Origin of the sequence: Bacillus sp. bc15 (genome assembly GCF_900142585.1) — a bacterium.
Classification (GTDB): domain Bacteria; phylum Bacillota; class Bacilli; order Bacillales; family Bacillaceae_G; genus Bacillus_A; species Bacillus_A cereus.
Genome location: NZ_FRBJ01000005.1, coordinates 189902 through 247572 on the forward strand (window position 1 = coordinate 189902; position 57671 = coordinate 247572).

Consider the following 57671-nt stretch of genomic DNA (forward strand, 5'->3'; position numbering starts at 1 on the left):
CAACGGGTTCAACAGGTCCAACGGGAGCGACAGGAATAACAGGAGCAACGGGAGTGACAGGCCCAACAGGAGCAACAGGTACAAGTATCACGGCGACATATGCATTTGCAAATAATACGTCAGGAACAGCGATATCAGTACTTCTAGGTGGAACGAATGTCCCGCTTCCGAATAATCAAAATATCGGTCCAGGTATTACGGTTTCCGGGGGAAATACAGTATTTACGGTTGCAAATGCTGGAAATTACTATATTTCATATTCGATTAATATAACGGCTTCATTATTAGTTAGTTCACGGATTACAATCAATGGAGCACCACTTGCCGGAACAATCAATTCTCCTGCTGTAGCGACCACATCATTTAGCGCAACAATCATTACAACTCTTGCAGCAGGAGATGCTATTAGCTTGCAATTATTTGGTTTGTTAGCTGTCGCAACATTATCAACAACTACTCCAGGAGCAGTGTTAACGATAATAAGATTAAGTTAAACTATAACTCTCTTACTCTTTTAAGATTAAGAGAGTTTCTACATATAATAAGAAGTTAATGAAGTAAAGCATAGTTATACAAAAGTCAGAATATTATGATTGTAACGCTATGGTGACTATAATATAATGAAAATAACCATCATGAATGAACATTCATTTATTTTTTATGTATTTGAAGGGGGAATGAAGGTGGAAAAACCATGGTTGAAAAGTTATCCAGAGGAAATTCCGAGTACGATTTCTTATGATATTCAGCCGCTTCATAGATATGTAGAACAGATGGCTTCTCGCTACCCAGAAAAGAAAGCGCTTCACTTTTTAGGGAAGGATATTACGTTTTCGGACTTCCATGATAAGGTGAAGCGGTTTGCAAATTATCTTCAAAAGCTCGGTGTGGAAAAGGGTGATCGAGTTGCTATTATGTTGCCGAATTGTCCGCAAGCTGTAATTGGTTATTACGGTACATTACTTGCGGGAGGTATCGTAGTACAAACCAATCCACTGTATACAGAAAGGGAATTAGAATATCAGCTTCATGACTCGGGAGCAAAAGTAATACTTTGTCTCGATTTAGTGTTTCCAAGAGTAACGAATGTTCAATCTGCTACAAAAATTGAGCATATTATCGTAACTCGTATTGCAGACTTTTTACCATTCCCTAAAAATCTATTGTATCCATTTGTGCAGAAAAAACAGTCGAATTTAGTTGTGAAAGTATCAGAGAGTGAAACGATTCATCTTTGGAATTCAGTAGAAAAAGAAGTGAATACGAATGTTGAGGTGCCTTGTGATCCTGAAAATGATCTAGCTCTTTTACAGTACACAGGAGGAACAACCGGATTTCCAAAAGGAGTTATGTTAACGCATAAAAACCTCGTCTCTAACACGTTAATGGGAGTTCAATGGTTATATAATTGCAAAGAAGGAGAAGAAGTCGTTCTTGGGGTTCTTCCATTTTTCCATGTTTATGGTATGACAGCTGTTATGAATTTAAGTATTATGCAAGGATACAAAATGGTCCTTATTCCAAAGTTTGATATGAAAATGGTTTTTGAAGCGATTAAGAAGCATAAAGTGACATTGTTTCCAGGGGCACCAACTATTTATATCGCTCTTTTAAATAGTCCGCTTTTAAAAGAATACGATATTTCTTCTATTCGTGCTTGTATTAGTGGATCAGCACCACTGCCAGTAGAAGTACAGGAAAAGTTCGAAAAAGTTACAGGTGGTAAACTAGTAGAGGGATATGGTTTAACAGAATCCTCTCCGGTTACACATAGTAATTTTTTATGGGAAAAGCGAGTACCAGGTAGCATCGGAGTTCCGTGGCCAGATACAGAAGCAATCATTATGTCGCTTGAAACTGGTGAGGCATTACCGCCAGGAGAAATAGGTGAAATTGTAGTGAAAGGCCCTCAAATTATGAAAGGATATTGGAATAAGCCAGAGGAAACAGCGGCTGTATTGCAAGATGGCTGGCTCCATACAGGTGATGTTGGCTACATGGATGAAGATGGATTCTTCTATGTAAAAGATCGCAAGAAAGATATGATTGTCGCGAGTGGATTTAATGTGTATCCTCGTGAAGTTGAAGAAGTATTATATGAGCATGAAAAAGTGCAAGAAGTAGTGACAATTGGAGTTCCAGATCCGTACCGAGGAGAGACAGTTAAAGCATTTGTTGTGTTAAAAGAAGGTACGGAATGCTCTGAGGAAGAATTAAATCAGTTTGCACGTAAATATTTAGCGGCTTATAAAGTGCCGAAAGTATATGAGTTTAGAGATGAATTGCCGAAAACGACAGTAGGGAAAATTTTGCGCCGTGTTCTAATAGATGAAGAGAAGAGAAAGAATGAGGATGAGCAAACGGGCTAAGGCCCTTTCTTTTTGAAAAAATAGGATTGACACTTTTCTAAATAGTCAGTATTATAAGAATATGAATGACTATTCATTCAGTCATCTTCTTGAAGGGGACAGTAAAGTGAAGAAAAATAGACCGAAATACAATCAAATTATTGATGCGGCAGTCATTGTGATTGCGGAGAATGGGTACCACCAAGCGCAAGTTTCTAAAATCGCAAAGCAAGCTGGGGTAGCTGATGGCACGATTTATTTATATTTTAAAAATAAAGAAGATATATTAATATCCTTATTCCAAGAGAAGATGGGAGAATTTGTCGAAACAATTCGTCAAAAAACAGCAGGAATTGAAAGCGCTGTATCGAAGTTATTCATGTTGGTAGAAACGCACTTCTTGCTGTTGTCGCAAAATGATCCGCTTGCTATCGTTACGCAATTAGAGCTAAGGCAGTCCAATCAAGACTTGCGCCTTAAAATAAATGAAGTATTAAAAGGCTACTTACAAGTTATGGATGAGATTTTAGAGACTGGTATAAAACAAGGTGAATTTCAAGCAGATTTAAATGTTCGCGTGGCAAGACAAATGATCTTTGGAACAGTAGATGAAGTTGTGACCAATTGGGTAATGAGCGATCATAAGTATGATCTGGTCGCACTTTCAAAAACGGTACACGGGCTACTTATTGCAGCTTGTGGTTATCGTCAATAATGGGAGGGATCATGTTGAAATTCCTATCTGTAAGAGTTGAAGATCATATCGCGGTGGCGACGTTAAATCACGCACCAGCGAATGCGATGTCTTCACAAGTTATGCATGACGTTACTGAATTAATTGATCAAGTGGAAAAGGATGATAACATTCGTGTTGTTGTTATTCACGGTGAAGGACGTTTCTTCTCAGCAGGAGCAGATATTAAAGAATTTACATCTGTTATTGAAGCGAAGCAAGCAACAGAATTAGCACAACTTGGACAAGTTACGTTTGAGCGTGTTGAAAAATGTTCAAAACCAGTTATTGCGGCAATTCATGGAGCGGCACTGGGCGGCGGCCTTGAGTTTGCTATGTCTTGCCACATGCGCTTTGCAACTGAAAGTGCAAAACTTGGTTTACCTGAATTAACACTTGGATTAATTCCTGGCTTTGCAGGTACACAGCGCTTACCACGTTATGTTGGGAAAGCGAAAGCTTGTGAAATGATGTTAACAAGTACACCAATTACTGGTGCAGAAGCATTAAAGTGGGGACTTGTTAACGGATTGTTCTCTGAAGAATCATTTTTAGATGATACGCTTAAAGTTGCAAAACAAATTGCTGGAAAAAGTCCAGCAACAACTCGTGCTGTACTAGAGTTATTGCAAACGACAAAATCGTCTCATTACTATGAAGGTGTACAACGTGAATCACAAATTTTTGGTGAAGTATTTACGAGTGAAGATGGAAGAGAAGGTGTAGCCGCATTTTTAGAAAAGCGTAAACCTTCATTTAGTGGCAGGTAGTTCAATTATTTTTTTAATATAAATTAACAGAAAATTAAAATTGATAGAATCTTTCTGAAAAACAAGGGGGTAAATGGAATGAACATCTACGTACTCATGAAACGAACATTTGATACAGAAGAAAAAATCGTAATTAAAAACGGTGCAATTTACGATGGCGAAGCGGAATTCATCATCAACCCTTACGATGAATATGCAATTGAAGAAGCAATTCAAGTAAGAGACGCACAAGGTGGAGAAGTTACAGTTGTAACAGTCGGTGGCGAAGATAGTGAGAAAGAACTTCGTACTGCATTAGCAATGGGCTGTGATAAAGCGGTATTAATTAATATTGAAGATGATGTAGAAAATGGTGACCAGTTCACGACAGCAAAAGTACTTGCTGAGTATTTAAAAGATAAAGATGCAGATTTAATTTTAGGCGGAAACGTTGCAATTGATGGTGCATCTGGACAAGTAGGGCCACGCGTAGCTGAAGCGTTAAATATTCCATATGTAACGACAATTACAAAACTTGAAATTGACGGTACAAATGTGAAGATTGAGCGTGATGTTGAAGGTGATACAGAAGTGATTGCAACTTCATTACCAGTTTTAGTAACAGCACAGCAAGGTTTAAATGAACCTCGTTACCCATCGCTTCCAGGTATTATGAAAGCGAAGAAAAAGCCACTAGAAGAATTAGAATTAGATGATTTAGATTTAGAAGAAGATGATGTGGAAGCAAAGACAAAAACAATTGAAATCTATTTGCCTCCTAAGAAAGATGCAGGAAAAGTGTTACAAGGCGAGCTGCAAGATCAAGTAAAAGAACTTGTATCGTTGCTCCATACAGAAGCGAAAGTAATCTAATAAAATACGAAATTATATATGCAGGAGGGAAAATCTATGGCTCGTAAAGTATTAGTAATGGGTGAAGTTCGTGATGGATCGCTACGTAACGTTTCGTTTGAAGCGGTAGCAGCAGCAAAAACAATTGCAGAAGGCGGTGAAGTAGTAGGTCTTCTAATTGGAGACAGCGTTGCCTCTTTTGCAAATGAATTGATTCATTACGGTGCAGATCGCGTTGTGACAGTTGAAAATGATAAATTAAAATCATATACATCTGATGGTTATGCACAAGCGTTTTTAGCTGTACATGCTGAAGAAAATCCAGAAGGTATTGTCTTTGGACATACGGCACTTGGTAAAGATTTATCACCAAAATTAGCAGCGAAGCTTGAAGCTGGTTTAGTTTCTGACGTAACTGCTTTAGAGGTTGAAGGTGGAAATGTTATCTTCACTCGTCCAATTTACTCTGGTAAAGCATTCGAGAAGAAGATTGTAACAGACGGCATCTTATTTGCGACAGTGCGTCCAAATAACATTGCAACTCTGGAAAAAGATGAGTCTCGCAGCGGTGACGTATCTTCTATTACAGTTGATGTGAAAGATTTACGTACAATTATTCAAGATGTTGTCCGTAAAACAGCAGAAGGTGTGGATCTTTCTGAAGCGAAAGTTATTATCGCTGGCGGACGCGGTGTGAAGAGTGAAGAAGGATTTAAACCATTAAAAGAGTTAGCTGACGTACTAGGCGGCGCTGTTGGGGCATCTCGTGGTGCTTGTGACGCTGAATACTGTGAGTACTCATTACAAATTGGTCAAACTGGTAAAGTTGTTACGCCAGACTTATACATTGCATGTGGTATTTCTGGTGCGATTCAGCATTTAGCAGGTATGTCTAACTCAAAAATAATCGTTGCGATTAATAAAGATCCAGAAGCAAGTATCTTCAAAGTAGCTGACTACGGTATTGTTGGTGACTTGTTCGAAGTTGTACCTCTTTTAACAGAAGAGTTTAAAAAGTTAAAAGTACATTCATGATTTAAGTACCCTTGAGTTCCAAGTGAAGTACCCCTATATATAGAAAAAGGTGAGAGATCCCCTGTCTCTCATCTTTTTAGTATTTAATCCATATTTTTATATAGTATAAAGGAACATTTTTTTGTTACAATACATAACGATACATATTATTCGCCACGTATATAAGTTAATGATATACTCTTGGTAGAATATACTTGAAGGAGGAAATAAAATGGCAATTGTAAACGCAAATGACCAAAGCTTCGCAGCTGAAACTAGCGAAGGTGTTGTATTATTAGATTTCTGGGCACCTTGGTGTGGACCTTGTAAAATGATCGCTCCTGTATTAGAGGAGATCGATGCAGAACTAGGCGAAAAAGTAAAAGTAGTAAAAGTAGATGTTGATGAGAACCAAGAAACTGCTCGTCAATTCGAAGTAATGAGCATTCCAGCTCTTTTCGTATTAAAAGACGGTAAAGTAGTTGATCAAACGTTAGGTTACAAACCGAAAGAAGCGTTAGTAGAATTAGTTTCTAAACATTTCTAAAATAAAAAAAGCTACCAGTTGGTAGCTTTTTTTATTTTCTTTTTTACAGTCTTTCCGTTACAATAAAAGAACGTATGTTGGGTGTTTGAGCATAGTATGTTTTCAAGGGAAAATAAAAATGCTAAGTATGTAGAAATGGAGGGAGACGAGTGCACGAACATTTGAAAGAGAAGTTGGCTATTTTACCAGATCAACCTGGTTGTTATTTGATGAAAGATAAGCAAGGAACGGTTATATATGTTGGAAAGGCAAAAGTGCTTAAAAATCGTGTGCGCTCGTACTTTACTGGTTCACATGATGGGAAAACACTGCGGCTTGTAGGAGAAATTGTTGATTTTGAATATATTGTAACCTCTTCGAATTTAGAAGCACTTATTTTAGAGTTAAATCTAATTAAAAAATATGATCCGAAATATAATATTCAATTAAAAGATGATAAAACATATCCTTTTATTAAAATTACGGCGGAGAAGCAACCGCGCTTACTCATTACTCGAAATGTAAAAAAGGATAAAGGAAAGTATTTTGGTCCTTATCCAAATGCACAATCTGCTCATGAAACGAAAAAACTGCTAGATCGTATGTATCCACTTCGGAAATGTACGAATATGCCAGATAAAGTTTGTTTGTATTATCATATGGGTCAATGCTTAGCGCCGTGTGTGAAAGAAGTGACGGAAGAACAAAATAAAGAAATTGTAGATGAAATTATTAAGTTTTTAAATGGTGGACATAAAGAAGTTCGTTCAGAATTAGAAGTAAAAATGTATGAGGCCTCAGAGAAACTAGAGTTTGAACGTGCAAAAGAGTTGCGTGATCAAATTGCTCATATTGATGCGATTATGGAAAAACAAAAGATGATTATGAGTGACTTAGTGGATCGTGATGTGTTTGGATATGCAGTGGATAAAGGATGGATGTGTGTTCAAGTTTTCTTCGTTCGAAAAGGAAAGCTAATTGAACGTGATGTTTCTATGTTTCCAATTTACGATGAACCAGAAGAGGGCTTTTTAACATTTATCGGCCAATTTTATGAAAACAGTAGTCATTTTAAGCCGAAGGAAATTGTCGTTCCAGGAAGTATAGACTCGGAATTAGTAGAGCGCTTTTTAGAAGTAGAAGCGACACAGCCGAAACGTGGTAAGAAAAAAGACCTTGTAGAATTAGCAAATAAAAACGCGAAAATTGCTCTTGAAGAGAAGTTTTACTTAATTGAACGTGATGAAGAACGAACGATTAAAGCAGTAGATCATTTAGGGAAGCAGCTTGGGATTGAAACGCCGTATCGTATTGAAGCGTTTGATAACTCAAATATTCAAGGAACAAATCCTGTTTCTGCAATGATTGCTTTTATCGATGGGAAACCGGCGAAGAAAGAGTATCGAAAATATAAAATTAAAACGGTTCAAGGGCCAGACGATTATGAGTCTATGAGAGAAGTTGTGAGGCGCCGTTATACAAGGGCCCTTAAAGAAAATTCACCTTTACCTGATTTGATTATTATTGATGGAGGAAAAGGCCATCTAGCGGCTGCAAGTGATATTCTAGAGAATGAGCTCGGATTATATATTCCGATGGCAGGTCTTGTGAAAGATGATAAACATAAAACCTCCCATTTAATTATTGGGGACCCACCGGAACCTGTGATGCTTGAGAGAAATAGCCAAGAATTTTATTTATTGCAGCGTATTCAAGATGAGGTGCATCGATTTGCGATTACATTCCATCGTCAATTACATGGGAAATCTGTCATTCAATCAGCATTGGATGACATTCCAGGAATAGGTGATAAACGGAAAAAGGTATTGTTAAAACATTTTGGTTCATTAAAGAAGATGAAAGAAGCTTCTATAGAGGAATTTGTCGAAGCGGGTATGCCGAAAAATGTCGCGGAGACGATTTATACGTATTTAACAGATAAGAAGACGTTGTAGTTTACAACGTCTTCTGTTTTTTGGTATAATTTCTGAAGATTTAAAATAAATGCATCTGAATGAAAATACAAAAAAGTCAACTAAACTGATATGTCTAGTTGACTGTAGGTAATGCTTACACTTCAATGAGATCTTTTATATCCCATTTTACAAGAAATGTAATAGAGTCAGAACGTTTTTTCTTTTCTTCGTATGACTCTGCAACGACGTTCCGTTGCTTTTGAATTTGTTCAGCGATGAATCCAGCTTCTAGTTGATAAGAAGAATGTCGTTTTTGTTTTTGACGTTCTGCAATGAGTGTGCCTTTAAGTTGGAACTGCATTTCACGACGCTTATGTTCAATAATGCTTAAAGTGCCCCAGCCAGCTTTTTCAAAGAACTGAATGACTTCTTCAATTGTTTCTAGCGGATATTTTCTTGCAAGGTTTCTACCAGACCAGTATAAAATACCATCTAAATCGTTGCCGATTAAATCAGGTAGTAATTCTTCACGTAGCAATTCATAAGCGAAGGCGTTCAATGAAACATCTTCTAAAGATGTTATATCGATTGTATTTTTACTCACAATATTCCCCTCTTTCTATAGGGATTATTATATAACATTTTTCATTTATAAAAACAGATTTTTCTTTAGGGAAATCTGAATATCTAAGAAGAAAAAAAGAATTGCCAAATTATATGCAAATTATGTATACGTTTTCTTGACGCTTCGACAAAAATAGGGGTAAAATGAACTTGTTATCAAATTATGCTGAAATATTTCGAATAATTTTTTCAGTTTTTCTTATGCCAATAGTGAAAAAACATTATTGTTATAAATTAATCTGAAAACAGCAGTCAAACATTCAAGGGGGTAATGGGGACATGAAAGGCCGCGAGTATACGTTTCGTAAGTGGCACTCATTAATGGGGGTCATCCCGGTTGGTGTCTTTTTGACGCAACATCTAATTGTAAACAACTTTGCAACAAGAGGAGCAGAGGCTTTTAACAAAGCTGCAGGCTTTATGGAGCTCCTTCCATTCCGGTATGCGCTAGAAATTTTCATCATCTTTTTACCGATACTGTACCATGCTATATATGGCTTATATATTGCATTTACAGCTAAGAACAATGCGGTTTCTTACGGTTATTTCCGTAACTGGATGTTCGTTTTCCAAAGAATTTCAGGTATCGTTACGCTGATTTTCATTTCTTGGCACGTCTGGGAAACTCGTATTCAAGCAATGTTAGGTAAAGAGGTAAACTATGATATGATGGCAGATATTTTAAACAATCCAGCTATGTTTGCATTCTACTTAGTTGGTGTTGTTTCAACAATTTTCCACTTTGCAAATGGACTATGGACATTCTGCATCAGCTGGGGAATTACAGTATCTCCACGTTCACAAAGAATCTCTACTTATGTAACATTAGCTATTTTCTTAGGTCTATCTTATGTAGGTGTGAGTGCATTATTAGCGTTCATCGATCCACAGCTAGCAAATCAGTAAGGAGTGGGAGAGCATGAAAGGGAAACTTATAGTAGTCGGCGGTGGCTTGGCTGGCTTAATGGCAACGATTAAAGCGGCAGAAGCAGGAGTAAATGTTGAACTGTTTTCTTTAGTACCAGTAAAACGTTCACATTCTGTATGTGCTCAGGGCGGAATTAACGGTGCCGTAAATACGAAAGGTGAAGGGGATTCTCCATGGATCCACTTTGACGATACAATTTATGGTGGGGACTTCTTAGCGAACCAACCACCAGTTAAAGCAATGTGTGAAGCAGCACCTGGTATCATTCATTTAATGGACCGTATGGGTGTTATGTTCAACCGTACGGAAGAAGGACTTCTTGATTTCCGTCGATTTGGTGGAACGCAACATCACCGTACAGCATTTGCTGGTGCAACAACTGGACAGCAATTACTTTACGCATTAGATGAGCAAGTACGTCGTCACGAAGTAGCAGGACTTGTAACGAAATATGAAGGCTGGGATTTCTTACGAGCTGTTGTTGATGATGAAGGTGTGTGCCGAGGAATCGTTGCACAAGACTTACAAACTATGGAGATTAAAAGTTTCGGAGCTGATGCCGTGATTATGGCAACAGGGGGCCCTGGTATCATTTTCGGAAAATCAACAAACTCCATTATTAATACAGGTACAGCAGCTTCTGCTGTATATCAACAAGGTGCATATTATGCAAATGGTGAGTTCATTCAAATTCACCCAACGGCAATTCCTGGAGACGATAAATTACGTCTTATGAGTGAATCTGCACGTGGTGAAGGTGGACGTGTTTGGACATATAAAGATGGTAAACCATGGTACTTCTTAGAAGAAAAATATCCGGCTTACGGAAACCTTGTACCTCGTGATATCGCAACGCGTGAAATCTTTGATGTTTGCGTAGAGCAAAAACTAGGTATTAACGGTGAAAACATGGTGTACTTAGATCTTTCTCATAAAGATCCGAAAGAACTAGATATTAAACTTGGTGGAATTATTGAAATCTATGAGAAATTTACAGGGGATGATCCTCGTAAACTACCAATGAAAATCTTCCCAGCTGTTCACTATTCAATGGGTGGACTATGGGTTGACTATAAGCAAATGACTAGTATTCCAGGTTTATTTGCAGCAGGTGAGTGTGATTATTCTATGCACGGTGGTAACCGCCTTGGTGCAAACTCACTATTATCAGCAATTTACGGTGGTATGGTAGCAGGACCAAACGCAATTGAATATATGAAAGGTCTTTCTAAATCATCAGATGCTGTTTCATCTACTGTATATGAGCAAAATGAATTAATCGAAACAGAGAAATTTAACAATATTTTAACAATGGATGGTAATGAAAATGCATATGTTCTTCATAAAGAGCTTGGAGAATGGATGACAGATAACGTTACAGTAGTTCGTGAAAATAAAAAGTTATTAGAAACAGATGCGAAAATTGAAGAGTTAATGGATCGTTACAAACGTATTAACATTAACGATACAGCGAGATGGAGTAACCAAGGTGCTTCATTTACACGTCAACTTGCAAATATGTTTGAGTTAGCACGTGTTATTACAATTGGCGCATATAACCGTAATGAGAGCCGCGGGGCGCATTACAAACCTGAATTCCCAAATCGTGATGATGCAAACTTCTTAAAAACTACTATGGCAAAATTTGAAGGAGAAGGAAATGCACCAGCATTCCATTACGAAGACGTTGATGTTTCATTAATTAAACCACGTAAACGTGATTATTCTTCAAAACATGATGTAGCTGCTAAGGGTGAAGAGAAGGGGGATAAACAACATGTCTGAGAAAACAATCCGCCTCATCATTACGAGACAAGATGGACCAGATGCACAAGAGTTTGACCAAGAGTTTGAAATTCCATATCGTCCTAATATGAATATTATTTCGGCGCTTATGGAAATTCGTCGTAATCCTGTCGATTCAAAAGGAAACCAAACAACTCCGATCGCATGGGATATGAACTGCTTAGAGGAAGTATGCGGTGCATGTTCGATGGTTATTAACGGAAAGCCACGTCAATCATGTACGGCTCTTATTGACCAATTAGAACAGCCAATTCGCTTAAAGCCGATGAAGACATTCCCAGTTGTACGTGATTTACAAGTTGACCGCAGTCGCATGTTTAATGCTCTAAAACGCGTTAAAGCTTGGATTCCAATTGATGGTACGTATGACTTAGGTCCAGGACCAAGAATGCCTGAGAAAAAGCGTCAATGGGCTTATGAGCTTTCAAAATGTATGACATGTGGTGTTTGCTTAGAATCATGTCCAAACGTAAACAGTAAGTCTGACTTTATTGGACCAGCGCCGTTATCACAAGCTCGTTTATTCAACTCACATCCAACGGGTGAAATGCATAAAGCAGATCGCTTACGTGCAATTATGGGAGATGGAGGACTAGCAAACTGTGGTAACTCTCAAAACTGTGTGCAATCATGTCCGAAGGGTATTCCTTTAACAACTTCAATTGCGGCATTAAACCGTGATACAACAATTCAATCGTTCAAAGATTTCTTTGGTAGCGATAATAACTATTAATAAATATTGCCTCTTCATTTTGAAGGGGCAATATTTATAACTATATTTTTCAGTTTATTCTGTTTTTTGGCAGGAAGGGGAGATAGCGTTGAAGAGAATTTCTTATATTGAAGACTTCGAGAAATGGGAAAGTGGTTTTTCATTTTACAATCCTGTAAAGGTTCGTTTTGGTGAAGTAGATATGTTTGGACATGTAAATAATGTCGTTGCTTTTACTTATTTTGAAGAAGCTCGTATTGCGTTGTTTAAAGAACTTGGATTTATGCAAGAGTGGACACATGCATCATCAGAAATGATGATCGTTGTTGCGGATTTACAATGTAATTTTATTAAGCAAATATATTTTGATGAACAGTTGAAGGTGTATGTAAAGGCAGGATCGGTTGGGAACTCTTCTTTAGATCTACATTATATGGTGAAGAATGCAGAAGGAGAGGTTTGTTTAGTAGGTCGTGGAATGATGGTTCAAGCGTCGAAAAAAACAGGAAGAGGCGAACCATGGCCTGAAGAATGGAAGAAGAAATTACTACAATGATAGAGTGAAAGAAAAATAAGAGAGCAATTTGCTCTCTTATTTTTTGTCTTCCATCGCTTCTTCTAATGTTAAGTGATGTTTATATAGGTATGTAGCGTATGGATTACCAACGTAGCGTAAGTGCCATGGTTCATATGCATATTCTGTTGTATCTGTTTTATCTTCTAAGTAACGAATGACAAAGCCGAATTCATGAGCGTGTTCCGCGACCCATTTTCCTTCTGCTGTCTCCCCGAAAATAGGCTCTAATTGAAATTTAGCTGTTTTTGAACTAATATCCATTGCTAAACCCGTTTGGTGTTCACTCGTACCAGGAATTGCGCTTACTGAATTAGCCTCAGCTTTTCCTTGACGTCTAACGTATGTATCATGCAACGATTTTTGGCGTTTGTATGAACGATAACCAGATACAGCTGTAAGATCAAGCCCTTCTTTTTTCGCAGCTTTGAACATGTTTTCAAGTGCCTCCGCAGCATCTTTGCGTAGCAATGTTTTTTCTTTATCTTTTGGACTAGAAAATGGTACGTTTGGTCTCGTTAAGTCTTCAGGAATGTATCCATCTGGTAGTTTTCGATGTTTATTAATTAAGACAAGATTAGATTTTGGATTTGTTACAACTGAAAAGTCATTGTCTATTTTCTTTGCATTATGATCAGCTTTTGGAAAAGCAGGAATCTCTTCTTTTGGGTGGTTAGTATGTTTTTGACTTTCGACAGCTTTCGCTTCATTATGTAGTGGTGATTTAGAACCAAAGTAAGTGAAAGATGTGATACCGATTACAATAGTAGTGGCAGAAATAATTATTATCTTTTTCATAATGCCTTGTAATCACAGTCCCTTCTTAATAAAATGTGTATCGTTTTTTTTTTATTATAAGTCTAGTTTGTTGGAAAAGGAATATAAGAGTCATAACGTAATAGAAATGCAAAGAAAATGTCAGAAAATGTGTGAATTTGTAGTATTTTTTTATATAATTCATTTCTTATCTTTCATGAATTGCATTTTTTATGTAATATATATACATAAGAAGATGTAGCGATTATCGAGAATAAAGAACTTCTTGTATAGACTAGGAGTGAATGGGAATGGATTTTGCAACAATTATTGGACTTGTTTTAGGATTTTTAGCAGTGGTAGTAGGGATGGTCGTCAAGGGCGCTGACGTAACAGCCTTATTAAATCCTGCCGCAGCATTAATTATTTTTATCGGTACATTTGCTGCAGTATGTATTGCATTTCCGATGAATCAACTAAAAAGGGTTCCAAAACTATTTAAAGTTCTTTTTGGTTCAAATAAAAAGGATTTAAGTTATGAACAGTTGCTAGAATTATTTGTTCATTGGACATCTGAAAGTAGAAAATACGGTATTTTGTCTTTAGAGCAACAATTAGACAAAATTCAAGATGAATTTCTTTTGCGCGGTATGAAATTTGTGATTGATGGCGTATCCGCAGAAGATTTAGAGCAGATTTTGGAATCTGAATTAGAGGCAATTGAAGAAAGACATGCAAAGGGAGCTGCTATTTTTTCACAAGCTGGTACGTATGCACCGACATTAGGAGTTTTAGGTGCTGTTATCGGTCTTGTAGCTGCGCTTGGTAACTTAACTGATATTGAAAAGTTAGGTCATGCTATTTCGGGTGCGTTTATTGCAACGATTTTTGGTATTTTTTCAGGTTATGTATTATGGCATCCATTTGCAAATAAGTTAAAGCAAAAATCTTCAGCTGAAATTGAGAAAAAACGTTTAATCATTGATTGTTTATTAATGTTACAAGAAGGTACATATCCGTTTATTATGAAGAACCGCATTTTAGGTGCACTTTCTGCAACTGAGCGTAAAAAGCTAGAAAAAGGAGCAGAAAAAAATGCGGAGTAAGAAAAATAGAAGAGGCAAAAAGAAAAAACATGATGAGCATATCGATGAAACGTGGTTAATTCCATATTCTGATATGTTAACGTTGTTATTTGCATTGTTTATCGTTTTATTCGCAATGAGTAGTATAGATGCTGCGAAGTTTAAACAGATGGCAGTTGCTTTTCGAAGTGAATTAGCTGGGGGAACAGGTAACAAAGAATTTTTAAGTGATCAAAAGCCAAATGAGGAAAAAGAATTATCAGCAAGTAGCCTTGAGGCAGAACAAGCAAAAAAACAAGAAGAAGCTAGAGCTAAAGAAAAAAAAGAGATGGATGAATTGAAAGCATTACAAAAAAAGATTGATCAATATATTAATGAAAAACAATTATCCTCTTCTTTTCAAACTAAATTAACTGAAAAGGGATTAATGGTGACAATATTAGAAAATATACTGTTTGATTCGGGGAAAGCAGATGTGAAATTAGAATCTTTAGGGATTGCGAAAGAGATGTCTAGCTTACTTGTTTCAGCGTCACCTCGTGAAATTACAGTATCGGGTCATACGGATAATGTCCCTATTGCCAATGCGCAGTTTGCGTCGAATTGGGAATTAAGTACGCAGCGGGCAGTTAATTTTATGCAAGTATTACTGCAAAATAAAGAATTACAACCAGAAAAATTTAGTGCGATTGGATACGGAGAATACCGTTCAATTGCTCCAAACGATACACAAGAAGGAAAGGCAAAGAATAGACGTGTGGAAGTGTTTATCTTGCCTTTAACAGAGAAAGTAAAATAAAGAGGATGGCGAATGCCATCCTCTTTTATTTTACTTCAAATGATTTTAAGTTGTCGCGACGGATTTTATCTTTTTCTGCATCTGATTTTTTGAAATCATAATCATATAAAGCGCCTTCCCAATCGCCATACATTGGATTCGGGAAAATAATGAATTTCTCACCAAATTGTGCTTTTGAATCTTCTACTGTTTGGTTACGATCTTTTACAGATTTTCCATCAAAACCTGTGAAATCAGATAAGTTATCACCGAAGAATAAGACAATATCATGGGTTTGAGAAACGAGTTCACGGCGTTTTTCTTTTCCTTTTTCTTTCGGATCTTGTAGTAATATATGTTCTTTCGTTGCTTGAGGAGCACCTACACGCTCAAGATTTTTAATTGTTGCATCTAGTTGGTTCGTTTTACGATTTGAGATGTAGTAAATATCTACACCTTTAGACTCTGTATATTTTAAGAAATCAATTGCGCCTGGAAGGGCTTCAGCCTCAGCTTTATTAATCCAATCATCCCATTTGTAAGGATAGCCTTTGCCTGTTTTTACGCTCATTGCTTGATGAGGACTGTTATCTAAAACAGTTTCGTCTAAATCAAGTACGATAGCAGGTTTTTTCTCTGTCCCTTTTGCAAGAACTGCATCAAGCTTTAATTGACCGATATTGTACCCTTGGTAGTAAAGTGCTTTCGTTTCGCCAGCTGTTTGATACCATAAATCAGCCATTAATTGCTGTTCTGTTAATTTTACTTTCTCTTCTTTCGCCACTGTTTTCTCTGGTGTTCCTGAACATGCTACAAGTGATGTAGATAGAACCGCTACAGATAATAGAGTGGTAATGCCCCTCTTCATCTTCATATGTATCCTCCTTGATGTTAGAAAATCATTTTATATTATATATTAAAATATAATATTTTTATATGAACATTTGCATATTGTCTTTTGTATATATAGTAGTATGTCCTATATTAGAAAGATGAGCAAAATAATAATAGTTATTTTGACAAGTTTTATTGTCGTAATGACAATTATAATTGACAAAAAGGGTTTTGTTATTTACAATTTTAACTAAATAGAACAAATGATGGATTAATGACGGTGTTTACATATAAGAGGATGAAGTGTAGTGCTATATTTTTTCTTGAATAAACATAGTCTTTGAAAGAGAGTACGAATGATACTAAAGGGGAGGCTTTATACTTTGAGTTTACAAATTCAAAACTTAACGAAACAATTTGGGGAATCAAAAGCAGTTAACGGTTTGCAAATTTCGTTACCAAAAGGTGAAGTACTAGGATTACTTGGACGAAATGGTGCAGGGAAAACAACAACAATCAAAATGCTTCTCGGATTATTAACGCCTAATGAAGGTACGATTACGTGGGATGGAAAAGCATTTGGGGATAGTGGCGTAACAATTGGGTATTTACCAGAAGAAAGAGGTTTATATACAAAAAGTAGAGTAATAGATCAGTTGCGATATTTTGGTAGATTAGAAGGAATGTCGAAGAAAGAAGTAGATCACGCTATTGATCATTGGTTAGAGCGTTTAGCGATACCAGAATATAAATTTAAAACGGCTGGAGAGCTTTCAAAAGGGAATCAGCAAAAAATCCAATTAATTGCTGCTCTTCTTCATAATCCGGAACTTCTCATTTTAGATGAACCATTCAGCGGCCTTGATCCAGTTAATGCCGGGATGTTAGCTAGTATTATTGAAGAACAAGTACAGAGCGGAAAGACGATTATTTTATCAAGTCATCGTATGGAACAAGTAGAGGCTTTTTGCCAACATGTATGTATTTTGAAAAAAGGTGAAGCAGTCGTAAAAGGACAGCTAAGTGATATTAAGAAAGAATACGGTTTCCGTAATTTAACGATTGAAGATACAGTAGAGAATGAAAAGGGATTAGAGGCTATACATGTATCGTATGAAAAACAACAAGGCCTTCTTTATGTGAAAGTACAAGACGATGCGGAAGCTCTCAAGATTTTGCAACAGTTGCAAGAGCAAGGTGTTAGCTTACGACAATTCAAAATGTTAGAGCCGACGTTAAATGAAATCTTTGTAGAGAGGGCGAAATAACGATGCGTAAATTTTCTCACGTATTTTCATTTTATTTTAGGGAAGCATTTTTATCTAAAAAATCATTAATTACGAGTGCCATTTTATTTTTAGTTGTGTTTGGGATTTTTGCATTTAATCATTTTACTTCAGGCGATGATAAAAATAAGGATAAAGATAAAATTGCAGTTGTAGTAGAGAGTTCCACATATAAAGTACAAAAAGATGAGCTAAATAAGTTATTGCCATCAGCAAAAATAACACTTGGTTCAAAGGATGATTTTGATAAACTGCATAAGCAAGTAGAAGAAGGCGATTTAGATGGTCTATTCCATGTGACGGAAAAGGGTGGGGCTCCATCGATTACATATATGTATAATGGATTTCCAAGCCAAGCAACTTCTGCAATTATGGCAGGATATTTAAAGCAACAATATACGATGGTGACAATTGCCAAAAATAATGTTTCACCAGAAATTGCACAGCAATTACAAACAGAAATTCAAGTAAAGCAAGAAGCGATAAAAGATCGTACATCTTCTTTCGGAATTGCCTATTTCTTTACATTTGCTTTATATATGTTTATTGTAGCGTTCGGAAATACAATCGCAATGAATATTGCATCTGAGAAGGCGTCACGTGTAATGGAAGTAATGCTTCCGAAAGTGAAACCTCTTACGATGATGTATGCGAAAATTTTAGCGGTTGTTTCAACGGCTTTATTGCAACTTGTCATATTGGCATGTGGTTATCTTATTCCATATTTGTTAGGTTGGGTCGATTTAGAAAGTGCCTCACTATTGGGTATTCCAATTGACTTTACGAAATTAGATGCAAAGGTTGTAAGCATGTTTCTTGTTTATTTCATTACGGGATATTTACTTTATGCAATGATGTATGCTGCTGCTGGAGCTGTCGTGTCTAAGACGGAGGATTTACAAGCTGTATCTTTCCCGGTAATGATTTTAATTATGGCTGCATTCTTCATTAGTATTAAATCATTAAGTGATCCGAATAGTACTATCGTTGTTGTAAGTTCTTACGTTCCATTTTTTACACCGATGGTTACCTTCTCACGTATTGTAGCTGGTGAAGCAGGTATGCTAGAAATTACGATAACATTAGCAGTCTTATTGGCGACAATTGCGATATTAAATGCTGTTACAAGCCGCATTTACGTAAATGGCGTAATGAATTACTCAGATAAAGTGAAATTTAAAGATTTAGCGAAATTTATAAAGCGTCAATAATGAGAGAAAAGCATGATTTCCTATTGAAATCATGCTTTTTCTTTATGTATAAATTAAAAATAGTATATAATAATAAGAGTCGTCTTTTAATAGAATGAATAAAAAGGAGGGTGTGCAGATGGGGATTAGTAGTCGTTTTACAGTAGGTGTTCATATGCTGACATTACTTGCGATAGATCGAAACTCTCGCTGTACCTCTGAATGGATTGCCGGTAGTGTGAATACAAATCCAGTTGTGATTCGTCGCATTACAGGAATGTTGAAGAGAGCAGGACTTGTTGATGTACAAGCTGGTAAAGGTGGTACGACACTTGCTCGAGATTTAGAAGAAATTACATTACTTGATGTATATAAAGCAGTGGAAGTTGTAGAAGAAGGACAGCTATTTTCCTTCCATGAAAATCCCAACATTGAATGTCCAGTAGGAGCTAATATTCAATCAGTATTAGAAATTATTTTAATGCAAGCGCAAGAAGCGATGGAAAACGTGCTTGCAAATGTAACGGTAGATCAATTAGTTACAAATTTAAAGTCTAAAATGAAAGAATAAAAAAGCGAGCTTCCTCATAATGAGGGCTCGCTTTTTTTTATTCAGAAATATTGAAAATTCTATTTTTCAGTATTTAAAATGAATTTACCTACGATAGCTGCGAAGATACCACCAAGAATTGGTGCTACGATGAATACCCATAGTTGAGAAAGTGCTTCTCCACCAACAAATAAAGCTGGTGCGATACTACGAGCTGGGTTAACAGATGTTCCAGTTAACGGAATTCCTAATAAGTGGATTAAAACTAATGTGAAACCAATTACTAGTCCAGCTAAAGAAGAACTTCCTTTTTTACCTGTTACAGCGACGATAACTAAAATAAATACGAAAGTTAAAATGAACTCAACTAAAAATGCTCCAGATAAACCAAGAGTTCCGAAACCATTTTGTCCTAAATTATCTAAAGGTGTTTTAGCAGATTTTAAAATTGTTACTAACGTTGCAGTTCCTAATAAACCACCTAAAATTTGAGCTAATACATAATAACAAAGTTCCATAGCGTTCATTCGTTTGTTGATGAACATAGCTACTGATACTGCTGGGTTAATGTGACATCCAGAAATTGTTCCGATGCTATATGCCATAGCTACAATAGATAAGCCGAAAGCCATAGCGATTCCTAATGTTCCAATTCCTTCGATTCCGCCGCCAGTGACAGCTACTCCAGTTCCGAATAATACAAGTACAAAGGTACCAATAAATTCAGCGATTGCTTTTTTTAACATAATTTACCTCCTATTAATGCGCATGAAACGTATTATAACATACGTTTTAGTATAAACAGCCAATGAAATACTATTCTGATAAGGCAAAATAGGGGGACAATAAAAAAGAGTATGGTTCATCTCTATAGAACCATACTCTTTTTTTATGCTGGTTTTTTCTGTTTAACGGCTGGAATAGATCGGTTTAAAATACTATTTGCAACCATTCCTAACATAATAATAATCATTCCAAGTAGGGAAAGCCCGCCAGGAAACGAACCATTCAAGAAAACAATTTCTCCAAGTACGGTAAAGACCATCGTTCCAGCTTGTGTTGCTTCAACAGCTCCAAGTAAAGCCAGGTTATCTTTTGCTAAGTCAGTAGCAAAGAAAAATGTCATCGTTGCAATAACGCCGGAACATAATGCTAACAAAAATCCTTGAAGCATTTGGCTAGATGTTGGAATACCGGTAGTAGAAAATCCGTATACACCAAGCAAAATTGTTATAGGAAGACTTCCAATTGCCATTCCTAATACACGTTGGAACGTATCAAGGCGTCCGCCAACAAGCTCCATCATTTTTCGGTTACCGAACGGATATAAGAAAGCGGCTAATACGACAGGTAAAAAACCTGAAATGAACTGAGTCATTGTAATATGGCCTGCGGCAGTTGCTTGCATACAAATTACACCAAGTAAAATAAATAAAGCAACATATAAGCTACGAAGTGGAATTTTTCCACGTACAAGTTTCGTACCTGATTTTGTTTCTATTTTCACAAAAAATAGTGGTGATAGTAGTAAACCAGCTAAAATCGTAACTTGCCAAGTTCCAGCAACGAGCCAAGCTGGAGAAAAGACAGCTGAGAAACTTAATAAAGAATAAAAACCAATACCGGCAACAGAACCCCATCCGATCCACGCCAATGGATGTTTTTTTAACTCTTTCCATAATCCCCTAAAGTTTTTGCGAAATAAAACGATAAGGAATAAAATAGGGAGAGCAAATAAAAAACGGAAGGAAGCTGTCCAAGCCCAGCTCGTTCCAGATACATTCATTGCTCTATTAATAATAAAGGTTGCAGAAAAAAAGGCCGATGATAAAAGACCTAATAAAATTGCGCGCATGAAGTATAGCACTCCTTTCAAAATAAATAATTATGTATAGTATGATATACTTTAATTAAATAAAAGTAAACTATTTTATACTTCGAGGTGGTTTTATATATGAAAGAAAATGAAGATATGCAAACGAAAGAAGTCATTCAACAAGTTGGACAGTTATTGAGACAAATTCGAAATGAACAGAAATTAAGTTTAGAAGAATTAGCTCATAAAACAGGAGTTAGTAAATTAACATTAGGAAAGATCGAAAGAGGGGAAACAAATCCGACGCTAGCTGTCATTTGGAAAATAACGAAAGGGTTATCAATTCCTTTATCTAGATTAATGGTTTTTGGAGAACCAGTAGCCGTTGCGCGCTGTGGAGAAGGATTTGCAGTAGATGTAGGACAAGCATGGCATTTAGAAACGATGTTCCGTTATACGAAAGAAACAGGGATGGAAATGCACCGTGCTTGTTTACGATCAAATAGTATATATGAACCAGAAGCTCATCATGAAGGTGCGATTGAGCTTGTAACGGTAATGAAAGGGAAAGTGTCTATTCAAGTGGAGAATGATGTATATGAATTAAATGAGTTTGATTCCATTCAATTTGAAGCGAATAAGAAGCATATTTATAAAAATGAAGAAGAAGAAGTGGCGGTATTACATTTAACGATGAAATATTCTTCATGAAAAAATCCCCTATAGAAAAATCTATAGGGGATTTTGTATACACTATGCTCAAATATATGAAAGAATGTTATTAGTAAGAGCGTGGTATAAGTAATAAACAAATAAAATAAACTAAAAACCCCGTCCCAAAACATAAAACTGCAATGACCCAAAGTATGCGAATGAGAGTAGAGCTAATATCAAAATATTCTCCTAAACCACCGCATATACCAAATAGCATTTTATCAGTTTCGGATTTACATAATCTTTTTGACATCTTCCAATACACTCCTTTTTATAGCAAACTCTATACTTCTATTCTATATGGAAATCTATGAGGAGACTATGAGGTTGTATGACATTTTTTTAGGGAACAGTCATATTAATTGTCTTAATTTTCAGTTGATATTAAAATTATAGTAAGAGGTAACTTTTAATAAAGGGTGGGGAAATAGAGATGAAGGTATATTGGTTGACTAATGTAACGCTTGAATCGGGGTATACATATGAAGAGGGGAGAATTTCAAAAACAGAAACAGAGTTATGTAGTTTACTTATTGAAGAGGGACGAATTAAAAAAATTATAGCAGGGACTGTTCAAGAGGAAGGGGTACTCATTCTTGATGCTAATCGTTTATTAATTTTGCCCGCTTTCGAAGAGATGCATATTCACATTGATAAGACATATTATAGTGGTCCTTGGAAAGCTTGTATGCCAGCAGAAAGTATTTTTACACGTTTTAATGAAGAAGAAAAAATTTTACCAAAGCAATTAGCGACTGCCCAAAATAGAGCGGAAAATATGCTAGAGTTACTACTGCAAAATGGTGCAACGAATATTAGAACGCATTGTAATGTTGATCCAATTATTGGGCTTGGTAATTTGGAGGCGACGTTAGCGGCATTAGAAACATATAAAAATCGAGTGTCTAGTAGAATTGTTGCGTTTCCGCAACATGGATTATTGCGCAGTAATTCTGTACAACTCGTGAAAGATGCGATGCGTATGGGTGCTCATCTAGTCGGAGGCGTAGATCCAGCTACAGTGGATAATGACATTGAAAAATCATTACATACAATTATGGATATCGCAGTAGAATTTAATGCGGATGTTGATATTCATTTGCATGATGCGAATAATCTTGGAACATTTACGATGAAGAGATTGGCAAGTTTAACAGAAGAAGCAGGATGGCAAGGTCGTGTAACAATTAGTCATGCACTTGGACTTGGTGGTGTTACTGATAAAGAGGCTGAAGAAGTGGCAGAAAGACTCGCAAATGTAAATATTGATATTACTTCAACGGTACCAATTGGTAAACAAGTAATCCCAATTCCGTTATTAGATAAAAAAGGTGTTAAGGTTTCATTAGGGAATGATAGTATTACAGATCATTGGTCACCGTTTGGAACAGGTGATATGCTTCAAAAGGCGAATCGATTAGCAGAGCGTTTTGGGTGGAGTGACGAAAGGTCTTTAGGAAAAGCACTTCGCTTTATTACAGGAGGAAAAGAAACGTTAAATAATGAAGGGAAGCGAGTATGGCCGAATGTAGGGGATGAAGCGAGTTTTGTTTTGACAAATGCGACATGCGCTGCTGAAGCAGTAGCGCGTCAAATAGAAAAACGTTTAGTCGTGTATAAAGGAAATATTGTTGTTGGAAGTTTAAATGAAGTGGAATTAAATAATCTTGTGTAGAAGAATCGTTTAAATATTTTGAGGGGGGTTCTAATGGTAAGTCTAGAACTCTTCTTTTTTATTCTTACAATATATTTTTTATAGGAAAGCTAGAAGGGATGAAAATTTTGGACAATCAACATAACCAAAATCATATTATGGGAACTTTGCAATGGTTTATATTTTTATTAGCAAATTCAATCGCACTACCAATTGTCGTTGGCGGATTATTTCATCTTACGACGGAAGAAATATTTTATTTAATGCAGCGTACGTTTTTTTTAGTTGGTATATCTTCTTTTTTACAAGGCTGGCTTGGGCATAGACTGCCAATTGCGGATGGGCCGGCTGGATCTTGGGTTGGTGTATTTACCGTACTTGCTTATGCAACGGCCGGACAGGATCAATTACATAGTACACTGCAAATTTTAGAATTAGGAATGATAATCTCCGGTGTTCTTTTAATAGGATTAGGAGTAACTGGTTTTATAGGACGTATTTTATTTTTATTTACGCCGCTTGTGACAGGGACGTTTTTACTTTTATTATGTTTACAATTAAGTGGTGTATTTTTAAAAGGAATGTTAGGAATTACAGCTACTATTTCTCAAATCGACGGATTTACAGCAATGATCGCGTTTAGTATATTTTTGTTCGTTATTATACTATCTAATTTCGGAAAAGGCTTTGTCAAAAGTTATGCAGTTTTAATAGGATTAATTAGTGGGTGGATTATTTTTCTCATTGCAGGAAAAGTGACAATCCCATCTCAAGTAACTCATTTTGTGCAACTTCCACATATATTTGCTTGGGGACTTCCGAAATGGAATATAGGTATGGCTGTGTCAAGTTTCGTTATGGTATGTATTTTAGTTTCGAATACGGTGGCAGCTATTATAGCAATTAATCAAGCAACTATTCATAAAGCGACTATTGAACAAAAACAGTTGAAAGATGGAACATGGGTTGGGGGGATTTCACATATCATCTCTTCTGTATTTTCAACTGTAGGTGTCGTTCCGTTACCAGCAACGGCAGGATTTATACGTTTAACAAAACAAAAGTATATACGATCGTTCTTAATGGCATGTGCGTTACTAGTCGTAATGTCTCTTTTTCCAAGTATTATTCGTTACTTAGCATCTTTACCATCTGCTATCGCATCGGCTGTTTTAATGGCTTCGTTCGTACAGTTAATTGGAATTGGATTTAATAATATAAAACAAGTGCCGATGAGTGAAAGGAATGTAACGATTTTAGGCGTTGCAGTATTATTTGGCAGCGGCGTTATGTTTTTACCGTCTGGAGCACTCCAATCCTTGCCGTCTGTTATGCAATATATATTCGGTAATGGTTTATTTGTAGGTACGGTTGTAAGTATATTGCTAGAACAAATATGGCGCGTTGGAAAGTAAGTGGATAAAAAGAGTGTACGCACTGTATAAAAGTCTAAAATAACATAGGAAATAAAGCCCATTTTCATTCACCACCTGCACATTTCGTTCATACAATATCTTGACTAAATAAACACCCAACTTACACATACACAGCTCTGGCTTAAGCAAGGAGGGTTATACCAGTTGAAGGAAAAAGCGTATCAATCTAAACCTTTACTCACAAAGAGAGAAAGAGAAGTATTTGAATTACTGGTTCAAGATAAAACAACGAAGGAAATTGCAGGTGAACTTTTTATAAGTGAAAAGACAGTTCGCAACCACATCTCAAACGCAATGCAAAAGCTAGGGGTTAAAGGACGTTCACAAGCAGTTGTGGAGCTTCTTCGTATGGGAGAGCTCGAACTATAAGAAAGCAGCCGACTTTTATACAAAGAGTCGGCTATTTTTTTGTTTGCTTCACTTGCTATATGAATGATAAGAACACTCCATACATAAATAGGTAATAAGGAGGGGATATGTTGAAAAGGATACTGTTAGTTTCAACAAGTGCTCATGATATGAATGGACACCCGACGGGTTTGTGGCTTGAAGAGCTCGCAGCTCCTTATCATTTATTTAAAAAGGCTAAGTTTGATGTTGATATTGTGTCAATAAAAGGCGGGAGAGTACCTATAGATAGAGTGTCTATTCCGAATGGTATACCTCGCGAATTCAAGCATGTAGCTTCTTTATTACAAAATACGAGGCCGATTTCAAATGTTCATTTCTCGGATTATGATGCGGTTTTATTTGGTGGTGGGCACGGGGCGATTGTAGATTTTCCAGGCAATCCATATGTAGCAAATTTGATTGAGAATATGTATAACAATAACCGGATTGTAGCGGCTGTTTGTCACGGAGTAAGCTCCTTAGTCGGTGTGAAAAATAAGGATAGCTCGTTTTTTGTTGCCGGTAAGCGTATAACAGGTTATACAAACGATGAAGAAAAAGCTGTACATTTAGAAAAGCGCGTTCCGTTTTTGTTAGAAAGTAAGTTGAAAGAAGAAGGAGCTTTGTTTTATGTAGCGCCTAATTTTACGCCGCATGTGGTAGTAGATGGGCATTTAATTACAGGGCAAAATCCACAGTCTAGCGTGGAAATAGGTAAGGCTATAAAAAGGGCTGTAAATAAATTATAGAAAAAGTACCCGCTACTAACAAAGGTAGTGGGTATTTTTATCCTAAAATTCCCCCCTCAAAATTGGTTTGTAACTGTCCAGTTGGTGATAATGGATTCTAGTTCTTTATGTATAGTATATGAAAATGTAATAAACTAAAAAAGCATAATGAGTATAATAACTTCATTTATAATCATTCGTGAATTTGCTATACTATTTTGTATGGACAAAAGGGGAGGCTCTTTTAAATGAGAAAAGTCGCATGTGCAAATACTTATATTAATAAAATAAAGCCCGTTATTAGAAAGACGAGTTTTAGCCAATTGAAAATAGATGAAATTGCGAAATATATGGATATTAGTAAAGCTACTTTATATAAACGTTTTTCTTCGAAAGATGAAATTATTGAGGCGGTAGTAGAGGATTTTATGAATTATCTACTCGAAGGTGATGCGGACAATCAAGATGAAAGCATGTCTTTTGCAGAACGTTTCCAAAAGACGTTTATCCACTCTTTAAAATGTGTGACATATATTTCGGATGTTTTTTTGCAAGATTTGAAAGAAGCATATCCGCATTTGTCAGATCAATTAGTCGCTGCACAACAAAATCGTAATCATAATTTGCAAATGTTTTTTGAAGCGGGTATGGAACAAGGTTATTTTAATAAAATGAATGCACAATTATTTATGGTACAAGATGATGTGATGTTACGACGTATTATAGATCATTCTTTTTGTATTCAGTACGATATTACTTTAAAGAAAGCGATATTTGATTTTTATCAATTAAAGAAGTATCAACTTTTTAAACCAGAGTATATAGAAGCAATTGATGATTCTGAAATTGAAAAAGAAGTTATTGCTATTTTGCAAATGATTTCGTAAAAAAGCAGATCTCCCTTAGTAGAGGGGAATCTGCTTTTTTAGTACATATTATTTTTGCAACTGTTTTAATACTAATTCGGCTACTGAACCACCTGAAGCTGGGTTTTGACCAGTGATAACACGATTATCTTCTAGAGAAAAAGCTTCCCAAGGCTGTGCAGCTTTTTCGTAAAGTCCTCCATTTTTAATGAGTTCATCTTCTGTTAAAAATGGAACGAATTGATCTAATTCAGCTAATTTTTCTTCTTCATTTGAAAAGCCTGTTACCTTCTTACCGCTAATTAAACGATCCCCATTACTTAATGTAATATGAAATAAACCAGCTGCTCCATGACAAACGGAAGAAACAATACCGCCGTTTTCATAAATATTGCGGCTAATATTTTGAAGTTCTTTATTTTCTGGGAAGTCCCAAATAACCCCGTGACCACCTGCGTAATAAATAACAGCGTAGTCTTCTGGATTCACTTCACTTGGTTTCATTGTAGAACCGAGGCGATTCATAAACTCTTTCTTTTGGTACCATTCCCAATCGATGCTCTCCGCCATTGCTAAACTATGTGGATCAATTGGTGTATAACCGCCTTGTGGACTGACGTAATCAACTTCGTAACCCGCTTCTTCTACTTTTTTTACGAAATGTACAGCTTCACCGAGCCAAAGTCCGGTAGCCCTATTTAAATTTGGGTATTTTTCTACGCTTGTTAATACAACTAACATTTTTTTCTTCATCATAATCCTCCTATAATGTCTCTTCTATATAAAAGTTCTGTGTTCGTTTCATTTTATTAAGTTAAAAAATGCAAATTTGAATAATCATGCCAGTCCTCCTTATATCAGCTTCGAAATTAGTGTATAATAACTTTTGAACAAAGTAAACTAAAAAGACTAAATTAGTTTACTTTGTATGTTTTTCGTTGACAAACTGTAATGCTGAAACTATGATAGTTCCATGAATATCGAACAATATACGTGTTTCGTTTCGAATTCAATTTATCGCGCGATAAATTAGCACCATTTATACATTTAATGAAGTTGTTTAGTGGTGATACAACATTTAAATAACTTCATTTTTTTATCTATAGTTTGACAGTTTTAAAATTGCAATCAGGAGAGTGTTACACATGGGGAAAGATATAAGTAACCATTCGAAATGGTTTGTTTTTACATTATGTTTTATTGTTTTGTTAGGACCGATGAACGCTGTGTTATTTAATGTAGCGCTAGAGGATATTGCCAATGATTTATCAATTAGTCAATTGAAAGTAAGTTGGGTTGTAGTAGGGTATTCTTTAGTCGTCGGTATCGGTTCGATGATATATGGAAAACTGGCTGATCGTTACAGTGTAAAAAGGCTATTAATTATTTCTATTATCATATTTGTAGCGGGTTCTATTGTTGGTTTTTTGAATCAATCTTATGAGATTATCATTTTCGCAAGGTTAGTGCAGGCGAGCGGAGGAGCAGCGTTTATTGCGCTTAGTATGATTGCGGTGGCGAAATTAGTTGCTCCAACTAAAAAACCGGGTGCGTTAGCAATGATTAGTTCTTCTATTGCATTAGCGGTTGGTATTGGACCTTTAGTTGGTGGGGCAATTACAAATACGTTAGGGTGGCCGTATTTATTTTTATTTATGGTTATTTCAATGGTTGGTATTTTCTTGCTCGTAAAATTTATGCCAGAAGAGGTGCAACATACCGATGAAGTGTTTCACTTGGATTTCATTGGAGCAGTTTTATTATTTGTATTGATTACGACCGTTTTATTAGGAGTGAATATTAATAGTTGGCTTTTTTTGTTATCTGTTGCTTTCCTATTTTTATTCAAGGCTCATATGAAGAGAGCAGAGTCGCCGTTTATTGATATTGAGTTGTTTACAAATAAACCATTACTGCGTTTAATAGCGGTCGGATTTATCATTAATGTGGCGTTATGTGCTAGTTTATTATTATTACCATTACTGTTAGGAAGAGGGCACGGATTGTCTCCGTTCGTTATTGGAATTGTATTGTTTGTTGCATCTCTCTTTGGTATTGTATCTAGTTTTATTACCGGAAAGATTATTCCTGCGTTTGGGAATGTGAGGATGATGTATGTAGCGTCTGTAGTTATGATCATTGGCTTTTTAATTTTAGGGATTATTCCAGACGGGAACTTACTCTTTATTTTATTTGCGGTTATTTTAACATTTATGAGTTATTCGGCAATTCAAGTATCATTAAACACATTTATTCCGAAAACATTAAATCCAGCTAAAGTTGGAGTTGGCCTTGGTTTATATAATTTAATTAACTTTTTCGGTATGGCATTCGGACCAGCTGTAGCGAGCAAAATTATGGAATCTACAAATAGTTATCGATTGAATTTTATTTTGATCGTCATTTTAATTTCTGTTCATTTCGTCTTATTAATGGGAATGTCTTCTTTTCAAAAAAAGATGGATCAATGAATATGCACTTTATATAGAAGAAACCGACTTTCTTATAGAAGGTCGGTTATTTTTCTATCTTGCAAATTATGAAAAAAAGGAGCAAAATAAAAAAGGTCCTAGTCTATACATGGGCAAATGAAAATTTTCATACAGAAGCATTTGAAGTGAGCGAACTTAAAGTGTGTAAAATATAATGATAAACATAAAAGATGATGAATGAGAAAATGGGTGATGAAGTTGAATAGAGCAATCGGTGTTATCGATTCAGGAGTTGGCGGTTTAACAGTAGCGAAGGAATTAATTCGTCAGTTGCCGAAAGAGCGTATCATATATTTAGGAGATACAGCACGTTGTCCTTATGGTCCACGTTCTCGAGAAGAAGTACGTCAATTTACGTGGGAAATGACGGAGCATTTACTAGATTTAAATATTAAAATGTTAGTTATTGCGTGTAATACAGCAACTGCAGTTGTATTAGAAGAGATGCAAAAACAATTACCAATTCCAGTAGTAGGAGTTATTCACCCAGGATCACGTACAGCTTTAAAAGTGACAAACACGTATCACGTTGGGATTATTGGAACGATTGGAACGGTGAAAAGTGGTGCATACGAAGAGGCGTTAAAGTCTATTAATAACCGTGTTATGGTAGAAAGTTTAGCTTGTCCACCTTTCGTTGAACTTGTAGAGAGTGGGAATTTCGAAAGTGAAATGGCGTATGAAGTTGTAAGAGAAACGCTGCAACCACTGAAAAGTACCGATATTGATACACTTATATTAGGGTGTACACACTATCCGATTTTAGGACCTGTTATTAAAAAAGTAATGGGAAATAAAGTACAACTAATTAGTTCTGGTGATGAAACAGCACGTGAAGTAAGTACAATCTTATATCATAGTAAAATGTTGAATGAAGGAGAAGAACAAAGCGATCATCTCTTCTTAACAACAGGAAAAATAGGCTTGTTTAAAGAAATTGCATCAAAATGGTTCGGTCAACCGATTGAAAATGTGAAGCATATTCATTTAGAAAAAGAATAATAGTAGAATTCATATAAGTGAGCTCCTGAGAAATCAGGAGTTTTTTGTTTTATCTTGCTATTTGCTGGGCAGTTAGACCCTCCACTGATTAAAGTTTCACTTTATAAGAGGCACAGCTTGTTCTAAAATGTGAAACGGCTCGTATACATAATAGTACAAACTTAGATTTTAGGGGGGAATGGCATGCCTAAATCCACTTTTAAATGGGTTGTTGGTGCTACTGTGAGCGCTGTTTTACTAACAGGGTGTGGCTTTATAAATCAGGAGAAAGCAACTGAACAAATTGATCCGCCAAAACAAGTTACGTATACAGAGGGTGGGAAGAAAGAAGTAGCTAAAAAAGATAAGCAAGGGCAAATGGTAAATAGAGAACTATACCTTGTTGATAAAAATGGTTATGTTGTACCACAAACGTTAGCTATACCTACTCCGAAAGCAAATGAGACTGTGAAGCAAACGTTAGAATACCTTGTGAAAGATGGACCGGTAACGAATTTATTACCGAATGGGTTTCGTGCAGTCATTCCGGCGAATACAACGATGACTTTAGATTTGAAAAAGGACGGGACGGCAGTTATTGATTTCTCTAAAGAAATGAAAAACTATGCGAAAGAAGAAGAGCGTCAAATCATTGAATCTATAGCGTGGACGTTGACGCAATTTACAGAGATAAAACAAGTGCAGTTCCAAATAAATGGTGAGAAATTGGCGAAGATGCCGGTTGCTGGTACACCGCTTGGTGAAGGAGTGAGCCGTGCAAATGGTATTAACTTCGATGATGAACAAGTAGCAGATGTAACAAATACAAAACCAGTCACACTGTATTTTATGGCGCAAAATAATAATAAACAGCAATACTACGTACCAGTCACACGCCGCGTTGCGGAAGGTAAAGAAAATGACTATGCAGCAATTATAGATGAACTTGTAAAAGGTCCGATCCATCAATCGCTCCTGAATGATTTTAATCCAGGCGTTAAGCTTATTACGAATCCGAAATTACAAGACGGAAATCTTACATTAAACTTTAATGAAAATATATTTGTAAACCCAGATAAAAATATGATCTCAAATTACGTATTGAAGTCGTTAGTTTTATCTTTAACAGAAAAGAAAGGTGTGAAAAATATTTCTATTGAAGTGAATGGAAAAGCAAATCTTATAGATGAAAAGGGCGGAAAGTTAATAAAACCTGTAGATCGTCCAGAAAACGTGAATACAGGTAGTTTTTAATCTTGAATAATTTGATATACTTAAGTAAGAAAGGAGAATTGCTTTTTGGGTTCTCCTTCTTTTATTGTATACATATCATACATTTAAATTTGGCTATACTAACGAGTAGTAATTAAGAGGAGGTTATTTTTATGCGAGTAGATGGTAGAGAGAAAACAGAATTACGCCATATACATATTCATACGAATTATTTAAAACATCCAGAGGGATCTGTATTAATTGAAGTTGGGGATACAAAGGTGATTTGCTCAGCGACAATTGAAGAGCGTGTCCCGCCATTTATGCGTGGAGAAGGAAAGGGCTGGGTAACAGCTGAATATGCGATGATTCCACGTGCGACAGAACAACGTACAATTAGGGAGTCAAGTAAAGGGAAAGTAACAGGACGTACAATGGAAATTCAACGTCTAATTGGACGAGCATTACGTGCGGTAGTTGATTTAGAAGCGCTTGGCGAGAGAACAGTTTGGATTGACTGTGATGTTATCCAAGCAGATGGTGGAACGAGAACAGCGTCTATTACAGGTGCATATGTAGCGATGGTATTAGCTTTCGAGAAATTATTACAAGCAGAAAAAGTATCTAAAATTCCAGTAAAAGATTATTTAGCAGCAACGTCAGTAGGAATTGTTGAAGAGCAAGGTGTTGTTTTAGATTTAAACTATGCAGAAGATTCTAAAGCAGACGTTGATATGAACGTAATTATGACTGGAAAAGGCCAATTTGTTGAAGTGCAAGGAACTGGAGAAGAAGCGACGTTTAGTAGAGCGCAGTTAAATGAACTACTTGATGCTGCGGAAAAAGGCATTTTCCAACTGATTGATATACAAAAAGAAGCTTTAGGTGACATCGTATCTCATATAGAGTAGAGGTGGAAAGTATGAAACAAGTTGTTGTAGCGACAAAAAATATGGGAAAAGTACGTGAGTTTGCTGAGTTATTTGAGCGATTTGATTTAGAAGTGAAATCATTACACGATTTTCCTCATATTGAAGAAGTCGAAGAAACTGGTGAAACATTTGAAGAAAATGCGATCTTAAAAGCGGATAGTTTGAGTAGACAGTTGAATTCTATCGTAATTGCGGATGATTCGGGTCTTATTGTAGATGCTTTAAATGGAAAACCAGGAGTGTATTCAGCGCGTTTTGCTGGTGAACCGAAAAATGACCAAGCAAATATCGATAAAGTGTTACAAGAATTAAATGGCGTTGACTTTGAAAAGCGTAAAGCTCGTTTCTATTGTGCATTAGCAGTTGCTTTCCCTGAAGGTGATAAAAAGCCTGTCATTGTAAATGGGACATGTGAAGGATTTATCTTAGAACAACGCCGCGGAGAAAATGGCTTTGGATACGATCCGATTTTTTATGTGGAAGAATACAAAAAAGCAATGGCGGAATTAAGTTCAGATGAAAAAAATGCTATTAGCCATCGTGGCCGTGCTCTTCGTAAGTTAGAAGAAAAAATCCCGGAATGGTTTTTAGGAGAATAAGGGAGAGAGAATGATGAAAGCTTTAATCGTAAGCGATAGTCATAGCTCTGTGAAGGAATTACAGCAGTTGAAAGAGAAATATGAAGGGAAAGTAGATATCATGATTCATTGCGGTGATTCAGAGCTAACGCCTGCTCATGAAGAACTGCAAGGTTTCCATGTTGTAAAAGGAAACTGTGATTATGCTAACTTTCAAGATGAAATTGTAACTGATGTAGATGGAATTCGCTTCTTAGTAGTGCATGGACATCGCCATAATGTGAAAATGACATTACAAACGCTAGCGTACCATGCTGAAGAAGTGGGAGCGCAAGTTGCATGCTTCGGACATTCTCACGTATTAGGTGCGGAATTAATCGAGGGCGTTTTATTTATTAATCCAGGCAGTATTTTATTACCACGTCAACGTGTAGAAAAGACATTTGCTTTATTAGAAATGGATGAAAATCAAATGGAAGTTCGTTTTGAAACGTTAGACGGACAACTAGTTGAACAAGCAGTTTTTAAAAGAGGATAAGAAAATTTATCCTCTTTTAAAAAAGGTGTTGACTTTATGTGTGGTTATACATATAATAAATATTGTCGATAGGGCAACGGCGCTAACGAAGAAAAGAAAATAACATATGCGGGTGTAGTTTAGTGGTAAAACAAGAGCCTTCCAAGCTCTGGTCGAGAGTTCGATTCTCTTCACCCGCTCCATGTCCCAGTAGCTCAGCCGGATAGAGCATACGCCTTCTAAGCGTACGGTCGGGAGTTCGAATCTCTCCTGGGACGCTAAAAAAACCTTGTTATCTTTTGATAACAAGGTTTTTTGTTTGTCTACAAATTGATGTATGTGCAAGAGGTTTAAAAATATTATAACGGGATATATGATAATGAGTATATGCAACAGATTAAAGTGCATTAAAAAGAGCGCTTAAAAAACGCTCTTTGCTAGTCAGTTATATTATTTGTTTGTTCAGGCTCATCAAATGGTTTATGCACGTATTGAAAACCATATCCAGATTCTCTTAATTGTTTACTTACAATATTATCAAACTCTTTACCATTCTAGTAAGATTGAGCATCGATTGTCGGAACTTATCCCCGGCAGTGTGTTACAATTAATAGAAGCGGAAAACGAGAATCTCCAATTGACTGGACCTGTGATTGGTTAGAGGGTTTAAGAAGGTCGTATAAAAAAGGGAGATGGCGCAAAGATGGCGAGATCAAATGAGAATGATTTAACGGAGAAATTGGCAGAAGGTCACCGGAAATATGGTGATGGCAATTTTACAGTACAGAATATCGGTGATGAAACTAACCCGAATTGGACTGTCGTAAAAAATGTGAGGAAGGGATCGGCAGGCATTCGCGAAGGAGAAGATATATTAAGACTGCGATCAAAATATATAAAATAGTACGGAAATGGGCGGAGCGGGAGTTCGAATCTCTCCTGGGACGCTAAGAAAACCTTGTTATCTTTTGATAACAAGGTTTTTTGTGTATTTTAAATTAGTTGTTAATAAACTTGTCAAAGACAAAACCATAATCTTTCACATTATATTGTTTCTTCGTATCAACAAGCCAGTTAAAGGCAATCTCGTTCATTTCTTTAAATTGCTCTGCTAAGTTTACTTGTGCGTTTGAAATACGGCTAAAGGCATTAGATGCCATATCTAAACTTTTATGTGCATATTGTAATGTAATATCGTTGTCGTATGAAATTTCTTCGATTTTAAGTAAAGCCTTATATAAATCTTTTAATTCTTCAATATGTTTTTTATGAACATCAATTGAGTAATGTTCATCGCCCATTTGAAACTTAATTTCTACATCTAAATCAATCGTTCCTGCAGTTTCAAGTGCTACGTTTTTAATTTGATATTTGCTATAACTAAAGCGGCGTAGTGTACGTTTTTTACTTGTTGCGCTTGTACCGTCTAAGTGAATTAACCCTTTGTTTGTGAAGCAATATTCATCTGATTTGGATTTAATTAGAAAGTAAATTTTCTCCCCATCTTCATGCATCACATAATCATCAGCATCGACCTTATCATAGTCTTTAGGTGTAATGACAGAACCTACATCGCTTAGTCCTAATACATCTGCCGCCATTTTTTTAAACATATATAATCCCCCTTGTAAATTAAATTCTTAATTGTACAAAAATATATTAACACGATTTTCACCAGTTGTTTTCTTCTAATACGAAAATATCTGAAAGTAAGTTAAGAAAAGTAACGAATAATTATTTTGATTCTAAATTATTTAGTAAATCTATTAGTTTAAGAGTCGATTCGTTCAAAAATAACTAAAAGAAAAAAGTTGATTTTACAAGTAATTATAGAGAAATTCCGTGAAAGCACCTCAAGCGATATGAGGTGTTTTTCAATCTCTTTTTGAAATCTTACAATTCTGTAAGGTAACTGTAAGGTAGTTCGATGGTAAGAAATTGCTAATCTTTTATAATGAAGATAACAACGATAAAACGAGGAGGAAAAAATGATGAAAGGATTAGTTGTAACGGGCTTAACGGTTGCTTTTGGATTTGTAGCGTATGAGAAATTAACGTATGTAGTTGATGTTGTGAAACATTTGATCGCTTAGAGAAAACAGCCATGAGAGGGAAAGGGAATGAGTGAATGAATGGAATGGTTATTTGGAATTATAGGTACTTGTAGTGTAGTGTTATTGTTCTTTGTCCCAAGTGGTATACTTAGTTCGACAACAAGTTTGTTCTTCTTAAGTTTGTTTGCTTGTACGATGCTTATTATTATGTTTTTAATGAAGCGAAGTAAACCAATCTTCTATTTTAGCATGATTGTTATGGCAATTATTGTTCTCCAAATTATTACCCTTGTAATATACCCCACAATTATAAAAGCTTTCCATTAATGATGAATCCTCTGCGCTTGTTGCTGGGGATTTTTATTTGTACAATTTTAATTTTTAGTAGAAATTTATTCGTATTGGAATGTAAAAATTAAATATTTTCATATTTCAAACAAATAGTTTAGGGATGTTGTGTTCTCATTACGCATTTGATATATTTACTTTGAACATAATTAAAATCAAGAAAAAGAGGCGGACGTATGGATAAAAAAGAAAATACGGTCGTATTGTTTCCACAACTATCAGAGCGCTATATTGATGAAGGTTTTTTAGCGCTGAAAGAGCGGGAATTCGAAGATGCATTGCGTTGCTTTGAAATATTACGTCAGTATAATGCGGAAACGGAACAAACGGAATTAGCTTCAGTTATTTGTTTACTCGAATTAAAACGTATGGAAGAAGCGAAAGACAAATGTGAACAGTTGCTTAAAACAGGAGTTGTCTTATTTGGTGATATTCTTGAAACGTACGTAACTATTTTAGTTCAAACAAATGATTATGAAGGTGTTATTGAAACTGTTGAAAAGGTTTTACAAACGAAAGATATAATGCCTGATCAAAAGGAAAAATTAGCGCAGCTTGCTTTATTTGCAGAAGGTATGCTAAATGAGGGAGACGCATCGCTAGTGGATTCAAATTTTGAATTGGATGAGTTTACTAATGAAATTTTTGGAGAAAACTTTGGACAGAAGCTAAGAGCGATTCAGCGACTTTCGTTAAAAGACTTAGATCTTGCATTACCTGTTTTAAAGAAATTTTTAATAGACGAAGAGCAGCACCCCTATTTGAAAACTTCTATTTTGTATAAAATGATAGAAAGTCAGGTAGAAGAAGAAATAGAGGTAGAAAAGTTTGGAAATACGATTAAGGTGATTCCAGCATTTACAGGTCATAATGAGGAGCAATCCAATAACATTATACATAAATTATCAAGCCGATTAGAGCAAAATTATCCCGATATATTTGAAGCAATGGTTACATATTGGAAAGAGTTGCAAATTAGCGTTTTCCCATTCGCTCTATTAATGGATAAAGAAGAGATTTGGTCAGCTGTTTTAGAGAGAATTGGAAGAAAGCGTTTCGGATTGGCTATAGATGAAGAAGAGCTTATGGCAGCATATAATATCGAATTGGAAGAGTTTCATATTGCCTATCAATGGTTATTACGTGTTGAAAGAGAAGGATATTTGCCCGTATAATTATGAAAAAGAATCGTTCAGTTCTTGAAACGAGCATATTCTATGTTATAATGTAAGGGTTGCAAAAGGCGGAAATCTGCCTGTTTGTAAGAGAAGAGAAGTGTAATTCTCTTACTTAATATGTTTCATATTATTCTCGAACAAAATATACCGTAGTTGTCTTCTGGGCAATTAGTAGATTGGAACATTATATCTGAAAGCTTTTGCTAGAGGATTATTTGTGTATTTGTTATTTCAAAAAAGAGATAATGAAGATCTTAATCTATAGAGGTATGTGCATACATTATTATAGTTGGAGGGAAAGAATAAATGTCTACAAAATGGGAAAAATTAGAAGGTAACGTTGGCGTTTTAACAATCGAAGTTGATGCTAAAGAAGTAAACAACTCTATCGACGCTGCGTTCAAAAAAGTAGTAAAAACAATTAACGTACCAGGTTTCCGTAAAGGAAAAATGCCTCGTCCATTATTCGAACAACGCTTTGGTATTGAATCTTTATACCAAGATGCTTTAGATATTATTTTACCAAAAGCATACGGTGAAGCGATTGAAGAAGCTGGTATCTTCCCAGTTGATCATCCTGAAATCGACATCGAGAAGTTCGAAAAAAATGCTAACCTTATCTTCACTGCAAAAGTTACAGTGAAACCTGAAGTTAAATTAGGTGAGTACAAAGGTTTAGCAGTAGAAAAAGTTGAAACAACTGTAACTGACGAAGATGTAGAGAACGAATTAAAATCTTTACAAGAGCGTCAAGCTGAACTAGTTGTTAAAGAAGAAGGAACTGTTGAAAACGGTGATACAGCTGTAATCGACTTCGAAGGTTTCGTTGATGGCGAAGCATTTGAAGGCGGAAAAGGCGAAAACTACTCTCTAGCAATCGGTTCTGGTACATTCATCCCAGGTTTCGAAGAGCAAGTAATCGGTCTTAAATCTGGTGAGTCTAAAGACGTTGAAGTATCATTCCCAGAAGAGTACCATGCTGCTGAATTAGCTGGCAAACCAGCAACATTCAAAGTAACAATTCACGAAATCAAAACAAAAGAACTTCCTGAGTTAAACGACGAGTTCGCTAAAGAAGCAGACGAAGCGGTTGCAACTCTTGATGAATTAAAAGCAAAACTTCGCACAAACTTAGAAGAAGGCAAAAAGCACGAAGCTGAGCACAAAGTACGTGACGAAGTAGTAGAATTAGCTGCTGCTAACGCTGAAATCGAAATTCCAGAAGCTATGATCAACACTGAGTTAGATCGTATGGTTCGTGAATTCGAGCAACGTTTAAGCCAACAAGGTATGAACCTTGAGCTTTACTACCAATTCACAGGTACTGACGCTGACAAATTAAAAGAGCAAATGAAAGAAGATGCACAAAAACGTGTAAGAATCAATCTTGTTCTTGAAGCTATCATTGAAGCTGAAAACATCGAAGTTACTGAAGAAGAAGTAACTGCAGAAGTTGAAAAAATGGCTGAAATGTACGGTATGCCAGTAGACGCTATCAAGCAAGCTCTTGGAAGCGTAGACGCTTTAGCTGAAGATCTTAAAGTGCGTAAAGCTGTAGACTTCTTAGTAGAAAACGCTGCATAATAAAATAACAAGGCACGATTTTAATCGTGCCTTGTTTTATAAATATAGAAATATATTTATAAAACTTTTCGATGGAGAAGGAAAAGTTCCTTTACAAGTCGAATATACATATTTCAAAAGTTTTAAAATTTTTTTATTTGTACATAACTAGTCATATTATTTGTATTTCTCGCCACGTAGTGACATAATATGTATTTACATACGATACATTTATCGTGTACATACGAAGGCAAGAGGTTAGCACTTTGTAAGGGGTGTGAAAATATGTTTAAATTTAATGATGAAAAAGGGCAATTAAAATGTTCTTTCTGTGGTAAAACACAAACGCAAGTTCGAAAGTTAGTGGCAGGTCCAGGTGTTTACATTTGTGACGAGTGTATCGAACTTTGTACTGAAATTGTACAAGAGGAGCTTGCGAAGGACGAAGAAGTAGAATTCAAAGATGTACCGAAACCGGTAGAAATTCGTGAAATCTTAGATGAGTATGTCATCGGGCAAGATAGCGCGAAAAAAGCACTAGCGGTAGCGGTATATAACCATTACAAACGCATTAATTCTAACAGCAAAATTGATGATGTAGAATTAGCGAAGAGTAATATCGCACTTATCGGGCCAACAGGTAGTGGTAAAACATTACTTGCACAAACGTTAGCGCGTATTCTAAATGTTCCATTTGCAATCGCGGACGCAACATCTTTAACAGAAGCTGGATATGTTGGGGAAGATGTAGAAAATATCTTACTAAAATTAATTCAAGCAGCTGATTATGATGTAGAGAAAGCGGAAAAAGGAATCATTTATATTGATGAGATTGATAAAGTGGCACGTAAGTCCGAAAATCCATCAATTACACGTGATGTATCTGGTGAAGGTGTGCAGCAGGCACTTCTGAAAATTTTAGAAGGTACTGTAGCAAGCGTTCCACCTCAAGGTGGTCGTAAGCATCCGCACCAAGAGTTTATTCAAATTGATACAACGAACATCTTATTCATTTGTGGTGGAGCGTTTGATGGCATTGAGCCGATTATTAAACGTCGCCTTGGTGAGAAAGTAATTGGATTTGGTTCTGAGAAGAAAAATGCTGATGTAAATGAGAAGCATGTTTTATCTCACGTATTACCAGAGGATCTTTTAAGATTTGGTTTAATTCCAGAGTTTATCGGTCGTCTTCCAGTTATTGCGAACCTAGAGCCACTTGATGAAGATGCTCTTGTTGATATTTTAACGAAACCGAAAAATGCACTTGTTAAGCAATTCCAAAAACTATTGGAGCTTGACGATGTTGAGTTAGAGTTTGAAGAAGGTGCACTAATCGAAATTGCGAAAAAAGCAATTGAACGTAAAACGGGTGCTCGTGGACTTCGTTCTATTATTGAAGGCTTAATGCTTGATGTAATGTTCGAACTTCCATCTCGTAAAGATATCGAGAAGTGTATTCTTACAAAAGAAACAGTAGCTGATAATGAACCGCCAAAATTGGTGTTACAAGACGGTACTGTACTTGATACAAAAACATCTGCATAATGCGAAAGGGAAACAGCAATTTTTATAATTGCTGTTTTTCTTTATGTTTAGCTACGTTCCTCCGCGGAAATACTAAGAGATAAAATATTGCGGGAGGAAATAAATAATGAGCTGGACAAATATATTTTTAGTTGTTCAACTTGTTTTTGGTGTAATTGTCGGATTATATTTCTGGCATTTACTTCGAAATCAACGAACACAAAAAGTTTCAATTGATCGAGAATCGAAAAAAGAATTAGAACAGCTTCGTAAAATGCGTGAGATTTCTTTAACAGAGCCGCTAGCAGAAAAGGTGCGTCCTACAACCTTTTTAGATATTGTAGGGCAAGAGGACGGGATTAAGTCCTTAAAAGCGGCTCTTTGTGGTCCGAATCCGCAACATGTAATCATATATGGCCCGCCAGGTGTTGGGAAAACAGCGGCAGCACGTCTTGTATTAGAAGAAGCGAAACGAAATCCTAAATCTCCATTTCGTACGAATGCAACATTTATTGAACTTGATGCGACGACAGCTCGGTTTGATGAACGTGGTATCGCAGACCCTTTAATTGGTTCGGTGCATGATCCGATTTATCAAGGTGCTGGGGCGATGGGGCAAGCAGGTATTCCGCAACCGAAAAAAGGTGCTGTAACAGATGCGCATGGTGGTATTTTGTTTATTGATGAGATTGGCGAACTCCATCCGATTCAAATGAACAAAATGTTAAAGGTGTTAGAAGATCGAAAAGTATTTTTAGAAAGTGCGTACTATAGTGAAGAAAATACGATGATCCCAACATATATACATGATATTTTCCAAAAAGGCTTACCGGCAGATTTTCGCTTAGTTGGAGCAACGACACGTTCGCCAGAGGAAATTCCTCCTGCTATTCGGTCACGTTGCTTAGAAGTATTTTTCCGTGAATTAGATACGGAAGAGATTCAAAAAGTAGCGAAAAACGCCGCAGAAAAAGTGGAAATGCAAATAGGTGAAAATGGTATTGAAATGATTGGGATGTATGCAAGAAATGGACGAGAGGCGATTAATCTCGTACAAATTTCTGCTGGTATGGCGATAAATGAAGAACGTTCTTTCATTAAAGATGAAGATATAGAGTGGGTTGTTCACTCAAGTCAGCTTACGCCGAAATACGAAAAGCACATTTATCCGATTCCAAGGATTGGTCTTGTAAATGGTCTTGCTGTATACGGACCAAATACAGGTGCGTTATTAGAAATTGAAGTAACAGCAATTCCGGCGAAAGATAAAGGATCGGTAAATGTTACCGGAATTGTAGAAGAAGAAAGTATTGGTAGTCAAACGAAATCGATTCGCCGTAAAAGTATGGCAAAAGGCTCTGTTGATAATGTATTAACAGTACTTCGTTCTCTAGATGTGTTGCCAGAAGGATACGATATACATATTAATTTTCCAGGTGGTATCCCAATTGATGGACCTTCTGCAGGAATCGCTATGGCAACAGGTGTATATTCTGCGGTGCATCGCACATATGTAAATAATGAAGTAGCGATGACAGGTGAAATAAGTATACACGGAGAAGTAAAGCCTATTGGTGGCGTGTACGCAAAAATAAAAGCTGCGAAAAAAGCGGGAGCTAAGAAAGTCATTATTCCTGCTGAAAATATGCAACCATTTTTGTATACGATAAAGGGAATCGAAATTATTCCTGTCCGTAAATTAAAAGAAGTATTTGAGTTAACGTTTATGCAAGAAAATATGCATAGAGAGCTAGATGTACATACTAACGTAGACGAAACAGATGCACAATCTATGTAAAAATAAACAATAATAAAATTTGCCAGACTTCGTTTAAGTTTGTATGCTTAATCGGAGTCTTTTTTCTTTTCGTGAGGTAGAAAAACAAGCTATTTACAATTGCGAGGAATCTCAGCAATTGCATCTAGGTGTATTGTAATATAAAATAGTTGAACAGGAGTTTAATTTATTATGGAGGTGCTATGTCTAGTATGAATACGAACGAAAGAATCGTGCCCCTCCTACCATTAAGAGGCGTTCTCGTATATCCAACGATGGTTTTGCATCTTGATGTAGGACGTGATAAATCGATACAAGCACTAGAGCAGGCGGCAATGGATGAAAATATCATCTTTTTAGCAATGCAAAAAGAAATGAATATCGATGATCCGAAAGAAGATGACATATATAGTGTAGGTACAGTGGCGAAAGTAAAGCAAATGCTAAAATTGCCGAACGGTACGCTTCGTGTCCTTGTGGAAGGTTTACATAGAGCAGAAGTAATAGAGTTTATCGAAGAAGAAAATGTAGTACAAGTGTCTATTAAAACGGTAACTGAAGAAGTAGAAGATGATTTAGAAGAGAAAGCTCTTATGCGTACGTTACTGGAGCATTTCGAACAATATATTAAAGTTTCGAAAAAAGTTTCAAATGAAACATTTGCAACGGTAGCTGATGTAGAGGAACCAGGGAGATTAGCTGATTTAATTGCTTCTCACTTGCCGATTAAAACGAAGCAGAAACAAGAGATTCTAGAGATTGTATCTGTAAAAGAACGATTACATACACTTATTTCAATTATTCAAGATGAACAAGAGTTACTTAGCCTAGAAAAGAAAATTGGGCAACAAGTGAAACGTTCAATGGAGCGCACGCAAAAAGAATATTTCTTACGTGAGCAAATGAAGGCGATTCAAACTGAACTTGGCGACAAAGAAGGTAAGGGCGGAGAAGTAGAAGAACTTCGTGAAAAAATTGAACAGTCAGGAATGCCTGAAGAAACAATGAAGGCTGCGCTGAAAGAATTAGATCGTTATGAAAAGTTACCAGCAAGTTCTGCGGAGAGTGGTGTTATTCGCAATTATATTGATTGGTTATTAGCGCTTCCGTGGACAGAGGCAACAGAAGATATAATTGATCTTGCTCATTCGGAAGAGATTTTAAATAACGATCATTACGGTCTTGAAAAAGTGAAAGAGCGTGTACTTGAATATTTAGCTGTACAGAAGTTAACGAATTCATTAAAAGGACCTATCCTTTGTTTAGTAGGCCCTCCTGGGGTCGGAAAAACGTCGTTAGCGCGTTCAATTGCAACATCATTGAATCGTAACTTTGTCCGTGTATCTCTTGGTGGTGTGCGTGATGAATCTGAAATTCGTGGTCACCGCCGTACATATGTTGGAGCAATGCCAGGACGCATTATTCAAGGTATGAAAAAGGCGAAAACAGTTAATCCAGTCTTCTTATTAGATGAGATTGATAAAATGTCTAACGATTTCCGTGGAGATCCATCAGCAGCATTACTTGAAGTATTAGATCCAGAACAAAACCATAACTTCAGTGATCATTACATTGAAGAACCATATGATCTATCGAAAGTTATGTTTGTAGCAACTGCTAATACACTTTCAAGTATTCCAGGTCCATTACTTGACCGTATGGAAATCATTTCGATTGCTGGCTATACAGAACTTGAAAAAGTACACATTGCTCGTGAGCATTTATTGCCAAAACAATTAAAAGAGCATGGCTTACGAAAAGGTAATTTACAAGTACGTGATGAAGCGCTTCTTGAAATTATTCGTTATTATACACGTGAGGCTGGTGTTCGTACGCTAGAACGCCAAATTGCAAAAGTTTGCCGTAAAGTAGCGAAAATTATCGTTACAGCAGAACGTAAACGTATCGTTGTGACAGAGAAAAAGATTGTTGATTTACTTGGTAAACACATATTCCGTTATGGGCAAGCTGAAAAAACAGACCAAGTTGGTATGGCAACAGGTCTAGCTTACACAGCAGCAGGCGGCGATACACTTGCAATTGAAGTTTCTGTAGCGCCAGGAAAAGGGAAACTAATTTTAACAGGGAAACTTGGGGATGTTATGAAAGAATCAGCACAAGCTGCGTTTAGTTATATACGTTCTCGTGCAGAAGAGCTTCAGATTGATCCGAATTTCCATGAGAAAAATGATATTCATATTCATGTTCCAGAAGGAGCAGTTCCGAAAGATGGACCGTCAGCAGGTATTACGATGGCAACGGCACTTATTTCTGCACTAACAGGTATTCCTGTAAGTAAAGAAGTAGGTATGACAGGTGAAATTACACTTCGTGGTCGTGTATTACCAATTGGTGGCTTAAAAGAAAAAACATTAAGTGCTCACCGCGCAGGCTTAACAAAAATTATTTTGCCAGCAGAAAACGAGAAAGATTTAGATGATATTCCAGAGAGCGTAAAAGAAAACCTTACGTTTGTGCTTGCATCTCATTTAGATGAAGTATTGGAGCACGCATTAGTAGGAGTGAAACAATGAAAGTAACAAAAGCAGATATTGTAATTAGTGCTGTTAAACCAGAACAATATCCAGACAGTGATTTACCAGAAATTGCATTAGCAGGTCGTTCAAATGTCGGGAAGTCTTCCTTTATTAATAAAATTTTAAATCGTAAAAAGTTAGTGCGTATTTCTTCTAAACCAGGAAAAACGCAAACGCTGAACTTTTTCTTGATCAATGAGATGATGCATTTTGTTGACGTTCCAGGTTATGGATATGCGAAAGTGTCTAAATCGGAGCGCGCGGCATGGGGGAAAATGATTGAAACGTACTTTACAACGCGTAAGCAATTAGACGCAGCTGTATTAGTAGTTGATTTACGTCACCAACCGACAAGTGATGACGTGATGATGTATGATTTCTTAAAGCATTATGAAATCCCAACAATTATTATTGCGACGAAAGCTGATAAAATCCCGAAAGGGAAATGGCAAAAGCATTTAAAAGTTGTAAAAGAAACGCTTGCTGTTGAAATTGGCGATGAAATCGTTCTATTCTCTTCTGAAACAGGACTTGGAAAAGAAGAAGCGTGGAAGGCAATTCATAAAATGACAAAAACAAAAAACGCGTGACGAATGTCGCGCGTTTTTTTCTTTATATAAGCTGTTAACGTACGTTTAATGTAACTTCAATATTACCTCGTGTTGCTTTAGAGTAAGGACATACACCGTGAGCCGCTTCTACAAGTTCTTGTGCTTCGCTATGTGAAACGCCAGCGACATGTACATCAAGCACGGCAGATAGGCCAAAACCACCATCTGTATCTTTTCCGATAGAAACGTGAGCGGTTACTTCTGTACTTTCTACTTTCATACGTTTTGTACGAATGACAAGTTGTAATGCACTATCGAAACAAGCTGCATAACCAGCTGCAAATAGTTGTTCTGGATTTGTTGCTTCTCCACCTGCACCACCTAGTGCTTTCGGCATTTTCACATCAAGATTTAATATGCCATCATCTGAAACTACTTTCCCATTTCTTCCACCTGTTGCTGTTACTGAAGCAGTATATAATTTATCCACATTTATTCCCCTTTTCCATCATTAATTGTTTTCATTGTTTCAATTAGTTTATTTAGTTGAATTAATAAAGAGCGATATTCTTGCTCTGTAATTCCTAAGTTTGTAGCCATCGTTGTCGGTAATGAACAAGCCTTTTCCTTTAAATCTTTGCCTTGTTCTGTTAATTCAATACAAACTTTTCGCTCGTCTTCTTTGGAACGAACACGTTTTACAAGTGTTAATGATTCCATTCGTTTTAACATAGGTGTTAACGTACCGGAATCTAAAAATAGACGTTCTCCAATTTCTTTTACTGTTAGTCCATCTTGCTCCCATAGTACGAGTAAAGTAATGTACTGGGGATACGTAATACTCATCTCTTCTAAATAAGGTCGATAAAAACGAGTAACCTCTCTAGAGCAGGCATAAATAGAAAAACAAAGTTGGTTATCTAGATGCAAAGAGTCCTCTGTCATACATAACTCCCTTCTTATTAAGTTGTGCACAATTTAATTTTGTAAAATCAATATAACGAAAAATAAATAAAATGTCAAATACATTGTATTGAGAAAGTGTCTGCTACATTTTGGAACAATCATACATATTTTCCTTCATGATGAAAGAAGATAGGAAAGATGATGTTATAATTTATATGGAATAGTTTCCATCACTTGATTATGAGGACTTTTTTTGGTAACGTACAAATAGAGTTATTAATTTATAATCATTATAAAGTAGAAGTTTTTTTATTAGTTTGCTGAATCTCCTTTATTACATACGGAGAATAATTAAAAAATAATCGGTTGTTCACACGATTGTCAGATTCATAAGAGGAAAGTTGTATTATGATAGTAGATAAAGTGATAAAACGGGTGAAGGGGGACATGCTGCGTGCATATTCTTGTTGTTAGTGTAAATTATCGAACAGCCCCTGTAGAATTTCGTGAGAAACTCACATTTCAGGCAGCAGAGCTAGAGCGAGCGATGACTACATTACAAAATCAAAAGAGCGTGTTAGAGAATGTCATTGTATCAACTTGTAATCGCACTGAGATTTATGCTGTTGTAGATCAATTACACACGGGACGGTATTATATTAAGAAATTTTTAGCTGATTGGTTTCAGCTTGAAATAGAAGAAGTCGCACCATATTTAACTATTTTTGAACAAGATGGTGCAATAGACCATTTATTCCGCGTAACGTGCGGTTTAGATTCTATGGTAGTGGGAGAAACACAGATTTTAGGCCAAATAAAAGATAGCTTTTTAGAAGCACAACAAGTTAAAGCAACAGGCACAATTTTTAATGAATTGTTTAAGCAAGTCATTACATTAGCAAAACGTGCCCACTCAGAAACAACAATTGGTGAAAGTGCGATGTCTGTTAGTTATGCTGCTGTTGAGCTTGGAAAGAAAATATTTGGCGAGTTAACAGATTGTCATGTGCTTATTCTTGGTGCTGGTAAAATGGGCGAACTTGCATTGCAAAACTTATATGGAAGTGGTGCTCGTAAAGTAACAGTTATGAATAGGACGCTTTCGAAAGCAGAAGTAATGGCTGAGAAATATATGGGACATGCAAAATCGTTAAGCGAATTACAATGTGCATTATTAGAAGCAGATATTTTAATTAGTTCAACTGGTGCATCAGAGTATGTCATTACGAAAGAGATGATGACAAAGGTAGAGAAAATGCGCTCTGGTCGTCCTTTATTTATGGTTGATATTGCAGTACCACGTGATATTGATCCAGCGATTGATGAGTTAGAAGGTTCTTTCTTGTATGACATTGATGATCTGCAAGGAGTAGTGGAGGCAAACCGTGCTGAGCGTTTGAAAGAAGCAGAGAAAATTCAATTTATGATTGAAGAGGAAATTGTTCTATTTAAAACGTGGTTAAGTACACTTGGTGTTGTTCCGTTAATAGCAGCTCTTCGTGATAAGGCACTTGCAATCCAAAGTGAAACGATGGTAAGCCTAGAGCGAAAAATACCAAACCTTAGTGATCGTGAGAAAAAAGTTATTAGTAAGCATACGAAAAGTATTATTAATCAATTATTAAAAGACCCAATTTTAGTAGCAAAAGAAATAGCTGCTGAAGAGGGAGCGAGCGAAAAACTAGCGTTATTTGCAAAGATTTTTGATTTAGAAACAGAAGAAGTAGAGAGTCGTGCGGAAGAAGTAGAACATAAAAGAGTGTGGACACCATCCGTTCCATCTTTATAATTTGGAAGGATGATCGGATGAGTTTTTTAAATAACAGTATTATTTATCATATTGCAATTATTTTATATGCTTGTAGCATTAGTTTATATTTTATAGATTATTTCCAAAGTAACCGAAAGGCGAACCGATTTGCTTTTTGGTTACTTTCGATTGTATGGGTATTGCAGTCTATTTTTATGTTGCTTAGGGCGACAGATTCAGAAACGAATCCCATTTTAACTTTATTATCAGGGATTTATTTTTATGTTTGGTTATTGATTACGATGTCGTTAGTCATAAATCGATTTATGCGCGTTGACTTTTTAGTCTTCTTTACAAATGTTGTTGCATTTGGCGTAAGCGCTTTTTCTATTTTTACACCGCTCGGAAAGATGTCGCCAGTACTTGCAGAGCAATTAGTTTCAGAACTTGTATACGTGCATGTTGGAATGGCGATTATTTCTTATGCAACGTTTACGGTATCGTTTATTTTTTCTATTATGTATTTACTGCAATATCGCCTATTAAAAAAGAAAAAGTGGAATGCGAGATTAAGAAGGTTAGGGAATTTACCGAAGCTTGAATCTACGTCTTACGGATTAAATTTATTTTCTGTTCCATTTTTCTTACTAGCAATTTTATTGGGGTGTATATGGGGATATACAAAATTGGACAATTTCCATTGGTATGATACGAAAGTAATCGGATCTTTTGTCGTTCTATTTGTGTATTGCACAGGTTTATATTTACGAGCGGCAGATGTGTTGCAAGGTAAGAAAATTGTACAGTGGAATATCGGATCGTTTCTCGTAATGCTAGTAAACATTTTTCTATTAAGCAGTTTATCCAATTTCCACTTTTGGTATTTATAATGAGGAGAGAGAATTATGCGCAAAATTATTGTAGGGTCACGAAAGAGTAAACTAGCATTAACGCAAACAAACTGGTTTATTGATCAGTTAAAAGCGCTAGGTCTACCATATGAATTTGAAGTGAAAGAAATTGTCACAAAAGGTGATGTTATTTTAGATGTTACTCTTTCAAAAGTAGGCGGAAAAGGCTTGTTCGTTAAAGAAATTGAGCATGCGTTACTTACGAAAGAAATCGATATGGCTGTACATAGTATGAAAGATATGCCGGCCGTACTTCCAGAAGGTTTAATGATTGGCTGTACACCAAAGCGTGTTGACCCTCGGGATGCCTTTATCTCAAAAAATGGAGCATCGTTTAAAGAGTTAGCGGAAGGTGCTATTTTAGGTACGAGTAGTTTAAGACGTAGTGCACAGCTACTCGCTGCGAGACCAGATTTACAAGTGAAGTGGATTCGTGGAAATATCGATACACGTTTACGTAAATTAAAAGAAGAAGATTACGATGCGATTATTTTAGCGACAGCTGGATTACAAAGAATGGGCTGGGATGATGAAGTTATTACAGAACATTTAGATGAGACGTTATGTGTACCTGCTGTAGGACAAGGTGCATTAGCGATTGAATGTCGTGAGGATGATAAGGATTTATTGCAATTGTTATCGCATATTAATGATGCGATAACAGAAAGAACAGTGGCAGCGGAGCGAGTATTTCTTCATAAACTTGAAGGTGGATGCCAAGTTCCAATCGCTGGATATGCAACCCTTACAGAAAACGATGCAATCGAATTAACAGCTCTTGTCGGCTCTATGGATGGCTCTGTTTTATTAAAAGAGACAGTAGTGGGTACTAATCCTGAAGAAGTAGGATTAGAGGCCGCGGACCGTTTAATTAAACAAGGCGCCAAAGAACTCATTCTTGCTGCAAATAAGGAGCAACAATAAATATGAACGCTCTCGCTGGAAAAACGGTATTGATTACACGTGCCCAGCATCAAGCGAAACAAATGAGTGTAGCAGTGAAAGAAAAGAGCGGAATTCCATTGGAAATTCCGCTTTTGCGTATGGAAGGTATGTCTTATAGGCAAATTCAACATATTGAAGAGCAGCTACATTCATACGACTGGGTTATTTTTACGAGCAGAAATGGTGTAGCTTTTTTTCTAGATAGTTTAAAAAAGAAACTACCACTAACCATTAAAATCGCTGCGGTAGGTGTGAAAACAAAATTAGAGTTAGAAAAAAGGGGCTATCAAGTTCATTTTGTTCCGACTTCATTTGTTGCAGAAGCATTTGCCGAAGAGTTTCTAAAAGAATTAAATGGAAACGAACGTATTTTATTTCCAAAAGGCAATTTAGCAAGAGATGTAATACCAGTTAAACTGCGTGAAATTGGTGTTTCTCTAGATGAGTTGATCGTATACGGTACGAAAGTGAATGTAGAAAAAAAGCAAGAGCTTATAGCAGCGTTGAAGTTAGGAGAAGTAGACATTATTACATTTACGAGTCCTTCAACTGTTACTAGTTTTGTTCGTTTACTTGAGGGTGCAAACTGGAGAGAATGGACAAAAAAATGTACAATTGCTTGTATAGGACCTATTACGGAAAAAGAGGCAAGTCGTTATTTTCCGTCTGTTATTGTGCCGAAAGAGTACACTGTAGAAGCATTACTACAATGTGTTTGTGAATCTATAAAATGAAAGAATGGGGATAGAAATCTATGAACTCTTTACAATTTAATCGTCATCGTCGTTTAAGACAAAGCGGGGGCATGCGTGCGCTTGTGCGTGAAACGTTTTTACATACGGAAGATTTTATTTACCCTATTTTTGTATTAGAAGGTGAAAATGTTCGTAATGAAGTTCCTTCTATGCCAGGCGTATATCAAATTTCTTTAGATTTATTGCAAGCTGAAATGCAAGAAGTTGTTGATTTAGGTATTCGTTCTGTTATTGTATTTGGTTTACCTGCTGAAAAGGATGAAGTTGGATCATCAGCATATTGTGATCATGGAATTGTACAACGTGCTATTCAGCAAATTAAAGGTGATTTCCCTGAGCTAGTAGTAGTCGCAGACACATGTTTATGTCAATTTACAAGCCATGGTCATTGCGGTGTAATTGAAGATGGTATTATTTTAAATGACGAGTCTCTTGCAGTTCTTGCGAAAACAGCTGTAAGTCAAGCGAAAGCAGGAGCGGACATTATTGCGCCATCAAACATGATGGACGGCTTCGTAACAGCAATTCGCCATGCATTAGACGAAAATGGTTTTGGACACGTGCCAGTTATGTCGTACGCTGTGAAATATTCATCAGCATTTTATGGACCATTCCGTGATGCTGCGCACGGTGCACCGCAATTTGGTGACCGTAAAACATATCAAATGGATCCAGCAAACCGTATGGAAGCATTCCGTGAAGCAGAATCAGATGTAATGGAAGGTGCAGATTTCTTAATCGTAAAACCAGCTCTTTCTTACTTAGATATCGTTCGTGATGTGAAAAATAACTTTAATTTACCAGTTGTCGCTTATAATGTAAGTGGTGAATATTCGATGATTAAAGCGGCAGCGCAAAATGGCTGGATTAATGAAAAAGAAGTTGTTCTTGAAAAATTAATTAGTATGAAACGTGCAGGAGCAGACTTAATTATTACGTATCATGCAAAAGATGCAGCAAAATGGTTACAAGAAGGAGGCGCTAAATAATGAAAAAGTTTGATAAATCGATTGCGGCGTTTGAAGAGGCACAAGACTTAATGCCTGGTGGCGTAAATAGCCCGGTTCGTGCTTTTAAATCTGTTGGGATGAATCCGTTGTTTATGGAGCGTGGAAAAGGCTCTAAAGTATATGATATTGATGGGAATGAATACATCGACTACGTATTATCATGGGGGCCTTTAATTCATGGTCATGCAAATGATCGTGTTGTAGAAGCGTTAAAATCTGTTGCTGAAAGAGGTACAAGCTTCGGTGCACCAACAGAAATTGAAAATAAATTAGCAAAACTTGTTATTGAGCGCGTGCCATCAATTGAGATTGTGCGTATGGTTAACTCTGGAACGGAAGCAACAATGAGTGCACTACGTTTAGCTCGTGGTTATACAGGTCGTAATAAAATCTTGAAATTTATTGGTTGTTACCACGGTCATGGTGATTCGCTATTAATTAAAGCTGGTTCTGGTGTGGCGACTTTAGGTTTACCAGATAGTCCTGGTGTACCAGAAGGTGTAGCGAAAAATACGATTACAGTAGCTTATAACGATTTAGAAAGCGTAAAATACGCGTTTGAACAATTCGGTGATGATATTGCTTGTGTAATTGTAGAACCAGTAGCAGGAAATATGGGGGTTGTTCCTCCGCAGCCTGGATTTTTAGAAGGTCTTCGTGAAGTAACAGAACAAAACGGTGCATTGCTTATTTTTGATGAAGTAATGACAGGGTTCCGAGTAGCTTATAATTGTGGCCAAGGTTATTATGGCGTAACACCTGATTTAACATGCTTAGGTAAAGTAATCGGTGGTGGTTTACCAGTAGGAGCATACGGTGGTAAAGCAGAAATTATGCGCCAAGTTGCACCAAGCGGACCGATTTACCAAGCTGGTACTTTATCAGGTAATCCACTTGCAATGGCAGCAGGTTATGAAACGTTAGTACAGTTAACGCCAGAATCATATGTAGAATTTGAGCGTAAAGCTGAAATGTTGGAAGCTGGATTACGTAAAGCAGCTGAAAAACATGGCATTCCACATCATATTAACCGTGCAGGTTCTATGATTGGTATTTTCTTTACAGATGAGCCCGTTATTAATTACGATGCAGCAAAATCTTCAAACTTAGAATTCTTTGCGGCTTACTATCGTGAAATGGTAGAACAAGGTGTATTCTTACCGCCATCTCAATTCGAAGGTTTATTCTTATCGACAGCACATAGTGACGCAGATATTGAGGCGACGATTGCAGCAGCTGAAATTGCAATGTCAAAATTAAAATAATGTATTAGAGAAAAATCGCTCTCCATAAGGGGGGCGATTTTTTTTATTCATAAAGTAAGCTTTCTCTACATAAATCTGTAATGACATATAGTTTGGGAGGGGGAAAAGAAGTGGCTGCAGATCATTCGTTACGATTTTCATTAAAAGAATCTGTTTGGTTCCAAAAGGGACAGGAAGTCGATGAACTTTTGTCAATTTCGTTAGATCCAGACGTTGAGATAGAAGAGCTTGATCATGAAGTAATCGTGAGAGGGCAATTAGATTTAACGGGAGAGTATGTTGCACGAAAAGATGATTCGGCGTATTCATTAAGAGAACTATCGCCAGCAAAGTCAATTGATTATGTAGAAACAAGGGAGGATGGGGTTAATGAACTTGTTCATTCCTTTCCGCTTGAAATATCAATTCCGAGAAATCGAGTGAAAGTAATTGAAGAGCTATATGTATCAATTGAGGAATTTGATTATGAATTAAAGGAAAATGGTTGCTTACAATTATTAGCGGATATATCTATTACCGGTTTGTGTGATGAAGAGAGAAACGAGGATGAAGCTGAAGAGGAAGAAACGGTGTATGCTGAGTTAGAAGAAGATTCAGCACAAGAGGATGAAAATAGACCGGCGCCGCATGTAGAAGAACCAGCATATAAGGAATCAGATGAGTGGGAAGATTACGCATTTGAACCGTTCCAATTAGAGGAAAGAAAAGAGCAGGAATTAGAAGAAGAGAAGATAGAGGAACATGAATTTGTGGAGCGTGAAGAGGAGCAAGAAACAACGCCGCAATTTGAATTGTTTGGGCGAAAAGATTTCAAGAAAGAAAAAGCGAAAAAGCAGGAAGAACAAGAAGAAGAGTACTCACAGCGAGATGAAAATGCGCTTTATTTAACAAAACTATTTACGAAAGAACCGGAAGAAGAATTTACAAAGTTAAGAATGTATTTCGTGCAAGAAGGGGATACAATTGAATCTATTGCAGAACGTTATGAAACGTCTGTGCAAAATGTGTGCCGTGTCAATCAAACAGAAGATATATTTTTAAATACGGGGCAAATTATTTATATTCCCGTTTCAAGGGTAAAGGCGAAATAAGGAAGTGAGTGTTTTCACTCGCTTCTTTTCTTAGAGGCTATGTTTTGAATAGAAAGGGTTATTCGTATGGATATTGAATTACGAAATCACTATGAACCTATCGTGAGGCAATATAGATTGGATACGCAGCATATGGAAGAGCACGGAAGCGTAATGAAAATTTATACGAATCAAGGTCCATATGCACTCAAGAAAATAGAAGGCAGAAAGTTAGAGCGGAATAATTTTCTGCATCATATTCAATATTTGAAGGAGAAAGGTTTTTCAAATTATGTACCTATATACTACGCGACGGATGGAAATTATATTTTAAGTGACGGGACGTATAATTATTATTTAATGCCTTGGTTAGAACGTGCAGAAGGAAACGGCGAGGATAATGATCAATACCATAAAATGTTTCAGACACTTGGAACGTTGCATCAAAAAACTGTGAAGGAAGAAACATATACGGAAGAAGATTTAGAAAAACATTATACAACTATATCCAATCGCTGGGAAAATGATGGTGAGATGTTAGAAGAGTTTCTCGTAGAATCTGAATCAAAATGGTATATGTCCCCGTTTGAATTACAATATTGTACGTACTATCATCATGTAATGAGAGCGCGTGAATTTGCAACGAAGCAATTAAATGAGTGGAACGATGCGATGAAAGAAAAAGAGAAAACACGTATTACTTTTGTGCATGGTAACGTGTCACTTAATCATTTTTTATTTGACTATGAGCGAAATGGCTATTTTATTAGTTTGGAAAAATCGAAGTTTGCAACGCCTGTGCAAGATATAGTAGGTTTTTATTCACGGTCTTTAAACACATATCCAATCGCAAGAAGTGATCGGTTTGAATGGTTTCAAATGTATCAAAAAAATTTCCCTTTTACGAAAGAAGAGCAACTACTTATGTTTGCGTATATGACGTATCCATCGCAATTTATTCGGCAAATCCAGTCTTATAAGAAAAGAAGAGATAATCGCAACGAGGAAAATGAACTGCGCGGAGTAAAGAGTTTGCAACAATCGCATTGGCTCGTTAGCAATATAGAATATTTCCTGTCACAATTACAAGCTGCCCAGCAAGGGAACGGGTAAAGTAAAACTTTAATCAGCGGGTGGCGCCAACCTAACTTCTTTGCTTCAGCTGAATTTTGAGGTGGGGTCTTATTGCCCGCAAATAGCGGGATAAAGAAGATAAGTAGAGAATGCTACTTATCTTCTTTATATTCACCCGAAAAGTCATAGTTTTAAATTTATCTTGACGAATAAGGTTTCGTTTTTTACACTATTGTATATAATAATTAACAATCATATAAATGCCTTGAAGGGGAAGAGTATAACATGAAACGTCTTCAGAGAGGAGAATCAGTAGCTGGGAGATTCTCTAGATAGTTATGTTAGAAGGTAGCCCTGGAGCATCTTTTCTGAACAGAATAGTTCTCATTAGGAAAAGACGGATTTGTCCGTTATCAAATTAAGAGTATAAGCAAATTATGAATTTGTTTGTAAATAAAGGTGGTACCGCGATGTCCCTCGTCCTTTTTGGATGAGGGACATTTTTTATTTTAAGGAGGGAAAATAATGTCAAACACGGAAAAGAATTTACCAACTAAATATGATCATATGTCCGTTGAAGAAGGCCTTTATCAATGGTGGCTTGAAGGCAAATATTTTGAAGCAACAGGAGACGAGAAGAAACAACCGTATACAATTGTAATTCCACCTCCGAACGTAACTGGTAAGTTACACTTAGGTCATGCTTGGGATACAACTCTTCAAGATATTTTAACTCGTACGAAGCGTATGCAAGGTTACGATGTGCTATGGCTTCCAGGAATGGACCATGCTGGTATCGCAACACAAGCGAAAGTAGAAGGAAAACTTCGTGAAGAAGGTATTTCACGTTACGATCTTGGCCGTGAGAAATTCCTTGAAAAAGCTTGGGAGTGGAAAGAAGAGTACGCTTCTCACATTCGTCAACAATGGGGGAAAGTTGGTTTAGGACTAGACTATTCTCGCGAACGTTTCACATTAGACGAAGGTTTATCTGATGCGGTTAATAAAGTATTCGTTCAATTATACGAAAAAGGCTTAATTTACCGCGGTGAATATATTATCAACTGGGATCCAGCAACACGCACAGCTCTTTCTGATATTGAAGTAATTCATAAAGAAGTTCAAGGTGCATTCTACCATATGAACTATCCGTTAACAGACGGTTCAGGTCACATTCGCCTTGCTACTACTCGTCCAGAAACGATGCTTGGTGATACAGCGGTAGCAGTTCATCCAGAAGATGATCGTTACAAACATTTAATCGGAAAAACAGTTACACTTCCAATCGTAGGCCGTGAGATTCCGATTATTGCTGATGAGTACGTAGAAAAAGACTTCGGAACAGGCGTTGTAAAAATTACACCAGCTCATGACCCGAACGACTTTGAAGTAGGTAACCGTCATGACTTACCACGCATCTTAGTAATGAACGAAGATGGATCGATGAACGAAAAAGCTGGTAAATATAACGGTATGGATCGTTTCGAATGCCGTAAAGAATTAGTGAAAGACTTACAAGAAGCTGGCGTATTAGTAGAAATCGAGCCACATATGCATTCAGTAGGTCATAGTGAGCGTAGCGGTGCAGTTGTTGAGCCTTACTTATCAACACAATGGTTCGTAAAAATGGCTCCACTTGCTGAAAAAGCAGTAGCGCTTCAACAAAAAGAAGAAGAAAAAGTAACGTTCGTACCAGAGCGTTTTGAAAACACATATTTACGATGGATGGAAAATATTCATGACTGGTGTATTTCTCGTCAATTATGGTGGGGACACCGTATTCCAGCTTGGTATCATAAAGAAACTGGTGAAGTATACGTAGGTACAGAAGCACCAGCAGATATTGAAAACTGGAATCAAGATAACGACGTACTTGATACATGGTTCAGTTCAGCGCTATGGCCATTCTCAACACTTGGTTGGCCAAATGAAGATTCAGCAGACTTCAAACGTTACTATTCAACAGATGCACTAGTAACGGGTTATGACATCATCTTCTTCTGGGTATCTCGTATGATTTTCCAAGGTTTAGAGTTTACAGGCGAGCGTCCATTTAAAGATGTATTAATTCACGGTTTAGTTCGTGATGAGCAAGGTCGTAAGATGAGTAAATCTCTTGGTAACGGTATTGACCCAATGGATGTTATCGAGAAGTACGGTGCAGATGCAATGCGCTATTTCTTATCAACAGGAAGTGCACCAGGTCAAGATTTACGTTTCAGCATGGAAAAAGTAGAATCTACTTGGAACTTCATTAATAAAATTTGGAACGCATCACGTTTCGTATTAATGAACATGGATGATATGAAGTATGAAGAAATTGATTTAACTGGTGAAAAATCAGTTGCAGATAAGTGGATCTTAACTCGCTTAAACGAAACAATCGAGAGTGTAACACGTAACATGGATAAATATGAGTTCGGTGAAGCTGGTCGTTCATTATACAACTTCATTTGGGATGATTTCTGTGACTGGTACATTGAAATGGCGAAACTTCCACTATACGGTGAAGATGAAGCAGCTAAGAAAACGACTCGTTCTATTTTAGCTTACGTATTAGATCAAACAATGCGTCTATTACACCCATTCATGCCATTCGTAACAGAGAAAATTTGGCAACATTTACCGCATGAAGGCGAATCTATTACAGTAGCTGCGTGGCCAACAGTTCGCGAAGATTTACAAGATACGGAAGCTGCGGCAGAAATGCACCTTCTAGTTGATATCATTCGCTCTGTTCGTAACATTCGTGCAGAAGTAAATACGCCAATGAGCAAAAAAGTTCAAATGCAAATTAAAGCAAAAGATGAGGCTGTACTTGCTCAACTTACGAAAAATAGCTCTTACATTGAGCGTTTCTGTAACCCAAGCGAATT

55 protein-coding genes, 2 tRNA genes, 1 pseudogene and 1 other annotated feature (1 of these 59 cut by a window edge) are annotated in these 57671 nt (G+C 36.6%); of the genes and pseudogenes, 48 read left to right on the top strand and 10 right to left on the bottom strand.

Annotated features, from left to right (window positions below):
* The 8 genes and pseudogenes from BUA87_RS18480 to uvrC all read left to right on the top strand — a co-directional run.
* Nucleotides 1-494: pseudogene (locus BUA87_RS18480) on the top strand (collagen-like protein); the annotation flags it as partial.
* Between the two features lie 189 nt (nucleotides 495-683).
* Nucleotides 684-2369 (top strand): long-chain-fatty-acid--CoA ligase, encoded by a 1686-nt coding sequence (locus BUA87_RS18485; protein WP_000414744.1) that lies wholly within the window; start codon nucleotides 684-686, stop codon nucleotides 2367-2369.
* 61 nt (nucleotides 2370-2430) lie between these two features.
* Complete coding sequence (locus BUA87_RS18490; protein WP_002001012.1) at nucleotides 2431-3063, top strand: TetR/AcrR family transcriptional regulator; 633 nt, start codon at nucleotides 2431-2433, stop codon at nucleotides 3061-3063.
* A gap of 11 nt (nucleotides 3064-3074) precedes the next feature.
* On the top strand, nucleotides 3075-3851 hold the full coding sequence (locus tag BUA87_RS18495) for an enoyl-CoA hydratase (protein ID WP_000911289.1): 777 nt from the start codon (nucleotides 3075-3077) through the stop codon (nucleotides 3849-3851).
* Nucleotides 3852-3929: 78 nt separating this feature from the next.
* Nucleotides 3930-4703, top strand: a complete 774-nt coding sequence (etfB, locus tag BUA87_RS18500) for an electron transfer flavoprotein subunit beta (protein WP_001029028.1) — start codon at nucleotides 3930-3932, stop codon at nucleotides 4701-4703.
* Between the two features lie 36 nt (nucleotides 4704-4739).
* On the top strand, nucleotides 4740-5717 hold the full coding sequence (etfA, locus tag BUA87_RS18505; protein ID WP_000101946.1) for an electron transfer flavoprotein subunit alpha: 978 nt from the start codon (nucleotides 4740-4742) through the stop codon (nucleotides 5715-5717).
* A 211-nt stretch (nucleotides 5718-5928) separates the two neighbouring features.
* On the top strand, nucleotides 5929-6243 hold the full coding sequence (gene trxA, locus BUA87_RS18510) for a thioredoxin (protein WP_001018944.1): 315 nt from the start codon (nucleotides 5929-5931) through the stop codon (nucleotides 6241-6243).
* A 149-nt stretch (nucleotides 6244-6392) separates the two neighbouring features.
* On the top strand, nucleotides 6393-8177 hold the full coding sequence (gene uvrC / locus BUA87_RS18515; RefSeq protein ID WP_000544300.1) for an excinuclease ABC subunit C: 1785 nt from the start codon (nucleotides 6393-6395) through the stop codon (nucleotides 8175-8177).
* A gap of 115 nt (nucleotides 8178-8292) precedes the next feature.
* Here the strand turns inward: uvrC and BUA87_RS18520 are convergent, their stop codons facing one another.
* Nucleotides 8293-8742, bottom strand: a complete 450-nt coding sequence (locus BUA87_RS18520) for a YslB family protein (RefSeq protein ID WP_000042214.1) — start codon at nucleotides 8740-8742, stop codon at nucleotides 8293-8295.
* A gap of 299 nt (nucleotides 8743-9041) precedes the next feature.
* On the opposite strand from BUA87_RS18520, the gene sdhC reads away from it, so the two are divergent.
* From sdhC to BUA87_RS18540, 4 genes are all read left to right on the top strand, one after another.
* The gene (sdhC, locus tag BUA87_RS18525) at nucleotides 9042-9668 is read left to right on the top strand and encodes a succinate dehydrogenase cytochrome B558 (protein WP_000678354.1); all 627 of its coding nucleotides are present in this window, start codon (nucleotides 9042-9044) and stop codon (nucleotides 9666-9668) included.
* Nucleotides 9669-9681: 13 nt separating this feature from the next.
* Nucleotides 9682-11475, top strand: coding sequence for a succinate dehydrogenase flavoprotein subunit (sdhA, locus tag BUA87_RS18530; RefSeq protein WP_000676743.1), 1794 nt, complete (start codon nucleotides 9682-9684; stop codon nucleotides 11473-11475).
* Entirely contained in the window at nucleotides 11468-12229 is a 762-nt protein-coding gene (sdhB, locus tag BUA87_RS18535) for a succinate dehydrogenase iron-sulfur subunit (protein WP_001291830.1), read from the top strand. Before sdhA ends, sdhB begins: the two co-directional genes overlap by 8 nt.
* A gap of 88 nt (nucleotides 12230-12317) precedes the next feature.
* A complete protein-coding gene (locus BUA87_RS18540) occupies nucleotides 12318-12764 on the top strand; it encodes an acyl-CoA thioesterase (protein ID WP_072940449.1) in 447 nt (148 codons plus the stop codon).
* Between the two features lie 36 nt (nucleotides 12765-12800).
* On the opposite strand, the gene BUA87_RS18545 is transcribed toward BUA87_RS18540, so the two are convergent.
* Nucleotides 12801-13580, bottom strand: a complete 780-nt coding sequence (locus BUA87_RS18545; RefSeq protein WP_053563591.1) for a M15 family metallopeptidase — start codon at nucleotides 13578-13580, stop codon at nucleotides 12801-12803.
* Nucleotides 13581-13849: 269 nt separating this feature from the next.
* Here BUA87_RS18545 and motA point away from each other — a divergent pair, with 269 nt between their 5' ends.
* Both motA and motB read left to right on the top strand, forming a co-directional pair.
* Nucleotides 13850-14644: a flagellar motor stator protein MotA gene (gene motA, locus BUA87_RS18555; protein WP_000344862.1), complete on the top strand. Its 795-nt coding sequence runs from the start codon at nucleotides 13850-13852 to the stop codon at nucleotides 14642-14644.
* Nucleotides 14634-15422 (top strand): flagellar motor protein MotB, encoded by a 789-nt coding sequence (motB, locus tag BUA87_RS18560; RefSeq protein WP_001256741.1) that lies wholly within the window; start codon nucleotides 14634-14636, stop codon nucleotides 15420-15422. The genes motA and motB overlap by 11 nt, the downstream gene beginning before the upstream one ends.
* Nucleotides 15423-15447: 25 nt before the next feature.
* Here the strand turns inward: motB and BUA87_RS18565 are convergent, their stop codons facing one another.
* The gene (locus tag BUA87_RS18565) at nucleotides 15448-16275 is read right to left on the bottom strand and encodes a 5'-nucleotidase, lipoprotein e(P4) family (protein WP_000782771.1); all 828 of its coding nucleotides are present in this window, start codon (nucleotides 16273-16275) and stop codon (nucleotides 15448-15450) included.
* A gap of 343 nt (nucleotides 16276-16618) precedes the next feature.
* Between BUA87_RS18565 and BUA87_RS18570 the strand changes: the two genes are divergently transcribed.
* The 3 genes from BUA87_RS18570 (at nucleotide 16619) to BUA87_RS18580 (ending at nucleotide 19282) form a co-directional block, all read left to right on the top strand.
* Nucleotides 16619-17503: an ABC transporter ATP-binding protein gene (locus tag BUA87_RS18570; protein ID WP_065229401.1), complete on the top strand. Its 885-nt coding sequence runs from the start codon at nucleotides 16619-16621 to the stop codon at nucleotides 17501-17503.
* Between the two features lie 2 nt (nucleotides 17504-17505).
* Nucleotides 17506-18732 carry an ABC transporter permease gene (locus BUA87_RS18575; protein WP_072940454.1) on the top strand — a complete coding sequence of 409 codons (1227 nt, stop codon included), beginning with the start codon at nucleotides 17506-17508 and terminating at the stop codon, nucleotides 18730-18732.
* 118 nt (nucleotides 18733-18850) lie between these two features.
* Nucleotides 18851-19282, top strand: coding sequence for an Rrf2 family transcriptional regulator (locus BUA87_RS18580; protein WP_000512998.1), 432 nt, complete (start codon nucleotides 18851-18853; stop codon nucleotides 19280-19282).
* Nucleotides 19283-19341: 59 nt separating this feature from the next.
* Here the strand turns inward: BUA87_RS18580 and BUA87_RS18585 are convergent, their stop codons facing one another.
* Together BUA87_RS18585 and BUA87_RS18590 are read right to left on the bottom strand one after the other, a co-directional pair.
* Nucleotides 19342-20007, bottom strand: a complete 666-nt coding sequence (locus BUA87_RS18585; protein WP_000913213.1) for an aquaporin — start codon at nucleotides 20005-20007, stop codon at nucleotides 19342-19344.
* 143 nt (nucleotides 20008-20150) lie between these two features.
* Nucleotides 20151-21116, bottom strand: coding sequence for a DMT family transporter (locus BUA87_RS18590; protein WP_001201640.1), 966 nt, complete (start codon nucleotides 21114-21116; stop codon nucleotides 20151-20153).
* Nucleotides 21117-21215: 99 nt separating this feature from the next.
* Between BUA87_RS18590 and BUA87_RS18595 the strand changes: the two genes are divergently transcribed.
* Nucleotides 21216-21788, top strand: a complete 573-nt coding sequence (locus tag BUA87_RS18595; protein WP_000661921.1) for a helix-turn-helix domain-containing protein — start codon at nucleotides 21216-21218, stop codon at nucleotides 21786-21788.
* 70 nt (nucleotides 21789-21858) lie between these two features.
* On the opposite strand, the gene BUA87_RS18600 is transcribed toward BUA87_RS18595, so the two are convergent.
* Nucleotides 21859-22044 (bottom strand): PspC domain-containing protein, encoded by a 186-nt coding sequence (locus BUA87_RS18600; RefSeq protein ID WP_072940456.1) that lies wholly within the window; start codon nucleotides 22042-22044, stop codon nucleotides 21859-21861.
* 180 nt (nucleotides 22045-22224) lie between these two features.
* Between BUA87_RS18600 and BUA87_RS18605 the strand changes: the two genes are divergently transcribed.
* The 5 genes from BUA87_RS18605 to BUA87_RS18625 all read left to right on the top strand — a co-directional run bounded on the left by BUA87_RS18605 (nucleotide 22225) and on the right by BUA87_RS18625 (nucleotide 26886).
* Nucleotides 22225-23466 (top strand): amidohydrolase family protein, encoded by a 1242-nt coding sequence (locus BUA87_RS18605; protein WP_072940459.1) that lies wholly within the window; start codon nucleotides 22225-22227, stop codon nucleotides 23464-23466.
* Between the two features lie 98 nt (nucleotides 23467-23564).
* The gene (locus BUA87_RS18610; protein ID WP_072940461.1) at nucleotides 23565-24860 is read left to right on the top strand and encodes a purine/pyrimidine permease; all 1296 of its coding nucleotides are present in this window, start codon (nucleotides 23565-23567) and stop codon (nucleotides 24858-24860) included.
* A 165-nt stretch (nucleotides 24861-25025) separates the two neighbouring features.
* Complete coding sequence (gerE, locus tag BUA87_RS18615; RefSeq protein ID WP_000659484.1) at nucleotides 25026-25250, top strand: spore germination transcription factor GerE; 225 nt, start codon at nucleotides 25026-25028, stop codon at nucleotides 25248-25250.
* Between the two features lie 107 nt (nucleotides 25251-25357).
* Nucleotides 25358-26020 carry a type 1 glutamine amidotransferase domain-containing protein gene (locus BUA87_RS18620; protein ID WP_016512275.1) on the top strand — a complete coding sequence of 221 codons (663 nt, stop codon included), beginning with the start codon at nucleotides 25358-25360 and terminating at the stop codon, nucleotides 26018-26020.
* A 227-nt stretch (nucleotides 26021-26247) separates the two neighbouring features.
* Nucleotides 26248-26886, top strand: coding sequence for a TetR/AcrR family transcriptional regulator (locus tag BUA87_RS18625; RefSeq protein WP_016512276.1), 639 nt, complete (start codon nucleotides 26248-26250; stop codon nucleotides 26884-26886).
* Nucleotides 26887-26934: 48 nt separating this feature from the next.
* Here the strand turns inward: BUA87_RS18625 and BUA87_RS18630 are convergent, their stop codons facing one another.
* Nucleotides 26935-27618 (bottom strand): type 1 glutamine amidotransferase domain-containing protein, encoded by a 684-nt coding sequence (locus BUA87_RS18630; RefSeq protein WP_016512277.1) that lies wholly within the window; start codon nucleotides 27616-27618, stop codon nucleotides 26935-26937.
* Between the two features lie 392 nt (nucleotides 27619-28010).
* Between BUA87_RS18630 and BUA87_RS18635 the strand changes: the two genes are divergently transcribed.
* The 9 genes from BUA87_RS18635 to BUA87_RS18675 all read left to right on the top strand — a co-directional run bounded on the left by BUA87_RS18635 (nucleotide 28011) and on the right by BUA87_RS18675 (nucleotide 34481).
* Entirely contained in the window at nucleotides 28011-29336 is a 1326-nt protein-coding gene (locus BUA87_RS18635) for an MFS transporter (protein ID WP_000513860.1), read from the top strand.
* A 213-nt stretch (nucleotides 29337-29549) separates the two neighbouring features.
* A complete protein-coding gene (racE, locus tag BUA87_RS18640; RefSeq protein ID WP_016512279.1) occupies nucleotides 29550-30359 on the top strand; it encodes a glutamate racemase in 810 nt (269 codons plus the stop codon).
* Between the two features lie 183 nt (nucleotides 30360-30542).
* Nucleotides 30543-31592 (top strand): spore germination protein GerM, encoded by a 1050-nt coding sequence (gerM, locus tag BUA87_RS18645; RefSeq protein ID WP_001126743.1) that lies wholly within the window; start codon nucleotides 30543-30545, stop codon nucleotides 31590-31592.
* Nucleotides 31593-31723: 131 nt separating this feature from the next.
* Nucleotides 31724-32461 (top strand): ribonuclease PH, encoded by a 738-nt coding sequence (gene rph, locus BUA87_RS18650; RefSeq protein ID WP_001261762.1) that lies wholly within the window; start codon nucleotides 31724-31726, stop codon nucleotides 32459-32461.
* Between the two features lie 11 nt (nucleotides 32462-32472).
* Nucleotides 32473-33081, top strand: coding sequence for an XTP/dITP diphosphatase (locus BUA87_RS18655; protein ID WP_000815949.1), 609 nt, complete (start codon nucleotides 32473-32475; stop codon nucleotides 33079-33081).
* Nucleotides 33082-33094: 13 nt separating this feature from the next.
* Complete coding sequence (locus BUA87_RS18660) at nucleotides 33095-33598, top strand: metallophosphoesterase (protein WP_000645488.1); 504 nt, start codon at nucleotides 33095-33097, stop codon at nucleotides 33596-33598.
* Nucleotides 33599-33706: 108 nt separating this feature from the next.
* Nucleotides 33707-33780, top strand: a tRNA-Gly gene (locus BUA87_RS18665).
* A 1-nt stretch (nucleotide 33781) separates the two neighbouring features.
* Nucleotides 33782-33855 (top strand) — tRNA-Arg (locus BUA87_RS18670).
* Nucleotides 33856-34280: 425 nt separating this feature from the next.
* The gene (locus tag BUA87_RS18675) at nucleotides 34281-34481 is read left to right on the top strand and encodes a hypothetical protein (RefSeq protein WP_000124460.1); all 201 of its coding nucleotides are present in this window, start codon (nucleotides 34281-34283) and stop codon (nucleotides 34479-34481) included.
* Between the two features lie 94 nt (nucleotides 34482-34575).
* Here BUA87_RS18675 and BUA87_RS18680 read toward each other — a convergent pair whose 3' ends face one another.
* Nucleotides 34576-35190: a PH domain-containing protein gene (locus BUA87_RS18680; protein WP_000473868.1), complete on the bottom strand. Its 615-nt coding sequence runs from the start codon at nucleotides 35188-35190 to the stop codon at nucleotides 34576-34578.
* A 519-nt stretch (nucleotides 35191-35709) separates the two neighbouring features.
* On the opposite strand from BUA87_RS18680, the gene BUA87_RS18685 reads away from it, so the two are divergent.
* From BUA87_RS18685 to ysxC, 7 genes are all read left to right on the top strand, one after another.
* Complete coding sequence (locus BUA87_RS18685) at nucleotides 35710-35958, top strand: hypothetical protein (protein ID WP_001983650.1); 249 nt, start codon at nucleotides 35710-35712, stop codon at nucleotides 35956-35958.
* Between the two features lie 197 nt (nucleotides 35959-36155).
* Entirely contained in the window at nucleotides 36156-37154 is a 999-nt protein-coding gene (locus tag BUA87_RS18690; RefSeq protein WP_000358255.1) for a hypothetical protein, read from the top strand.
* A gap of 309 nt (nucleotides 37155-37463) precedes the next feature.
* Nucleotides 37464-38741 (top strand): trigger factor, encoded by a 1278-nt coding sequence (gene tig / locus BUA87_RS18695; protein ID WP_000105215.1) that lies wholly within the window; start codon nucleotides 37464-37466, stop codon nucleotides 38739-38741.
* 264 nt (nucleotides 38742-39005) lie between these two features.
* Nucleotides 39006-40265 carry an ATP-dependent protease ATP-binding subunit ClpX gene (gene clpX, locus BUA87_RS18700; RefSeq protein WP_000472289.1) on the top strand — a complete coding sequence of 420 codons (1260 nt, stop codon included), beginning with the start codon at nucleotides 39006-39008 and terminating at the stop codon, nucleotides 40263-40265.
* Between the two features lie 106 nt (nucleotides 40266-40371).
* On the top strand, nucleotides 40372-42042 hold the full coding sequence (lonB, locus tag BUA87_RS18705) for an ATP-dependent protease LonB (RefSeq protein ID WP_000119173.1): 1671 nt from the start codon (nucleotides 40372-40374) through the stop codon (nucleotides 42040-42042).
* A gap of 182 nt (nucleotides 42043-42224) precedes the next feature.
* Nucleotides 42225-44555 carry an endopeptidase La gene (lon, locus tag BUA87_RS18710; RefSeq protein WP_000097288.1) on the top strand — a complete coding sequence of 777 codons (2331 nt, stop codon included), beginning with the start codon at nucleotides 42225-42227 and terminating at the stop codon, nucleotides 44553-44555.
* Nucleotides 44552-45148, top strand: coding sequence for a ribosome biogenesis GTP-binding protein YsxC (gene ysxC, locus BUA87_RS18715; protein WP_000869118.1), 597 nt, complete (start codon nucleotides 44552-44554; stop codon nucleotides 45146-45148). The genes lon and ysxC overlap by 4 nt, the downstream gene beginning before the upstream one ends.
* A gap of 34 nt (nucleotides 45149-45182) precedes the next feature.
* Here ysxC and BUA87_RS18720 read toward each other — a convergent pair whose 3' ends face one another.
* Both BUA87_RS18720 and BUA87_RS18725 read right to left on the bottom strand, forming a co-directional pair.
* A complete protein-coding gene (locus BUA87_RS18720) occupies nucleotides 45183-45599 on the bottom strand; it encodes an organic hydroperoxide resistance protein (RefSeq protein WP_000359774.1) in 417 nt (138 codons plus the stop codon).
* Nucleotides 45600-45601: 2 nt separating this feature from the next.
* Nucleotides 45602-46054, bottom strand: a complete 453-nt coding sequence (locus BUA87_RS18725) for a MarR family winged helix-turn-helix transcriptional regulator (RefSeq protein WP_072940463.1) — start codon at nucleotides 46052-46054, stop codon at nucleotides 45602-45604.
* A gap of 415 nt (nucleotides 46055-46469) precedes the next feature.
* Between BUA87_RS18725 and hemA the strand changes: the two genes are divergently transcribed.
* The 9 genes from hemA to BUA87_RS18770 form a co-directional block, all read left to right on the top strand.
* Nucleotides 46470-47804 (top strand): glutamyl-tRNA reductase, encoded by a 1335-nt coding sequence (gene hemA / locus BUA87_RS18730; protein WP_000547865.1) that lies wholly within the window; start codon nucleotides 46470-46472, stop codon nucleotides 47802-47804.
* A 17-nt stretch (nucleotides 47805-47821) separates the two neighbouring features.
* Entirely contained in the window at nucleotides 47822-48655 is an 834-nt protein-coding gene (ccsA, locus tag BUA87_RS18735) for a cytochrome c biogenesis protein (protein WP_000009005.1), read from the top strand.
* 15 nt (nucleotides 48656-48670) lie between these two features.
* Nucleotides 48671-49600, top strand: a complete 930-nt coding sequence (gene hemC / locus BUA87_RS18740) for a hydroxymethylbilane synthase (protein ID WP_001226406.1) — start codon at nucleotides 48671-48673, stop codon at nucleotides 49598-49600.
* A 2-nt stretch (nucleotides 49601-49602) separates the two neighbouring features.
* Nucleotides 49603-50355, top strand: a complete 753-nt coding sequence (hemD, locus tag BUA87_RS18745; protein ID WP_061660448.1) for a uroporphyrinogen-III synthase — start codon at nucleotides 49603-49605, stop codon at nucleotides 50353-50355.
* Nucleotides 50356-50375: 20 nt separating this feature from the next.
* Nucleotides 50376-51365, top strand: coding sequence for a porphobilinogen synthase (gene hemB / locus BUA87_RS18750; protein WP_001087056.1), 990 nt, complete (start codon nucleotides 50376-50378; stop codon nucleotides 51363-51365).
* Complete coding sequence (hemL, locus tag BUA87_RS18755) at nucleotides 51365-52651, top strand: glutamate-1-semialdehyde 2,1-aminomutase (RefSeq protein ID WP_000712942.1); 1287 nt, start codon at nucleotides 51365-51367, stop codon at nucleotides 52649-52651. The genes hemB and hemL overlap by 1 nt, the downstream gene beginning before the upstream one ends.
* Nucleotides 52652-52731: 80 nt before the next feature.
* Complete coding sequence (spoVID, locus tag BUA87_RS18760; RefSeq protein WP_003271973.1) at nucleotides 52732-53742, top strand: stage VI sporulation protein D; 1011 nt, start codon at nucleotides 52732-52734, stop codon at nucleotides 53740-53742.
* 66 nt (nucleotides 53743-53808) lie between these two features.
* Nucleotides 53809-54834: a spore coat protein YsxE gene (ysxE, locus tag BUA87_RS18765; protein WP_072940466.1), complete on the top strand. Its 1026-nt coding sequence runs from the start codon at nucleotides 53809-53811 to the stop codon at nucleotides 54832-54834.
* A 217-nt stretch (nucleotides 54835-55051) separates the two neighbouring features.
* Nucleotides 55052-55283: a binding site (T-box leader), on the top strand.
* Between the two features lie 37 nt (nucleotides 55284-55320).
* A protein-coding gene (locus BUA87_RS18770) for a valine--tRNA ligase (protein WP_000072222.1) crosses the window boundary here: on the top strand, nucleotides 55321-57671 show its 5' portion. It continues 295 nt past the right edge of the window; only the first 2351 of its 2646 coding nucleotides appear in the window; the start codon lies at nucleotides 55321-55323; its stop codon lies beyond the right edge, outside the window.

What these genes read in the sequence shown, in the direction of transcription:
- BUA87_RS18490 (WP_002001012.1), top strand. Translation starts at nt 2,431, where the DNA reads ATGAATGACTATTCATTCAGTCATCTTCTTGAAGGGGACAGTAAAGTG.
- BUA87_RS18495 (WP_000911289.1), top strand. Translation starts at nt 3,075, where the DNA reads ATGTTGAAATTCCTATCTGTAAGAGTTGAAGATCATATCGCGGTGGCG.
- etfB (WP_001029028.1), top strand. Translation starts at nt 3,930, where the DNA reads ATGAACATCTACGTACTCATGAAACGAACATTTGATACAGAAGAAAAA.
- etfA (WP_000101946.1), top strand. Translation starts at nt 4,740, where the DNA reads ATGGCTCGTAAAGTATTAGTAATGGGTGAAGTTCGTGATGGATCGCTA.
- trxA (WP_001018944.1), top strand. Translation starts at nt 5,929, where the DNA reads ATGGCAATTGTAAACGCAAATGACCAAAGCTTCGCAGCTGAAACTAGC.
- sdhC (WP_000678354.1), top strand. Translation starts at nt 9,042, where the DNA reads ATGAAAGGCCGCGAGTATACGTTTCGTAAGTGGCACTCATTAATGGGG.
- sdhA (WP_000676743.1), top strand. Translation starts at nt 9,682, where the DNA reads ATGAAAGGGAAACTTATAGTAGTCGGCGGTGGCTTGGCTGGCTTAATG.
- sdhB (WP_001291830.1), top strand. Translation starts at nt 11,468, where the DNA reads ATGTCTGAGAAAACAATCCGCCTCATCATTACGAGACAAGATGGACCA.
- BUA87_RS18545 (WP_053563591.1), bottom strand. Translation starts at nt 13,580, where the DNA reads ATGAAAAAGATAATAATTATTTCTGCCACTACTATTGTAATCGGTATC.
- motA (WP_000344862.1), top strand. Translation starts at nt 13,850, where the DNA reads ATGGATTTTGCAACAATTATTGGACTTGTTTTAGGATTTTTAGCAGTG.
- motB (WP_001256741.1), top strand. Translation starts at nt 14,634, where the DNA reads ATGCGGAGTAAGAAAAATAGAAGAGGCAAAAAGAAAAAACATGATGAG.
- BUA87_RS18565 (WP_000782771.1), bottom strand. Translation starts at nt 16,275, where the DNA reads ATGAAGATGAAGAGGGGCATTACCACTCTATTATCTGTAGCGGTTCTA.
- BUA87_RS18575 (WP_072940454.1), top strand. Translation starts at nt 17,506, where the DNA reads ATGCGTAAATTTTCTCACGTATTTTCATTTTATTTTAGGGAAGCATTT.
- BUA87_RS18580 (WP_000512998.1), top strand. Translation starts at nt 18,851, where the DNA reads ATGGGGATTAGTAGTCGTTTTACAGTAGGTGTTCATATGCTGACATTA.
- BUA87_RS18585 (WP_000913213.1), bottom strand. Translation starts at nt 20,007, where the DNA reads ATGTTAAAAAAAGCAATCGCTGAATTTATTGGTACCTTTGTACTTGTA.
- BUA87_RS18590 (WP_001201640.1), bottom strand. Translation starts at nt 21,116, where the DNA reads ATGCGCGCAATTTTATTAGGTCTTTTATCATCGGCCTTTTTTTCTGCA.
- BUA87_RS18595 (WP_000661921.1), top strand. Translation starts at nt 21,216, where the DNA reads ATGAAAGAAAATGAAGATATGCAAACGAAAGAAGTCATTCAACAAGTT.
- BUA87_RS18600 (WP_072940456.1), bottom strand. Translation starts at nt 22,044, where the DNA reads ATGTCAAAAAGATTATGTAAATCCGAAACTGATAAAATGCTATTTGGT.
- BUA87_RS18605 (WP_072940459.1), top strand. Translation starts at nt 22,225, where the DNA reads ATGAAGGTATATTGGTTGACTAATGTAACGCTTGAATCGGGGTATACA.
- BUA87_RS18610 (WP_072940461.1), top strand. Translation starts at nt 23,565, where the DNA reads ATGAAAATTTTGGACAATCAACATAACCAAAATCATATTATGGGAACT.
- BUA87_RS18620 (WP_016512275.1), top strand. Translation starts at nt 25,358, where the DNA reads ATGTTGAAAAGGATACTGTTAGTTTCAACAAGTGCTCATGATATGAAT.
- BUA87_RS18625 (WP_016512276.1), top strand. Translation starts at nt 26,248, where the DNA reads ATGAGAAAAGTCGCATGTGCAAATACTTATATTAATAAAATAAAGCCC.
- BUA87_RS18630 (WP_016512277.1), bottom strand. Translation starts at nt 27,618, where the DNA reads ATGAAGAAAAAAATGTTAGTTGTATTAACAAGCGTAGAAAAATACCCA.
- BUA87_RS18635 (WP_000513860.1), top strand. Translation starts at nt 28,011, where the DNA reads ATGGGGAAAGATATAAGTAACCATTCGAAATGGTTTGTTTTTACATTA.
- racE (WP_016512279.1), top strand. Translation starts at nt 29,550, where the DNA reads ATGAAGTTGAATAGAGCAATCGGTGTTATCGATTCAGGAGTTGGCGGT.
- gerM (WP_001126743.1), top strand. Translation starts at nt 30,543, where the DNA reads ATGCCTAAATCCACTTTTAAATGGGTTGTTGGTGCTACTGTGAGCGCT.
- rph (WP_001261762.1), top strand. Translation starts at nt 31,724, where the DNA reads ATGCGAGTAGATGGTAGAGAGAAAACAGAATTACGCCATATACATATT.
- BUA87_RS18655 (WP_000815949.1), top strand. Translation starts at nt 32,473, where the DNA reads ATGAAACAAGTTGTTGTAGCGACAAAAAATATGGGAAAAGTACGTGAG.
- BUA87_RS18660 (WP_000645488.1), top strand. Translation starts at nt 33,095, where the DNA reads ATGAAAGCTTTAATCGTAAGCGATAGTCATAGCTCTGTGAAGGAATTA.
- BUA87_RS18675 (WP_000124460.1), top strand. Translation starts at nt 34,281, where the DNA reads ATGGCGAGATCAAATGAGAATGATTTAACGGAGAAATTGGCAGAAGGT.
- BUA87_RS18680 (WP_000473868.1), bottom strand. Translation starts at nt 35,190, where the DNA reads ATGTTTAAAAAAATGGCGGCAGATGTATTAGGACTAAGCGATGTAGGT.
- BUA87_RS18685 (WP_001983650.1), top strand. Translation starts at nt 35,710, where the DNA reads ATGGAATGGTTATTTGGAATTATAGGTACTTGTAGTGTAGTGTTATTG.
- BUA87_RS18690 (WP_000358255.1), top strand. Translation starts at nt 36,156, where the DNA reads ATGGATAAAAAAGAAAATACGGTCGTATTGTTTCCACAACTATCAGAG.
- tig (WP_000105215.1), top strand. Translation starts at nt 37,464, where the DNA reads ATGTCTACAAAATGGGAAAAATTAGAAGGTAACGTTGGCGTTTTAACA.
- clpX (WP_000472289.1), top strand. Translation starts at nt 39,006, where the DNA reads ATGTTTAAATTTAATGATGAAAAAGGGCAATTAAAATGTTCTTTCTGT.
- lonB (WP_000119173.1), top strand. Translation starts at nt 40,372, where the DNA reads ATGAGCTGGACAAATATATTTTTAGTTGTTCAACTTGTTTTTGGTGTA.
- lon (WP_000097288.1), top strand. Translation starts at nt 42,225, where the DNA reads ATGTCTAGTATGAATACGAACGAAAGAATCGTGCCCCTCCTACCATTA.
- ysxC (WP_000869118.1), top strand. Translation starts at nt 44,552, where the DNA reads ATGAAAGTAACAAAAGCAGATATTGTAATTAGTGCTGTTAAACCAGAA.
- BUA87_RS18725 (WP_072940463.1), bottom strand. Translation starts at nt 46,054, where the DNA reads ATGACAGAGGACTCTTTGCATCTAGATAACCAACTTTGTTTTTCTATT.
- ccsA (WP_000009005.1), top strand. Translation starts at nt 47,822, where the DNA reads ATGAGTTTTTTAAATAACAGTATTATTTATCATATTGCAATTATTTTA.
- hemC (WP_001226406.1), top strand. Translation starts at nt 48,671, where the DNA reads ATGCGCAAAATTATTGTAGGGTCACGAAAGAGTAAACTAGCATTAACG.
- hemD (WP_061660448.1), top strand. Translation starts at nt 49,603, where the DNA reads ATGAACGCTCTCGCTGGAAAAACGGTATTGATTACACGTGCCCAGCAT.
- hemB (WP_001087056.1), top strand. Translation starts at nt 50,376, where the DNA reads ATGAACTCTTTACAATTTAATCGTCATCGTCGTTTAAGACAAAGCGGG.
- hemL (WP_000712942.1), top strand. Translation starts at nt 51,365, where the DNA reads ATGAAAAAGTTTGATAAATCGATTGCGGCGTTTGAAGAGGCACAAGAC.
- spoVID (WP_003271973.1), top strand. Translation starts at nt 52,732, where the DNA reads ATGACATATAGTTTGGGAGGGGGAAAAGAAGTGGCTGCAGATCATTCG.
- ysxE (WP_072940466.1), top strand. Translation starts at nt 53,809, where the DNA reads ATGGATATTGAATTACGAAATCACTATGAACCTATCGTGAGGCAATAT.